Source organism: Novosphingobium sp. GV079, from assembly GCF_003058045.1.
Lineage (GTDB): Bacteria > Pseudomonadota > Alphaproteobacteria > Sphingomonadales > Sphingomonadaceae > Novosphingobium > Novosphingobium capsulatum.
Map to the genome: position 1 here is coordinate 55,545 of NZ_QBUE01000013.1, position 52,937 is coordinate 108,481.

At 64.4% G+C, this 52,937-nt stretch carries 68 protein-coding genes and 1 tRNA gene (2 of these 69 cut by a window edge); 33 read left to right on the forward strand and 36 right to left on the reverse strand.

Features of this window, described 5'->3' with window-relative positions; translation table 11 throughout:
• The 3 genes from katG to C8K14_RS15975 form a co-directional block, all read left to right on the forward strand.
• Positions 1 to 1,851: the 3' portion of a catalase/peroxidase HPI gene (gene katG, locus C8K14_RS15970; RefSeq protein ID WP_107717636.1), read on the forward strand. Its footprint begins 348 nt before the window's first position; the window shows 1,851 of its 2,199 coding nt (coding positions 349-2,199); its start codon lies beyond the left edge, outside the window; its stop codon occupies positions 1,849 to 1,851.
• A gap of 189 nt (positions 1,852 to 2,040) precedes the next feature.
• On the forward strand, positions 2,041 to 2,181 hold the full coding sequence (locus tag C8K14_RS22680) for a hypothetical protein (protein ID WP_158272942.1): 141 nt from the start codon (positions 2,041 to 2,043) through the stop codon (positions 2,179 to 2,181).
• A 180-nt stretch (positions 2,182 to 2,361) separates the two neighbouring features.
• On the forward strand, positions 2,362 to 3,471 hold the full coding sequence (locus C8K14_RS15975) for an acyltransferase (protein ID WP_107717500.1): 1,110 nt from the start codon (positions 2,362 to 2,364) through the stop codon (positions 3,469 to 3,471).
• Between the two features lie 144 nt (positions 3,472 to 3,615).
• Here C8K14_RS15975 and wecB read toward each other — a convergent pair whose 3' ends face one another.
• The 3 genes from wecB to C8K14_RS15990 all read right to left on the reverse strand — a co-directional run bounded on the left by wecB (position 3,616) and on the right by C8K14_RS15990 (position 7,834).
• A complete protein-coding gene (gene wecB / locus C8K14_RS15980) occupies positions 3,616 to 4,743 on the reverse strand; it encodes a non-hydrolyzing UDP-N-acetylglucosamine 2-epimerase (RefSeq protein WP_107717638.1) in 1,128 nt (375 codons plus the stop codon).
• Between the two features lie 158 nt (positions 4,744 to 4,901).
• Positions 4,902 to 6,137, reverse strand: a complete 1,236-nt coding sequence (locus C8K14_RS15985) for a UbiH/UbiF/VisC/COQ6 family ubiquinone biosynthesis hydroxylase (RefSeq protein WP_062788243.1) — start codon at positions 6,135 to 6,137, stop codon at positions 4,902 to 4,904.
• The gene (locus C8K14_RS15990; protein ID WP_062788242.1) at positions 6,137 to 7,834 is read right to left on the reverse strand and encodes an alkaline phosphatase family protein; all 1,698 of its coding nucleotides are present in this window, start codon (positions 7,832 to 7,834) and stop codon (positions 6,137 to 6,139) included. Before C8K14_RS15990 ends, C8K14_RS15985 begins: the two co-directional genes overlap by 1 nt.
• Positions 7,835 to 8,006: 172 nt before the next feature.
• Between C8K14_RS15990 and C8K14_RS15995 the strand changes: the two genes are divergently transcribed.
• Both C8K14_RS15995 and C8K14_RS16000 read left to right on the forward strand, forming a co-directional pair.
• The gene (locus tag C8K14_RS15995; protein ID WP_107717502.1) at positions 8,007 to 10,112 is read left to right on the forward strand and encodes a protein-disulfide reductase DsbD domain-containing protein; all 2,106 of its coding nucleotides are present in this window, start codon (positions 8,007 to 8,009) and stop codon (positions 10,110 to 10,112) included.
• 37 nt (positions 10,113 to 10,149) lie between these two features.
• A tRNA-Gly gene (locus tag C8K14_RS16000) sits at positions 10,150 to 10,223 on the forward strand.
• Between the two features lie 118 nt (positions 10,224 to 10,341).
• Here C8K14_RS16000 and C8K14_RS16005 read toward each other — a convergent pair.
• The 10 genes from C8K14_RS16005 to C8K14_RS16050 form a co-directional block, all read right to left on the reverse strand.
• Positions 10,342 to 10,668 carry a hypothetical protein gene (locus C8K14_RS16005; protein WP_107717504.1) on the reverse strand — a complete coding sequence of 109 codons (327 nt, stop codon included), beginning with the start codon at positions 10,666 to 10,668 and terminating at the stop codon, positions 10,342 to 10,344.
• A gap of 7 nt (positions 10,669 to 10,675) precedes the next feature.
• Positions 10,676 to 11,194, reverse strand: a complete 519-nt coding sequence (locus C8K14_RS16010) for a hypothetical protein (protein WP_107717506.1) — start codon at positions 11,192 to 11,194, stop codon at positions 10,676 to 10,678.
• Positions 11,191 to 11,379 carry a hypothetical protein gene (locus tag C8K14_RS16015; protein ID WP_107717508.1) on the reverse strand — a complete coding sequence of 63 codons (189 nt, stop codon included), beginning with the start codon at positions 11,377 to 11,379 and terminating at the stop codon, positions 11,191 to 11,193. Before C8K14_RS16015 ends, C8K14_RS16010 begins: the two co-directional genes overlap by 4 nt.
• Positions 11,376 to 11,813 (reverse strand): N-acetylmuramoyl-L-alanine amidase, encoded by a 438-nt coding sequence (locus C8K14_RS16020; protein WP_107717642.1) that lies wholly within the window; start codon positions 11,811 to 11,813, stop codon positions 11,376 to 11,378. The genes C8K14_RS16015 and C8K14_RS16020 overlap by 4 nt, the downstream gene beginning before the upstream one ends.
• A gap of 10 nt (positions 11,814 to 11,823) precedes the next feature.
• Positions 11,824 to 12,063, reverse strand: a complete 240-nt coding sequence (locus C8K14_RS16025) for a hypothetical protein (protein ID WP_107717510.1) — start codon at positions 12,061 to 12,063, stop codon at positions 11,824 to 11,826.
• Complete coding sequence (locus C8K14_RS16030; RefSeq protein WP_107717512.1) at positions 12,060 to 12,254, reverse strand: hypothetical protein; 195 nt, start codon at positions 12,252 to 12,254, stop codon at positions 12,060 to 12,062. The genes C8K14_RS16025 and C8K14_RS16030 overlap by 4 nt, the downstream gene beginning before the upstream one ends.
• Positions 12,254 to 15,559 (reverse strand): SGNH/GDSL hydrolase family protein, encoded by a 3,306-nt coding sequence (locus C8K14_RS16035; protein WP_107717514.1) that lies wholly within the window; start codon positions 15,557 to 15,559, stop codon positions 12,254 to 12,256. The genes C8K14_RS16030 and C8K14_RS16035 overlap by 1 nt, the downstream gene beginning before the upstream one ends.
• A 161-nt stretch (positions 15,560 to 15,720) precedes the next feature.
• Positions 15,721 to 18,192, reverse strand: a complete 2,472-nt coding sequence (locus C8K14_RS16040; RefSeq protein ID WP_133726842.1) for a hypothetical protein — start codon at positions 18,190 to 18,192, stop codon at positions 15,721 to 15,723.
• Entirely contained in the window at positions 18,189 to 18,404 is a 216-nt protein-coding gene (locus tag C8K14_RS16045; RefSeq protein WP_107717518.1) for a hypothetical protein, read from the reverse strand. The genes C8K14_RS16040 and C8K14_RS16045 overlap by 4 nt, the downstream gene beginning before the upstream one ends.
• A complete protein-coding gene (locus C8K14_RS16050; RefSeq protein ID WP_107717519.1) occupies positions 18,401 to 19,135 on the reverse strand; it encodes a Bro-N domain-containing protein in 735 nt (244 codons plus the stop codon). Before C8K14_RS16050 ends, C8K14_RS16045 begins: the two co-directional genes overlap by 4 nt.
• A gap of 290 nt (positions 19,136 to 19,425) precedes the next feature.
• On the opposite strand from C8K14_RS16050, the gene C8K14_RS22435 reads away from it, so the two are divergent.
• Positions 19,426 to 19,761: a hypothetical protein gene (locus tag C8K14_RS22435; protein WP_133726843.1), complete on the forward strand. Its 336-nt coding sequence runs from the start codon at positions 19,426 to 19,428 to the stop codon at positions 19,759 to 19,761.
• A 9-nt stretch (positions 19,762 to 19,770) separates the two neighbouring features.
• Positions 19,771 to 20,055 carry a hypothetical protein gene (locus C8K14_RS16060; RefSeq protein WP_107717523.1) on the forward strand — a complete coding sequence of 95 codons (285 nt, stop codon included), beginning with the start codon at positions 19,771 to 19,773 and terminating at the stop codon, positions 20,053 to 20,055.
• A 5-nt stretch (positions 20,056 to 20,060) separates the two neighbouring features.
• Here C8K14_RS16060 and C8K14_RS16065 read toward each other — a convergent pair whose 3' ends face one another.
• From C8K14_RS16065 to C8K14_RS16135, 16 genes are all read right to left on the reverse strand, one after another.
• Entirely contained in the window at positions 20,061 to 22,478 is a 2,418-nt protein-coding gene (locus tag C8K14_RS16065; RefSeq protein ID WP_107717525.1) for a hypothetical protein, read from the reverse strand.
• Positions 22,475 to 24,466, reverse strand: coding sequence for a hypothetical protein (locus C8K14_RS16070; RefSeq protein ID WP_107717526.1), 1,992 nt, complete (start codon positions 24,464 to 24,466; stop codon positions 22,475 to 22,477). Before C8K14_RS16070 ends, C8K14_RS16065 begins: the two co-directional genes overlap by 4 nt.
• Positions 24,459 to 24,983, reverse strand: coding sequence for a hypothetical protein (locus C8K14_RS16075; RefSeq protein WP_133726844.1), 525 nt, complete (start codon positions 24,981 to 24,983; stop codon positions 24,459 to 24,461). Before C8K14_RS16075 ends, C8K14_RS16070 begins: the two co-directional genes overlap by 8 nt.
• Entirely contained in the window at positions 24,973 to 25,428 is a 456-nt protein-coding gene (locus C8K14_RS16080) for a hypothetical protein (RefSeq protein WP_107717530.1), read from the reverse strand. Before C8K14_RS16080 ends, C8K14_RS16075 begins: the two co-directional genes overlap by 11 nt.
• Positions 25,428 to 27,710, reverse strand: a complete 2,283-nt coding sequence (locus tag C8K14_RS16085) for a hypothetical protein (RefSeq protein WP_107717531.1) — start codon at positions 27,708 to 27,710, stop codon at positions 25,428 to 25,430. Before C8K14_RS16085 ends, C8K14_RS16080 begins: the two co-directional genes overlap by 1 nt.
• A gap of 3 nt (positions 27,711 to 27,713) precedes the next feature.
• Positions 27,714 to 28,313 carry a hypothetical protein gene (locus C8K14_RS16090; protein ID WP_107717533.1) on the reverse strand — a complete coding sequence of 200 codons (600 nt, stop codon included), beginning with the start codon at positions 28,311 to 28,313 and terminating at the stop codon, positions 27,714 to 27,716.
• Between the two features lie 10 nt (positions 28,314 to 28,323).
• Positions 28,324 to 28,521 (reverse strand): hypothetical protein, encoded by a 198-nt coding sequence (locus tag C8K14_RS16095; RefSeq protein ID WP_107717535.1) that lies wholly within the window; start codon positions 28,519 to 28,521, stop codon positions 28,324 to 28,326.
• An 87-nt stretch (positions 28,522 to 28,608) separates the two neighbouring features.
• Positions 28,609 to 29,058: a hypothetical protein gene (locus C8K14_RS16100; protein WP_107717537.1), complete on the reverse strand. Its 450-nt coding sequence runs from the start codon at positions 29,056 to 29,058 to the stop codon at positions 28,609 to 28,611.
• Positions 29,059 to 29,120: 62 nt separating this feature from the next.
• Positions 29,121 to 30,086 (reverse strand): phage capsid protein, encoded by a 966-nt coding sequence (locus C8K14_RS16105; protein WP_107717539.1) that lies wholly within the window; start codon positions 30,084 to 30,086, stop codon positions 29,121 to 29,123.
• Positions 30,087 to 30,249: 163 nt separating this feature from the next.
• Complete coding sequence (locus tag C8K14_RS22905) at positions 30,250 to 31,182, reverse strand: hypothetical protein (RefSeq protein WP_199223753.1); 933 nt, start codon at positions 31,180 to 31,182, stop codon at positions 30,250 to 30,252.
• Positions 31,160 to 31,453, reverse strand: coding sequence for a hypothetical protein (locus C8K14_RS16115; protein WP_107717542.1), 294 nt, complete (start codon positions 31,451 to 31,453; stop codon positions 31,160 to 31,162). The genes C8K14_RS22905 and C8K14_RS16115 overlap by 23 nt, the downstream gene beginning before the upstream one ends.
• The gene (locus C8K14_RS16120) at positions 31,450 to 33,087 is read right to left on the reverse strand and encodes a portal protein (RefSeq protein WP_107717543.1); all 1,638 of its coding nucleotides are present in this window, start codon (positions 33,085 to 33,087) and stop codon (positions 31,450 to 31,452) included. Before C8K14_RS16120 ends, C8K14_RS16115 begins: the two co-directional genes overlap by 4 nt.
• A gap of 15 nt (positions 33,088 to 33,102) precedes the next feature.
• Positions 33,103 to 33,456, reverse strand: a complete 354-nt coding sequence (locus tag C8K14_RS16125) for a hypothetical protein (RefSeq protein WP_107717546.1) — start codon at positions 33,454 to 33,456, stop codon at positions 33,103 to 33,105.
• 14 nt (positions 33,457 to 33,470) lie between these two features.
• Positions 33,471 to 33,713, reverse strand: a complete 243-nt coding sequence (locus tag C8K14_RS22440; RefSeq protein ID WP_133726846.1) for a hypothetical protein — start codon at positions 33,711 to 33,713, stop codon at positions 33,471 to 33,473.
• Between the two features lie 9 nt (positions 33,714 to 33,722).
• Positions 33,723 to 35,264: a hypothetical protein gene (locus C8K14_RS16130; protein WP_107717548.1), complete on the reverse strand. Its 1,542-nt coding sequence runs from the start codon at positions 35,262 to 35,264 to the stop codon at positions 33,723 to 33,725.
• The gene (locus tag C8K14_RS16135; RefSeq protein ID WP_107717550.1) at positions 35,261 to 35,845 is read right to left on the reverse strand and encodes a hypothetical protein; all 585 of its coding nucleotides are present in this window, start codon (positions 35,843 to 35,845) and stop codon (positions 35,261 to 35,263) included. Before C8K14_RS16135 ends, C8K14_RS16130 begins: the two co-directional genes overlap by 4 nt.
• A gap of 1,129 nt (positions 35,846 to 36,974) precedes the next feature.
• On the opposite strand from C8K14_RS16135, the gene C8K14_RS22445 reads away from it, so the two are divergent.
• From C8K14_RS22445 to C8K14_RS16155, 3 genes are read left to right on the forward strand one after another with little or no spacing between them, the layout of a single operon-like run.
• Positions 36,975 to 37,430 carry a hypothetical protein gene (locus C8K14_RS22445; protein WP_133726847.1) on the forward strand — a complete coding sequence of 152 codons (456 nt, stop codon included), beginning with the start codon at positions 36,975 to 36,977 and terminating at the stop codon, positions 37,428 to 37,430.
• A gap of 3 nt (positions 37,431 to 37,433) precedes the next feature.
• The gene (locus C8K14_RS16150) at positions 37,434 to 38,351 is read left to right on the forward strand and encodes an ArdC family protein (protein WP_107717556.1); all 918 of its coding nucleotides are present in this window, start codon (positions 37,434 to 37,436) and stop codon (positions 38,349 to 38,351) included.
• Positions 38,352 to 38,411: 60 nt separating this feature from the next.
• Entirely contained in the window at positions 38,412 to 38,756 is a 345-nt protein-coding gene (locus C8K14_RS16155) for a hypothetical protein (RefSeq protein ID WP_107717557.1), read from the forward strand.
• Positions 38,757 to 38,869: 113 nt separating this feature from the next.
• Here C8K14_RS16155 and C8K14_RS16160 read toward each other — a convergent pair whose 3' ends face one another.
• Genes C8K14_RS16160 through C8K14_RS23140 form a run of 6 tightly spaced genes read right to left on the reverse strand, consistent with a single transcriptional unit; the run spans position 38,870 to position 43,358 of the window.
• Entirely contained in the window at positions 38,870 to 40,864 is a 1,995-nt protein-coding gene (locus C8K14_RS16160) for a hypothetical protein (protein ID WP_107717559.1), read from the reverse strand.
• Positions 40,861 to 41,364, reverse strand: coding sequence for a hypothetical protein (locus tag C8K14_RS22450; RefSeq protein WP_133726848.1), 504 nt, complete (start codon positions 41,362 to 41,364; stop codon positions 40,861 to 40,863). The genes C8K14_RS16160 and C8K14_RS22450 overlap by 4 nt, the downstream gene beginning before the upstream one ends.
• Positions 41,361 to 41,684, reverse strand: coding sequence for a hypothetical protein (locus C8K14_RS16170; protein ID WP_133726849.1), 324 nt, complete (start codon positions 41,682 to 41,684; stop codon positions 41,361 to 41,363). The genes C8K14_RS22450 and C8K14_RS16170 overlap by 4 nt, the downstream gene beginning before the upstream one ends.
• Entirely contained in the window at positions 41,681 to 42,781 is a 1,101-nt protein-coding gene (locus C8K14_RS16175) for a toprim domain-containing protein (RefSeq protein WP_107717565.1), read from the reverse strand. Before C8K14_RS16175 ends, C8K14_RS16170 begins: the two co-directional genes overlap by 4 nt.
• Positions 42,778 to 43,035, reverse strand: coding sequence for a hypothetical protein (locus C8K14_RS16180; RefSeq protein WP_107717568.1), 258 nt, complete (start codon positions 43,033 to 43,035; stop codon positions 42,778 to 42,780). The genes C8K14_RS16175 and C8K14_RS16180 overlap by 4 nt, the downstream gene beginning before the upstream one ends.
• 2 nt (positions 43,036 to 43,037) lie before the next feature.
• Positions 43,038 to 43,358 carry a helix-turn-helix domain-containing protein gene (locus C8K14_RS23140; protein WP_107717569.1) on the reverse strand — a complete coding sequence of 107 codons (321 nt, stop codon included), beginning with the start codon at positions 43,356 to 43,358 and terminating at the stop codon, positions 43,038 to 43,040.
• Here C8K14_RS23140 and C8K14_RS16190 point away from each other — a divergent pair.
• The 23 genes from C8K14_RS16190 to C8K14_RS16295 all read left to right on the forward strand — a co-directional run bounded on the left by C8K14_RS16190 (position 43,352) and on the right by C8K14_RS16295 (position 52,758).
• Positions 43,352 to 43,717: a helix-turn-helix domain-containing protein gene (locus C8K14_RS16190; protein ID WP_107717570.1), complete on the forward strand. Its 366-nt coding sequence runs from the start codon at positions 43,352 to 43,354 to the stop codon at positions 43,715 to 43,717. The two genes, C8K14_RS23140 and C8K14_RS16190, sit on opposite strands and share 7 nt — an antisense overlap.
• Complete coding sequence (locus C8K14_RS16195) at positions 43,714 to 44,049, forward strand: hypothetical protein (RefSeq protein ID WP_107717572.1); 336 nt, start codon at positions 43,714 to 43,716, stop codon at positions 44,047 to 44,049. The genes C8K14_RS16190 and C8K14_RS16195 overlap by 4 nt, the downstream gene beginning before the upstream one ends.
• A 64-nt stretch (positions 44,050 to 44,113) precedes the next feature.
• The gene (locus C8K14_RS16200; protein ID WP_107717575.1) at positions 44,114 to 44,479 is read left to right on the forward strand and encodes a hypothetical protein; all 366 of its coding nucleotides are present in this window, start codon (positions 44,114 to 44,116) and stop codon (positions 44,477 to 44,479) included.
• On the forward strand, positions 44,476 to 44,772 hold the full coding sequence (locus C8K14_RS16205; protein ID WP_133726850.1) for a hypothetical protein: 297 nt from the start codon (positions 44,476 to 44,478) through the stop codon (positions 44,770 to 44,772). Before C8K14_RS16200 ends, C8K14_RS16205 begins: the two co-directional genes overlap by 4 nt.
• Positions 44,769 to 45,140 carry a hypothetical protein gene (locus tag C8K14_RS16210; RefSeq protein WP_107717579.1) on the forward strand — a complete coding sequence of 124 codons (372 nt, stop codon included), beginning with the start codon at positions 44,769 to 44,771 and terminating at the stop codon, positions 45,138 to 45,140. The genes C8K14_RS16205 and C8K14_RS16210 overlap by 4 nt, the downstream gene beginning before the upstream one ends.
• Positions 45,137 to 45,271 carry a hypothetical protein gene (locus C8K14_RS23145; protein ID WP_255420071.1) on the forward strand — a complete coding sequence of 45 codons (135 nt, stop codon included), beginning with the start codon at positions 45,137 to 45,139 and terminating at the stop codon, positions 45,269 to 45,271. The genes C8K14_RS16210 and C8K14_RS23145 overlap by 4 nt, the downstream gene beginning before the upstream one ends.
• Positions 45,268 to 45,492: a hypothetical protein gene (locus C8K14_RS16215; RefSeq protein ID WP_107717581.1), complete on the forward strand. Its 225-nt coding sequence runs from the start codon at positions 45,268 to 45,270 to the stop codon at positions 45,490 to 45,492. The genes C8K14_RS23145 and C8K14_RS16215 overlap by 4 nt, the downstream gene beginning before the upstream one ends.
• Positions 45,493 to 45,660: 168 nt before the next feature.
• Positions 45,661 to 45,912: a hypothetical protein gene (locus tag C8K14_RS16220; RefSeq protein ID WP_133726851.1), complete on the forward strand. Its 252-nt coding sequence runs from the start codon at positions 45,661 to 45,663 to the stop codon at positions 45,910 to 45,912.
• 4 nt (positions 45,913 to 45,916) lie between these two features.
• Positions 45,917 to 46,228, forward strand: a complete 312-nt coding sequence (locus C8K14_RS16225) for a hypothetical protein (protein ID WP_107717585.1) — start codon at positions 45,917 to 45,919, stop codon at positions 46,226 to 46,228.
• A complete protein-coding gene (locus C8K14_RS16230) occupies positions 46,225 to 46,509 on the forward strand; it encodes a hypothetical protein (protein ID WP_107717587.1) in 285 nt (94 codons plus the stop codon). Before C8K14_RS16225 ends, C8K14_RS16230 begins: the two co-directional genes overlap by 4 nt.
• Before the next feature lie 3 nt (positions 46,510 to 46,512).
• Positions 46,513 to 46,812 carry a hypothetical protein gene (locus C8K14_RS16235; RefSeq protein ID WP_133726852.1) on the forward strand — a complete coding sequence of 100 codons (300 nt, stop codon included), beginning with the start codon at positions 46,513 to 46,515 and terminating at the stop codon, positions 46,810 to 46,812.
• On the forward strand, positions 46,812 to 47,537 hold the full coding sequence (locus C8K14_RS16240) for a methyltransferase (RefSeq protein ID WP_107717591.1): 726 nt from the start codon (positions 46,812 to 46,814) through the stop codon (positions 47,535 to 47,537). The genes C8K14_RS16235 and C8K14_RS16240 overlap by 1 nt, the downstream gene beginning before the upstream one ends.
• An 11-nt stretch (positions 47,538 to 47,548) precedes the next feature.
• Positions 47,549 to 47,911: a hypothetical protein gene (locus C8K14_RS16245; protein WP_107717593.1), complete on the forward strand. Its 363-nt coding sequence runs from the start codon at positions 47,549 to 47,551 to the stop codon at positions 47,909 to 47,911.
• Positions 47,908 to 48,159 carry a hypothetical protein gene (locus C8K14_RS16250; RefSeq protein WP_107717595.1) on the forward strand — a complete coding sequence of 84 codons (252 nt, stop codon included), beginning with the start codon at positions 47,908 to 47,910 and terminating at the stop codon, positions 48,157 to 48,159. The genes C8K14_RS16245 and C8K14_RS16250 overlap by 4 nt, the downstream gene beginning before the upstream one ends.
• Positions 48,156 to 48,410, forward strand: coding sequence for a DUF2312 domain-containing protein (locus tag C8K14_RS16255; protein ID WP_107717597.1), 255 nt, complete (start codon positions 48,156 to 48,158; stop codon positions 48,408 to 48,410). Before C8K14_RS16250 ends, C8K14_RS16255 begins: the two co-directional genes overlap by 4 nt.
• Complete coding sequence (locus C8K14_RS16260; protein ID WP_107717600.1) at positions 48,410 to 48,703, forward strand: helix-turn-helix domain-containing protein; 294 nt, start codon at positions 48,410 to 48,412, stop codon at positions 48,701 to 48,703. Before C8K14_RS16255 ends, C8K14_RS16260 begins: the two co-directional genes overlap by 1 nt.
• Positions 48,660 to 49,058: a hypothetical protein gene (locus tag C8K14_RS16265; protein WP_133726853.1), complete on the forward strand. Its 399-nt coding sequence runs from the start codon at positions 48,660 to 48,662 to the stop codon at positions 49,056 to 49,058. Before C8K14_RS16260 ends, C8K14_RS16265 begins: the two co-directional genes overlap by 44 nt.
• A complete protein-coding gene (locus C8K14_RS16270; protein WP_199223754.1) occupies positions 49,055 to 49,672 on the forward strand; it encodes a hypothetical protein in 618 nt (205 codons plus the stop codon). The genes C8K14_RS16265 and C8K14_RS16270 overlap by 4 nt, the downstream gene beginning before the upstream one ends.
• 15 nt (positions 49,673 to 49,687) lie before the next feature.
• A complete protein-coding gene (locus tag C8K14_RS16275) occupies positions 49,688 to 50,263 on the forward strand; it encodes a hypothetical protein (RefSeq protein WP_107717603.1) in 576 nt (191 codons plus the stop codon).
• A complete protein-coding gene (locus C8K14_RS16280) occupies positions 50,260 to 50,673 on the forward strand; it encodes a hypothetical protein (protein WP_108350164.1) in 414 nt (137 codons plus the stop codon). Before C8K14_RS16275 ends, C8K14_RS16280 begins: the two co-directional genes overlap by 4 nt.
• A gap of 34 nt (positions 50,674 to 50,707) precedes the next feature.
• Positions 50,708 to 50,980: a DUF2829 domain-containing protein gene (locus C8K14_RS16285; RefSeq protein ID WP_233251113.1), complete on the forward strand. Its 273-nt coding sequence runs from the start codon at positions 50,708 to 50,710 to the stop codon at positions 50,978 to 50,980.
• 116 nt (positions 50,981 to 51,096) lie between these two features.
• Positions 51,097 to 51,450, forward strand: a complete 354-nt coding sequence (locus tag C8K14_RS16290; RefSeq protein WP_199223755.1) for a hypothetical protein — start codon at positions 51,097 to 51,099, stop codon at positions 51,448 to 51,450.
• Positions 51,451 to 51,453: 3 nt separating this feature from the next.
• Positions 51,454 to 52,758, forward strand: a complete 1,305-nt coding sequence (locus C8K14_RS16295) for a hypothetical protein (RefSeq protein ID WP_107717606.1) — start codon at positions 51,454 to 51,456, stop codon at positions 52,756 to 52,758.
• Between the two features lie 42 nt (positions 52,759 to 52,800).
• Here the strand turns inward: C8K14_RS16295 and C8K14_RS16300 are convergent, their stop codons facing one another.
• Positions 52,801 to 52,937, reverse strand: the 3' end of a protein-coding gene (locus C8K14_RS16300; RefSeq protein ID WP_108350165.1) for a hypothetical protein. 142 nt of this gene lie beyond the right edge of the window; the window shows 137 of its 279 coding nt (coding positions 143-279); its start codon lies off the right edge, out of view; the stop codon is at positions 52,801 to 52,803.

The window sequence follows — 52,937 nt, forward strand, 5'->3', positions numbered from 1 at the left end:
CGCTTTGCCCCGCTCAATTCCTGGCCCGACAATGTCAATCTCGACAAGGCGCGCCTGCTGCTGTGGCCGGTGAAGCAGAAGTATGGCGCCAGCCTGAGCTGGGCCGACCTGATGGTGCTGGCCGGCAATTGCGCGCTCGAAGCGATGGGCCTGCCCACCGTGGGCTTTGGCGGTGGCCGTGAAGACGTGTGGGAAAGCGAGGCCGATATCTATTGGGGTTCGGAAAGCCAGTGGCTGGCCGATGCCCGCTATAGCGGCGATCGCGAACTGGAAGAGCCGCTGGCCGCCGTCCAGATGGGCCTGATCTATGTGAACCCGGAAGGGCCCAATGGCGAACCCGATCCGCTGGGATCGGCGCGCGACATTCGCGAAACCTTTGCCCGCATGGCGATGAATGACGAGGAAACCGTGGCGCTGATCGCTGGCGGCCACACCTTTGGCAAGGCCCATGGCGCCGGTGACGCGGCCGCGATCGGCGCTGCCCCGGAAGGCGCGGACATCCTGGCCCAGGGGCTGGGCTGGATCAGCACGCACGGCAGCGGCGCGGGCGTGGACGCGATCACCAGCGGCCTGGAAGGCGCGTGGACGACCAATCCGATTGCCTGGGACAACGGCTATTTCGATGCGCTGTTCGGCTATGACTGGGAATTGACCGTCAGCCCGGCGGGCGCGCACCAGTGGAAGCCCAAAGGCGATGCTGGCGCGGGCACGGTGCCCGATGCGCATGATGCCACGCGCCGGCATCAGCCGATGATGTTCACCAGCGATATCGCCTTGATCACCGATCCGGCTTACCTGGCGATTTCCAGGGACTTCCACGCCAACCCGGACAAGTTTGCCCGCGCCTTTGCGGAAGGCTGGTTCAAGCTGACCCACCGCGACATGGGGCCCCAGGCACGCTATCTGGGCAAGGACGTGCCGCAGACCCCGCGCATCTGGATGGACCCGGTGCCGGCGGTAGATCATCCCCTGGTGACGACGGCCGATATCGACACGCTCAAGGCGCGGGTGCTCAACAGCGGTCTCTCGGTGACGGACCTGGTCAAGACGGCGTGGGCCAGCGCCTCCACCTTCCGCCAGTCAGACAAGCGCGGCGGTGCCAATGGCGCGCGCATCGCACTGGCGCCGCAAAAGGATTGGGCGGTGAACGAGCCGGCCGAGCTTGCCCGCGTGCTCGACGTGCTGCGCACGATAAAGGCATCGTTCGATGGCGAAGCCCGCGATGGCCGCAAGGTGAGCCTGGCAGATCTGATCGTGCTGGCCGGCAATGCCGGCGTGGAAGCGGCGGCGCGGGCGGCGGGGCACTATGTCGTGGTGCCGTTCACCCCGGGCCGCACCGATGCCAGCGATGCCCAGACCGACGCGGCCAGCTTTGCCGTGCTGGAACCCCGCCATGACGGCTTTCGCAACTATGCCGCCGGCCCGCACCGCCGCAGCCAGGAAGAACTGCTGGTTGACCGGGCGCAACTGCTGGGCCTGACCGCGCCCGAGATGACCGTGCTAGTCGGCGGGCTGCGCGTGCTGGGCGCCAACCATGGCGGGAGCATGCTGGGCCAGTTCACCGATCGCGTGGGCAGCCTGACCAACGACTTCTTCCGCAACCTGCTGGCCGCAACCACGGCGATGCGCTGGCAGGAAACCGGGGATGGCGTGTTCACCGCGTTCGACCGCAAGACCGGCGAACCCCGGCATGGCGCGACGCGGGTGGACCTGATCTTTGGCGCCAACTCCGAACTGCGCGCCCTGGCTGAAGCCTATGCCACCGATGACGCGGAAAAGCCATTCGTCGACGCGTTTGTGGCGGCCTGGGCCAAGGTGATGGACGCCGATCGCTTCGACCTGACAGCCTGACAAGGTTGGCAAGAAAGCGGCACCATCCCCTTTACCTGCCGCTTTCAAGCTTACCGCCCCGCCTTTTTCCGGTATCCCCAGCCGGACAGAGGCGGGGTTTTTCATGTTCGCGTGGCAGTTTCAGGTTTGCCGGGCACAGGCTGCGCCCTTCCCCCGTTGCCGCAGGAAGCAGCGCTGCTTGCCCCGCCCATGTTGAAAGCCACGCTGGAAATCGTGCTGTTCCTGCTTTCGGGAATTGCCCTCGCCGCTGCGAAGGTTGCTGCGCTGGTCGCTGTAGCAATCGCTCTCCCGGTGGCGGGCGTGATGATCTGGCGCAACCGGCGGAAATAGCGCTCTGCCGCCCGGGCAAGATGACGTTTCCCTCTGACCTGGGCCAAACCATCGTCCATCCTTGATTCGAAAAAACAAGGCAGACCGATCCCGCATTTCCTTGCGCATTGCAGCATTTTTCGCGAATGATTAATTCGTTTCGGATTTAAATCATTTGTTGCGCTTGGCACGGGGAAATTCATGGGGGCGATATCGAACGGGGCAGCGGAATCCGGCGACGTTCGGATACCAGGTGGCAAGAAATTTTATCCGGTTTTGGAAGGCTTGCGTGGGGCGGCCGCCATACTGGTGCTATTCCGCCATATCCCTACATACGGGCCACCCATCAATTTCCAGATGAGCTATCTCGCCGTCGACCTGTTTTTTGTGCTCAGCGGTTTTGTCATCGCGAACTCCTATGAACAAAAGCTCACTTCCGAAAGGATGAGTTTCAAAGAGTTTGCGGTGCTGCGCGTCATTCGCATTTTTCCGCTGTACCTGATCGGCAGCCTTATCGGCCTCGTGGCACTTTTCCTTACCGGAACGGTGCAGAACAACATTCTGGCGCTATCCGTAATTCTTGCGCTGGTCATGCTGCCTCTCCCTGTGAGGGGGCTGCCGCCCTATCCGCTCAACAATCCATCCTGGTCTTTGTTTTTCGAGTTTTTTGCCAACTTTTTCTATGCAAAGTTTGTAAAAATTCTGAACAACCGGACGATGGTCATCATCACGATCTTGTCACTGCTGATCCTAATATATGGCGCCACCACCTCACCCAAAGCGATGGATCTAGGCTGGGGAAAAAAGACATTCCTATTCGGGTTTCCCCGGGTGCTTTTTTCTTTTCTGGTCGGCGTTCTGATCTATCGGCTTGATTTGCGAAACAGCAATCGACGCACTTATGACAGCCCATTGCTTGCCGTGGCTGCGATTTGCGCCTCGATCGCAATTCAAGTGGTGGCAATCGACGCCAGGTTTGAAGCCATGTATGGCCTCTTTGCAGTGGCAATACTCTTCCCGCTGATCGTATATTTTTCGGTCCGCATATCGGTAAAAGGAAAGATTCTGGGTGCAATGATGCTGTTGGGAGAGATATCCTTCCCCCTATATGCCCTGCACTCGCCCCTCTATCAGATCAGCCATGTTGCGTTTGGGGCCTATCTCGATCCATACGCGCCGTACACCGGAATTGCCTTTGCCTTTGTGGCGATCGCCATTGCGCTGATGTTTCATTCCTGGGTCGACGTGCCGCTTAGAAAGCACTTGCGCGCCGCGATTATGCACCGCCTTCCACAGCCTTCCCCTGCCTGAAAAGAATAGGCAAACGGGGATGACCGGCAGGTGTGAAGCCGGAAAGCGCAGCTCTTCCTGGAGCCGCAGTTCGCCTCACACCCGTTCTTCGCCGCACGTTTGGAAACCTCGCCACCGGCAGCCCCGCCCGGCGCGCTTCCCACTTCAGCCCGCCAAGAGCGCCGTGATGCGCGCGGCGGCATGGCCGTCGCCGAAGGGGTTGTGGGCGCGGGCCATCGCGGCATAGGCGGCGGGATCGTCGAGCAGGGTGCTGGCCTCGGCCACGATGCGCGCGGCATCGGTGCCCACCAGTTTGGCGGTGCCGGCAGCGACGCCCTCGGGCCGCTCGGTGGTTTCGCGCATCACCAGCACGGGCTTGCCCAGCGCCGGGGCTTCTTCCTGCACACCGCCGCTGTCGGTCAGCATGATCTCGCTGATTGCCAGGAGGCGGGCGAAATGGGGATAGTCCAGCGGCTCGATCAGGGCGACATTGGCCAGGCCGGCAAGCGCTGCATCCATCACGGCGCGCACGTTGGGATTGGGGTGCACGGGAAAGATCAGGGCAACGTCGGGCCGGGCCGCCAGGGTGCGGATCGCCTGGGCAATCGCCTCAAGCCCGCCGCCGAAGTTTTCGCGGCGGTGGCTGGTCACGCCGATCAGGCGCTTGCCGGCAAAGCGGCTTTCCAGGGCGGTGAGGCCACTCGCTAGGCCCGGTTCGGCCGTGATCCTGGCGGTGACCCAGTGCAGCGCATCGATCACGGTGTTGCCGGTGACGTGGATCGTGGCGGGAGCGACATTTTCAGCGCGCAGCGCGTCGGCCGCCGTCTCTGTAGGGGCGAAATGCAGCGCGGCGATGGTGCCGATGATCTTGCGGTTCACCTCTTCGGGCCAGGGGTGATAGATATTGTGGCTGCGCAGGCCAGCCTCGACATGGGCCACCGCGATCTTGCGATAATAGGCCGCCAGGGCCCCTGCCATGGCCGTCGCGGTATCGCCCTGAACCACCACCCAATCGGGCTTTTCCGCGTCCATCACCTTGCCGATTTCGGTCAATAGCGCGGCGGTGAGCCCGTCGAGCGTCTGGTTGGGACGCATCAGATCGAGATCGTGATCGGGAATGATGCCGGCAATCGCCAGCACCTGGTCCAGCATGCCGCGATGCTGCGCGGTGACGCAGGTGACCACGCGAAAGCGCGGATCGGCGCGCAGGGCGTTCACCACGGGAAACATCTTGATGGCCTCGGGCCGGGTGCCGAAGACGAGGAGGATGGTTTTGGGGGTGCGCTGGGTCATCATGCTGCGCTTTATAGGGCGAATCTTAAGCGCCGGATAAGGGGCCGCACGTAAGGACTATATCGGATCTGGAGCCGCTAGGGCCAGACCGGGCGCCGGTGACAGGGCATGCCTGCCCCGGCGCGCAGCCAGGGCAGGCAAAGATCACCCCATATGGCTCAGGCCTTGAGCAGGTCTGGCAGCTTGCCACTCATGCCGCGCGCCTCATCCATGAACCAGCGCTTGAGCGTGGGCAGGCGCTGCACGCCGGCCATACCGAAGCGGCGTACCATGCTGGGCAGGCGCCCGCGCAGGCCGAACAGGCGGGTGAGCACGTCCGTGGCAGCCGCAACCATGAAGGTATCGGCGGCGCGCCAGCGTTCATAGCGTGCGAGCAACTGCGCGTCGCCCGGCTCCAGACCCAGCCGCGCACCTTCGGCCAAGACCTCTACCAGCGCGGCGACATCGCGCAGGCCGACATTGAGGCCCTGCCCGGCGATCGGATGCATGCCGTGTGCAGCATCGCCCACCAGCGCCAGGCGATGATCGACGATTTTGGCGGTATGGTGGAAATTGAGCGGATAGGACGAGCGCGGGCCGTTGAGCGCGATCTTGCCGAACACGCCGCCCATGCGCTTGTCCACCTCTGCCAGGAAGGCAGCTTCGCCCAGGGCGAGAACCCCGGCGGCATCCTTTTCCGCCACGGTCCACACCAAGGCGCTACGGTGCGTGCCATCAGCCTCGTCCAGCAGGGGCAGCAGCGCGAAGGGACCGGCGGGATAGAAGATTTCCCAGGCAGTGTTCTCGTGGCTGCGTTCATGGGTCAGCCCGGCGATGATGGCGCGATGGCCATAGTCCCAGCGTGCCGGGGTAAAGCCTGCTTCATCGCGGGTGGGGCTGCGGCGCCCTTCGGCGGCCACCAGCAGGCTGCCCTTGAGCAGGCGGCCATCGGCGAGGGTAACCGACACGCCGTGATCGCCGCGTTCGCGCGTGGCAACCTGGGCATTGGGCAGGAAGGTGATCAGGCTTTCCCGCGCAGCCGCCTCGTACATCGCCATGCGCAGATCGCGGTTGGCATACATGCGGCCCAGCGAGCCCTCTTCCGCGCCGGGGCGGAAATCGATGCGGCCGGGCTTCATGCTGTCGGTCACGGCGATGGCATCGATCGGGCAGCCCTTGGGAGCCAGCGCCTCGGCCATGCCGAGGTTGGTATAGAGGTTCCAGCTGGCGGTAGAGATGGCCGAGGCGCGCCCGTCGAACCCGGCGGCGGTTTGCGCCGCCGGATCGGAGGAATCGACCACCAGGCTGGACAGGCCCTGCTTGGCGAGGCCGATCGCCAGCGTCATGCCGACAAGGCCGCCGCCCAGGATCACCACGTCGCCCGAAAGGGCCTGCTCTGCCGCCACGTCGTTCATCACTTCACTCCACAGGTACTGCCCGGCCCCGGATCGAGATCAAGGCAGCGACCGTCATAGGCGCCTTGCGGCGCCGGCAAATTGATCCATGCCGAAAGGGTGGGGGCAATGTCCACTGTTTCAACGGGCGAAGGCTGTTCAAACCCGGTCATGCCCTTGCGCCAGAACAGGATCGGCACGCGGCGGTCATAATCCCACGGCGAACCATGGGTGGCGACATAGCCCGGCCCCGGTTGCGGCAGCGCCATGACCCCGCGCTTGAGCATCACCACGAAATCGCCCGAGCGCGGACCATAGAACGAAGCGCGGGCGCGCTGGATCAGGCTCCAGGTTTCGGGCGAGCCGGACGGCATCGGCGTCGCGGCGATTTCGGGGGCGGTGAACACGGCGGCCACCTGCGGGTGGGCCAGCAGGATGGCACGGGCAGTTTCCACCACGGTGGTCTTTTCCGCATCGGGCAGCGCGGCATCGACCCAGAAATCGCCGGCAGTGCCATCGCCCAGGATCAGGCCCTTGGCCGGCAAGCCGAGCTTGGCCGCGACCTTTTCGCTCAAGGCCTTGGGCGATAGCGCCATCTCGGCGCGGGCGACCTGCGGCATCGCCTCGCGGTTTTGTCGCTCGGGCATGTCAAAGCCGCCATGGTCGGCCGAAAGCACCACGCCGTAATCGATGCCGCGCGCATCGAGCGCGGCAAAGAACGCGCCCAGCGCCTGGTCGACAGTGGCCAGTTGGATGCACATTTCCGGCCCCTGCGTGCCGGTGCTGTGGCCCACGTAATCGGTTGCCGAGAGGCTGACGGCGAGCATGTCGGGCGCCGGGCCCTTGCCCAGCTTCATCGCGTCCACCAGCTTGAGCGCGAGATCGAGCGTCGCCTGATCGAGGCGGGGCGAGGCACGGAACGCCGTGGTATCGCCCGCCGCCAGGGCGAAATGCCCAGTACCGACCGTGGCACTGCCAGCCTGCACCGCGCCTTCGCGCGCCGCGCAGAACGCCGGCAGCGGCAGCGCCGGGGCGCCCTTGGCGAGGAGCTTGGCCACGGTGGCATTTTCCTGCGCGGCGGCGGGAATGCCGGCCCGGCCATCGAGCGTGACGAAGCCGTTGTTCTTCCACCACCACACCTGGTCGATCACATGGCCGCCCATCATCAGGGCGGCGCGGTCCTTGCCCGAAACCGCCACGTTGCGCGCGGCCGGCCACTGCTGCTTCATCCGCTCGCCCAGGGTAGGCACCAGAAGGTGGCCGACGCTGGCGACGTAGTCCTTGGGATCGGCGGCAGCGCGGGTTTCATCCTCGGCGCAATAGACCTCTTTCTTGGCCCGCGCGGCGGATTGATCGATCCAGGTATTGGCGATGATGCCGGTGTGGGCCGGGCGATTGCCGGTGAGCAGGGTGGAGTGGCCGGGGCAGGTTTCGGTAGCGGCATGGCTTTGATAGCCGGCCGGGAACACCGCGCCGCTGGCCAGCCGCGCCAGGCCGCCGGTGAAGTGGCTGCGATATTCGGCAAACAGATCGGCCGAGAACTGGTCCATCGCCAGTGCGATCACCAAGCGCGGCGGCGTGGTGACGGCGGCGCTGGGTGCCGGCGCGGCGGCAGGCTGCGGCGCGGCGGCTGGCGCGGCGATGGACGTGGCGGGCGCCATCACCAGGGTTGCCGCAAGGGTGATCAGGGCGGATGTCAGGACCGGTTTGTTTCGCATGAAGTTACCTCAACGGAATGCCGCCGGCCTTGTCCATCCCGCCCTTGGGGTATTCACCAAGAGGCGTTCTGGACGGCGCCGGCCATGTGCCTTACATCGCGCGGGCGTTAGAATGATCTTTCGCGCCGGAAACGGAGAGCGTGTGCCCCTGTTGCAGCGATTCTGGAAGAGCATGACGGGCGCCCTGGCGCAACTGACCCCGCCATTGCGCGCAATTGTTGCAGTCTTGTGGCTCTTGCCGATGGCCCTGCTCGGCGCCCAGCCGCTCCAGGCCCAGAACGAAAGCGGCAGCGCCCCGCATATCCGCGCCACGCTGCTGGCGGAGGGGCCCGCCCAACCGGGCCAGACCGTGACGATGGCCGTGCTGATGCAGCCAGAGGCGGGCTGGCACGGCTATTGGACCAATCCGGGCGACGCTGGCCTGCCGCTGTCGCTCGACTGGAGCCTGCCGGCCGGGGCCAAGGCTGGCGACCTGCAGTTTCCCGTGCCGCAGACCCTGGTCCTGCAGGGATTGATGAACCACGTCTATGAACAGGCCTATGCCGTGCTGGTGCCGGTGACGGTGCCAACTGATGCGCAGCCGGGCAGCACCCTGCCGGTCAGCGCCAAGGCGCAGTGGCTGGCCTGCACCAACCAGATCTGCGTGCCCGAACGCGCCAGCCTGATGGGCACGATCGCCGTGGGCGATGGCCCCAAGGACGCCCGCTTTGCCGCGTGGCGCGCCGCCCTGCCGGCACGGCTCGACCAGCAGGGGAAGTTTGAGGCAACGCCCACCGGCCTCGCGCTCGCCATCCCCTTCCCTGCCACCGCGCGCATTGCCGATCCGCACTTCTTCATCGCTGGCCAGGGCGTGATCGATTATGCCGCGCCCCAGGCCTTTGCCCGACAGGGCGATTGGCTGATCGTCACCCTGGCGCGGGCCAAGGGCGCCATGGCCGAGCATCCGCAAAGCATATCTGGCGTGCTGGCGTTGGGCCCTGGCGCTGGCGGTCTGGCGATCACGGCCGTGCCCGGCGCGGTGCCCAAGGGCGGCACGCCGATCGGGGGCAGCGGACAGGCCGCGTTTTCGTGGCGCACGCTGGTCCTCGCCATGCTCGGCGCCTTGGCCGGCGGGCTGGTGCTCAACATCATGCCCTGCGTGTTCCCGATCCTCAGCCTCAAGGCCATGGCGCTGGCACGTGGCAACAGCCGGCATGCCCAGGCCGAAGGGCTGGCCTATAGCGCCGGGGTGATCCTGGCCTGCCTCGCGCTGGGCGCCGCACTGCTGGCCTTACGCGCCGGCGGGGCGCAGGTGGGCTGGGCATTCCAGTTGCAGAATCCGGGCGTGGTGACCTTGCTGGTCTTGCTGGCGACGGCGATCACGGCAAACTTTGCCGGGCTCTATGAACTGCCGGGGCTGTCCGTCTCGCGCAGCGGTGCCAGTGCCGGCACCGTGGGCGGCGCCTTTGGCACCGGGCTGCTCGCGGCCTTCGTGGCGACGCCGTGCACCGGGCCGTTCATGGCGGCGGCCATGGGCGTGGCGCTGGTTCTGCCGCCAGTGGCGGGGCTCGCCGTGTTTGCCGCGCTGGGCCTGGGCCTGGCGCTGCCGTTCCTGCTGATCGGCTTCGTGCCGCCGCTGCGCCGCATCCTGCCGCGCCCCGGGCCATGGATGGACCGCTTCCGTCGCGCCATGTCCGTGCCCATGGGGCTGACGGTGGCGGCGCTGCTGTGGCTGGCCTGGCGCCAGGGTGGCCTTGGCCTGATGGGCGCGGCGCTCGCCCTCGCCGTGGCGCTGCTGATCGTGCTGGTCGTGGCCGAACGGCAGCGGCGACAGGGCCGCGCCGTGCTGGCCTGGCTGGCGCCTGTCGCAATCGCGCTCATCGCCGCAGCCCTGCTCGGCGCCCCGCGCCTTGCCGCAAAGCCTGCGGCACAAAGCGAAGGCCTGCCCGGCACGCAACCGTTCAGCCAAGCCGCACTCGACCGCGCGCGCGCCAGCGGCAAGCCGGTTTTCCTCTATTTCACCGCAGACTGGTGCTTGTCGTGCAAGGTCAACGAAAGCGTGGCGATCGATCGCGACACGACCGCCAAGGCCTTTGCCAAGGCCGGCGTGCAGGTGATCGTGGGCGATTGGACGCGGGCCGACCCGGCGATCACCACCTTCCTGACAGCCCAGGGCGCGGCGGGCGTGCCGCTTTACCTGTGGTATGCACCGGGCGCCGCAACCCCCACCAAGCTGCCCCAGGTGCTGACCCCGCAGACCCTGCCCGACCTTGCCGCAGGCGCCAAACAAGACGGTTGACCGCCCCGCCCCCCTGTGGCAATCGCGCCGCACCCGAGCGGGTGTAGCTCAATGGTAGAGCAGCAGCTTCCCAAGCTGAATACGAGGGTTCGATTCCCTTCACCCGCTCCAATGTTTTCAGTTGTTTAGAGCGCGTGGAGGGCAAACCTTCCAACATCGTTCCAACAACCATTCCAACAAAAAGGCCGGCGGGTTTCCCCACCGGCCCTTTTTGTAAGCTCGCCCCCGCTTAGGGCGACGGCGGCGATTCGCCGTCAGCGGAACCAGAGCCACCCGCTTCGCTAGGCACCTGCCCCCCCTCGGTGCCCGCAGGCGGCTCGCTGTCGCCCTGCGCGCCGCTGTCAGCGCCGCTGGCGCCTTCACCCTCACCTGCACCGCTCGCGGGCGGCGCATCGCTGGAAGGCCCGTTTGCGGGCAATTCCGGCACAGGCGGATCATATTCCACGGGCGGCGGCGCAAAGCCCAGCTCGGCCGCTTCGGCCTGGGCCGCTTCATCGTGGTTGGTCAGCACCGCCAGCGCGGGGCCGATCGCGGCGTCTTCGGTTTGGTCGCTCATCAAAACCTCACTGTTGGTTGGGCTGGTCGACCAGCCAGTTGTGCAGCGCTACGGCGTAGGCTGCGGTGCTGGAGCAGGCTTGCACGTCCCCGGCGGATACCACGACGGAACCGTCGGGCACGCTTTCGCGAATGCCGGGATCGCCAGGCGCGGCGGCGGCGGGGGCGCTGCCGGCATCACGGCCAGCGGCCGAGGGGCACACGCGGTGAGTAGCGCCATAAGCAGCGCCGGCAGCGCGCGCCGCATCCACTTCTTTTTCATGTTCGGTTTCTCCCACGGCCGCCTTCATGCGCGAGGCCGCTTCTTGGTGTTGCACGGCATCCTGCCACTGCTTGGTGGCCGTGACTTGGGCATCCTTGATGGCGACAAGATCGGCCTTCGCCCGCGCCAGATCGGCTTTCGCATGATGCAGGCGCACGGTTTGCACAGCGAGTGCCACTACCAACAGCGCGGCGATCGGCAGCAATGCCGGCGCCAGCACATGGCGCAGCCAGGACATCACGCGGCCAACAACCAGCCACGTCATGATTGCACCTGCGGCGTGCGAGGGCGGAACGTGCCGATTACCCCGATCAGGCCGGTAACCGCCGCGCCAATCCCCAACGCTTCGGCGTTCTTGCCCTGCCCGGCCATCCAGGCGCCCACCAGGACAAGCACCACGATCGCGGCCAGCGTCGCCAGAAATGCGATCAGGCTATGCTGTTCGTTCATTGCATGCCTCCCTTGATCCATGCCGCCACGTCGAACGAGGGGCAGGCCTTGGCCACGTTCGGCCAGTCGCGATGCCCGCGCACGATCAGCCCCAGCGCCTTGGCCTGGTACTGCCGGATGAGGCGCGCCAGGGTGGCGCGCTGCGCCGGCGTGCGCGTATCCTTGGGCTTGCCGCCGGCGTTGAGGGTTTCAGTCCCGCCAACATAGCTGATGCCGATATTACCGGTGTTGTGGAGCGCGGTGTGCGCGCCCAGCTGCGTATCGGGCAGCGTGGCCACGGCATCGCCATCCAGCTCGATCACCCAGTGATAACTGGGCTGGCCAAAGCGGGCGATATCCCACCGCGTCACTTCGGCCGCCGTGTTGTCGCGGCCTTCGGGCGTGGCCGTGCAATGCACGGTCAGAAAGCGGATCGGTCCAAGCGGCTTTGGCATCAGGGTCACCTCACTTCAAGAAATGGCTGACCAGCAGCCCGAACATGGCCGCCACGAACGAGGCGATGAGCGATGCCACCGTGACGAGGACGGCCCAGCCACCCTTGCGCTTGGCCTCGGTCTCTTCGATCCGGGCCATGCGCCGATCGATCCGCTCGAGGACCACCTCTATTTTCGTCAGGCGATCTTCCACGGCGTCGAGGCGTCCTTCCATGCGGCCCAGGTCTCGATGGATTTCGGAGGGGTTCATGAGCGCCACCCGGCAAGCGCGATGGTAAGCAGCGCTAGCGGCACCGCACCCGTAAGCGGCCAAAGCCGTGATAGGCGCTCGATGCGGGACGCCACCTGATCAGGGCGCAACGCGATCACGTGCAGCGTGGTCAACGCCGTCCAAGCCAGCGCCAGCAGCCAGAGGGCGGCAAGGATGATCAGGCCGACCATCACGCCACCGCCAGATCGAAGATTTCCGGCAAGTCCGCGCGCACTCGCGCCGCCATCAATGCATGGCCGGTCGAATTGGGATGCAGCGGGTCGCTGCCATAATAGGTGCTGTTGAACGTCACCCCGTCGTTGTTGGTGGTCAGCGCCCGATCGAAATGGATGCGCCGCACGAAATTGGGCAGCGTGTCGAGAAACGCATTGAGCTGGTCGAAAACCCGCGTTGGCACGGGCTGGATTTTTGCGACGGCCAGGCCGATGCCGTTCGAAGCACAATAGTTGACCAGCAGGTTGATATTGGTCTGGAACGTGGCCAGCCCGCTGTTCTGATCATTCGTGCCGAAAGCCTCGATGATCCAGTCTGGCTTGATCGCCGGAATTTCGTTGAGCAAGAGAGGCCCGATTTCCGATGCCGTGCTGCCCGATAGGCCAGCGATAACCGCATTGCCGCCGATCGCATCCTTGGTAATCTGCGCCCAGCGCTGCGAGTTGAGCAGGTTGTTGTCAAACACGCCCTCGGTAATGCTATCACCGATCATCATGGCACGCGGGTTCTTGCGGCCCGAACTGGCGAATACACGCTTGATCAGGGTCTGTCCGATCATCGCTGCAAAGAACGGCGAACCGAACTGCAGACCGGAAAGCCTGATCACCACGCCATCGTTAGACCCTTCGGAAAGCGTGGCGATCACCGCGCCAGTAACCATGTCGCGAATGGTGGCCGTGTTGATGCGCTTGTTGCGGCGCAGCTCGAGCACATAATCACGCCCGGCCGTCAGCGCCGGCATCGCTGCGCTCACAACCACCGTGGGCGCCGTCGTCCAGGATGTGTCTTGCGCTGCGCCTGCACTGGTGTTGGCTTGCGCAAAGCCGATCGTGCCGGCGGAATCATCGACCACGACAAGGGTGCCGCGCCACCCCACCGATCGCCAATAGCCAAAGGCGAACTTGCTGCCCGTTGCCTGTGGCTGGAACCACAACCGGATAACGCGATCTTCGTCATGAAACAGGCTGGCCTGGGTCAGCTTGGCATAGACGCTCATATCGGCCGCGCCGGCGGGAGACAGGGCACCATTGCTGGGATGCGTCCATGCCCCGCCAAATGTCCAGCTTGCCGGCGCGGCAATGCCAAAGCCCTGCGAATACGTGACCACCGGCTTGGAAAGTGCACCCTGCAGTGCGACGCCCACATTCGCCGGCGACAACAGAAGAGCTGTCACCTTGTAAACAAACGTGCCGCCATAGGTTCGGCCGAACGTCGACCAGGTTTGCGTGCCTGATACGGCTGCCGCGATGCCAACTGCTGTGTTGGAGTTCGGGCCAATGTTCTTGACCGTTGCGCCGCCCGAAAGCAGCTCATATCCGATCACGTCATTCGCCTGCGTGGAAATGCCAACGCCGCCGTTGAAGCCGGTAAAGGTATTGTCGGCATTCCCCACAGTCGCAGTGGCTGCATATTTGGCCACCAGCGTGAACGACAAGCCACCGGCCGGACGCAGGTGCAAGATGTTCAGCGGCCCCGTGCTGCTGATCGGCAGCGTGACAGAGGTAACCTTTGACGCCGCCGGCACCGATCCGATCTGATAACCGGCCGGGCCGCCCAGGTTGGCATTCCATGCGGCGGTTGGCGTGCCCACCGTGGTGTTGGTGATCGTGACGTTATCGCCGGCCGCCTCGCCCTTTTCGATGCGGGCTTCCAGTTCAGCCGAAAGGTTGCTTGATCCCACGGCAACGGATCGAACGGTATAGCTCGCCGTTCCGCCGAAACGGCGGTTGCTATAGGCGGTCCAGGTTTGCGTGCCTGAAACAGCAGCGCCAAGACCGATGCCGGTGTATCCCGTCGCCGTCGTGGAATATCCGACGGTGCCAGTGCCAGTTTCATACCCGATGAAATCGCCGGCGGAAAATCGCCAGTTCGGGGTAGCAAACAGGTTATCGGCATTTGCCGTCCCGGCCACCACCGGAACCTTTTCGATCAGCTGATAGCTATTGCCGCCCAGGCTACGCACACGAATAAGGTTCAGCGCGCCCGCCGCTATGATCGGCAGCGATACCTGATCAACAGTGCAATCGCTGGGCACAGTGCCGATGAGCGCGGCCGACGTTCCGCCGCTACCCAGCGTCGCATTGGTAGTGAACGAGCCGCCCAGGGTGGAAGTGAGCGACGAAATAATTGCGTTCAACGCCGCAACGCTCAGCCCCATGACAATCAGCCCGGCGCTCAACGTTTGCTTCACCTGCACACTGTCAGGGCCATTCACAGGCACCAGCGCGCCAGACGCCACCTTCCACAGCAACAGCTGCGTGTAATCGGACGACATAGCCCAGAAAGTCTGCGTTTCGCCCAGGGCGCCAACCGTGGCAGTCGGCGCGGTTGCACCGGTCAGGCCAGCGATGGCGGGCAGCGTGTAAACCGGCGCTGTGTTGGTTGCCGAAACGCCCGACGCACCAGGAACGACATAGGCCCGCGTGATCGCACCGCCTGAAACAACCACACGGGCGCGATGGCCAAGCGGCCCGCCTGTCACGATCAGGTCAAACTCGCCACTGACCGTCGCACCAGAACCCACAGCACCAAGCGCAATTCCGGTCACCGTGTAGGGTATGGCGCTGGCAACTGCGGGCAGAATGCCCACTGCAGCAGCGGCCGCAGCAGCAGCATTCGCACCGGCCGTCGAAATGATTGCTTGGCCCGTTGCCGTCCCGGCTTGCACACCGGCTGCATCGCGCGCGGCTTCCGCCTGGCCCTGCGCCGTCTGGGCTCCCAGCTCGGCGGCTTCCGCCAGCCCCTGCGCCAACTGTGAAGCATCACGCGCCGTTTCGGCATCCAGCGCGGCGCGTTCGGCATCGGCGCCGGAATGCGGTACCGGCACCAGCACGCCATCGATGATGCCCAGCGCCTTGCCTTCGCCGGCAGACAGATCGCCCACCGGCAACGGCACGAGGCCCTTTTGCACCAGCAGCCCACGGGCATAGATATCCGTCAGCTCTTGCTTGTGCTCCTGGGCAATCCGCACACCCTTGTCGAGCTGGTTGGCAAAGGCGGTCGAAGGGAAAGTGCCGTTGGCCGCAAAAGCCGCGTCCTGGGTCAGCGGCGTGTTGCGATCGAACAGGATCGCCGCGCCCGTTGCGGGCGCCACGTCGAACACACAATTTCCGCCAACTATGGTATAGCCGCCGGTCAGCGTGGTCGGCCCCACCGTCGCGACCACATCGGCCGCGTTGCTATAGCTGAACCCCAGCGGAAAGCTGGTGGTCACGCCATCGCCGATATAGCTGGTCGGAAGGGTTTCAACCCCAACGGTCATAGGAAAGCCCCGCTCATGTCGCTTGCATGGGCGAAGGGCTAATCCGCTGCGCGGGGCCGCCTCTGGCGCTTTACGGCCGCTCGCCGGGTGAACCGCACCACGGGCGCCGGGGCATCGCTGCTAGTCCGGCGCCGCTTGTTTCCCACAAGCCGCGAATCGCGTCAAGGCGCGGGCTCTGGCGCCACCGCATTGCTGAAGTCTGGCGCACGCCCCGGCAGCTTTTCGCCGGGCGCCCAATAGAACTGCGTTCCTTGATCTTTGGCGAATTTCGCCATGCGGGCATTGCTCTGCGCATATCCCGGATCGACGGCCTTGTTGATTTCGTCCGTCACCATACGGTCAAACGCTAACCGCAGATACCACAGCGAGCCGCCTGGCAGCATGCCACGCGCCACTTTGACGGCCTGCTTGGCTTTGTGCTTGGCGGTTAAGACGTTCACGGCATCCTGCCCGGTCGCCCACACCGGCCCCAGCGCCGTGGTGCCAAGGCCATTGCCGTTCCGGTCCGATGCGCTGTTAAGGAAATCGCCAAAGATGCCCCATCCGCCACCTTGCAAAGACGCTTGCGCCCAGAACCCCAGCTTGGGTTTGAATTCACCCGTGGCTTCGTCGTACAACTGCGGCTTGTCGAACATGCGGCGCGGATCTTTTCCGTTCAGCAAATCTTTTGCCAGCAGCGTCAGGCCGCCCATGATCATGGTTGTAGTGAAAAGCCTGGCCGTGTACCGCGCGCCGCCGGCCCAGCCCTGCGCCATAATCCGCCGCGACTGCATCAAGGCAATGGAAGCGCCAAAGCTTTTGAACAGAAACGCAGACCGCACCGCTTCACCCAGCAGATTGCCCTTGGGCGCGAGCGAATGGAACTGCGCGCGCGTGCGCAAATCTGGCACCGGCACGGCATGATCCACTTCCTGCGCAATCCATTCCAGCAGACGATCGCCCAGCGCGCGATTTGCCACATTGTTGGGGTTGATCCATTCAACGCCGCGATGATCGGTTTCAAGCGGCGTGGCCCGGATTGCATCCCAATCCTCGGCCGACAGGCCATAGCGCTGCATCCGCCTGTTGATCACAGGGTCGAGTTCCGCAAATGCCTTGCCGCGCTCGTCCGTCAAAAGGCCGAGCAACTCCATACCAAACGCCCAGCGGCCAGCTTGGGTCCAACGAGCGAGCCCTTGAACGCGCAAGGCCCCTTCCGCCAAACGCCGAGACACTTCATTGCTAAGTTCTTCATTCAGCATACGGCTTTGGGCGGCCGTTCGATTCGACCATTCCTCCGCGATCAAGCCCAGGCGCACAGCTAGGCGATGATCGGCTTCTGCTCCGGGCTTCATCAGCCTGTAATACTGCCCGATCATCCGTACAGACGACATGCCGTTGATGGCCCGCGCCGAATCCTGAAATGCGATATCAGTGATCGCCGAAATTATGGCACTCCCCAACTTTGCAGCCGTCTGTATCGAGCGGAATGAGGAAAAGAACGTGGCAACGCTGCGATTTTCTGCACGGTTGTTTAGCCCCTGGAGTTCGCGCCACATCCGATCCATATTTGCCAGCGGACTGCGCGTAGCGTCTACTGCCTTGCTGTTCGGCGCCGGATCTAGCTCGGCCGACCTCACGATGGTGTCTTTGATCCATTCCACGGTGTTGCTGGGGTTCGGCCCCAGCACTTCCAGCATCGCAATATCGCGGCTCATCCCGTCGATATGTCCCATCATCGCATCAAACGCCGATCCGGCGCCAAATGTCTCGTTATAGCGCATCCAGTCGTCGGCGTTCTTGAACACCAGGAACCGCGCATCGCTGCGCCGGTTGGCCAGCGATGATGCCCCCATGCCGCCCGGGTTGCGGTCGTTCCACCCTTCGCTGCGGATCGTCTCAAACACATCGCGCAGCGCCGCTTCGAACGATGCATCGGTAAACGGCAATCCGGTGCGACGGTCCACCATTTTCAGACGGTCGAGCTTCGGCACGATGAAATCGCGCCACGCTTCATAGCCCGCCGCGCGCACTGCCCGCGCGTTGTGGCTCTGCGGCAGACCCCATCCTTCAAGCTTGCCGATATCGCCACCCGCCGCATTGTATCGCTGGCGCAATTCTTCGGTGCCAGTACCCCATGCCTGGGCCAGTTCGCGCGCGTTGGCATTGCCACTATCTTCGCCAAATGCCTCGCGCACGATATCTTCCAGTTGCGCACGGTTGCGCACATCGCCTTTCAGGTTTGATGAATGGTCGGCCAGGATTTGGTCGATCCGCCCATGCGCACGCCCACGCACAGCGCGCCAGCGCCCCTCCACGCTCGAATAGCTGGCATATTCATCGCCACCCAGAAATGCCGGCCCCGCATTGGGGTTGATCGGCCCATCGCCATTGCCACCGCGATAGCCGGCCATTTCCGCCTCGATCCGCTGCCTCGTGCGGATCGTTACCGCCGCCAGCATCTTGCGCCGCGCCAGGTCATATTCCAACCCTTTCAGCGCCGCATCCGTGGCCATGGCCCCGGCGGCTTCCGGCCCCATCTGGCGCCCGAAGTTTTCTGCGAGCTCGTCATAGAGCTCGCGCGCCCGGTCCGCCTGCTCCCGCGTAATCTTGCCCTGCTCGACCAGCGGGAGCAGGCATTCCTTCATGCTCATGGTTCGTCATCATCGTCGTTGGCGCACAGCCGCGATGGCCGCACGACTTCCTTGGCCTCTTCGGCCAGCATGTTGAACAGATAGGCCATGCCCTCGGGATCGAGCACCGCACCCGGCACCGTGTTGCCCAGCATGTTTTCCACGCACGCCATCGCGCCCAGAAAGCGATTGGCCCGCGTTTCATAATCCATCGGCAGGGTGGCCATGATCATGCCTCCCCTTCGATGGTCATGGCCGAGGCCGGGCGGCTGAACACCCGCGCCGCGCGCTTGCCGATCTTGCGCGTGCGCTGGGTCCACCCCCACATCGCCAGCAGGCGCCCGATGCGCTGGCGGGTGGACCAGTCGGGTTCATCGATGCCCATGCCTTCGGCGGCCTGCCCGATCGTCGTTTCCGCGCGATCCGCGAGATAGGCTTTGAGCGGCGCCGCCATGGGATCGCCATCGAACACTGCTTCGCTGTCCACCACGCACGGTGGCAGGCCCACTTGCGCCCACAGCGCCCGCGCCGCCGCCGGCCCCCACAGCCGCCGCGCTTCGCGCACCACCGAAACCCCCGCGACCAGGCGCGAGGGATCGAGGTCGATGGACTGCAGCGGCGGCGGGTCCAGATCGTGCATCTGGTACTGGCCCGTCTTGCGAAGTGCAGGAAGGACTTCGGAGGTGACCCATTTACGGAAGCGCCGAGCTTCATCGCGCCGGCTCTTAAGCACGGCGGCATACATCCCGCTCTCGGAAATGATGTTCATTTCCTGATGCCCACCAAGGGTATCCACAATGTGGATACCCTTTTCATCGTCATCGAGCATTCGGACCATATGAGGAGCTTGGGTGTAACCCAAAGCCTTGGCCAGATCGTTGGCCACAAACCAAGGATCACCCGCAACCATCACGATCCGGACAGGATGTTCATCGAACTCGTAAGCTAGCAGTGCATTAGACATGACGACTTCCTTCGAAATCGTCCGGCCCCCGGAAGGCTACCCCGGGGAAAGGGGCCGCAGATTGTGCGGACCCTTTGGTGGCCGGACGCGCCACGATTAGCCTTACCGCTCGAAGGAAACGGCGCCCCTTGCGGAGCTCGCGACACGCCCGACCATAAAAAACCGCGCCCACACGTGGGCGTGTGGCGCGGGCTGCGCCTTCGATTACAGGGAGGCTAATCCCTAACGCGGGACTCCCCGCGTCATCGCCGCTATACTCGCAACCGACTCGCGGAACAAGGGGGACATTAATGCGCCGTGCGTTCGCCGCTCTTTTACTGATACCTACAATTGCGCAGGCGAAACCTTCGCGCCTTGAGCAAGCGCATGCTGCCCAACAATCCTGGGGCGACTGCGTCGTCATCAACACGCGGAAAATGTCCGCCCGTGCTCAGCCATCAGATGTGGTTGAGGCAGCCTTCGGGAAATGCTTTCACGAAGAAGGCGACTTTCGTGAAGCGTTGCGCAAGTGGAGCAATAACGGCGGTTGGTCGATTGGCTATTCTGGCCCGGAACTTGACTATCAAATGCTCCGTGTCCGCGCACAAATTCGCCAGCAGGCGATGGCCGCTGCGGTCGCAGGCTGATCACCGCCCATGACCCTGCGCAAGATCGCCGGGGAGGCTTTCGAGGGCGTGACCGTCACGCTCGATGGCTGCTACTTCGACGGGTGCAGTTTCGACCGCTGCACGCTGGTATTCAACGGGGTCGCACCGTTCGGATACTCGGGCGCGACACCGTTCCGCGGCTGCACGGTCCAGCTTCACGAAACCGCCGCTATGGTGCTCAGCCAGCTTTCCAGCTTTGTCGGGCAGGAAGGCACCCTCGGCTTCGCTGCCAAGGCCGAGTACGGCCTGCCCCTCGTGCTGACGCTTGATTGATCCGGTCATAGACAACTCCTGATCGCTTCGATCGCGGCGGCATCCGCCTTCAATTCCTCTTCGATGCGCGCCACGCTGCGCGCACCCTTGCCATCCCCCAGGTCTACGGAGTAGCGCTCCATCGCATCGCCCAGCGTCGCACGCACATCATGCCAGGCGCTATCGGCCACCAAGGTCGGCCCGTCGCCGGTTGGCTGATCGAACGCTTTCAGGGTTTGCGGATCGACGCTGGCACGCGGTGCGACGGCATCTGCCTTGCGAGCGCCGCGCAACTTCCCTATATCCGAGCCGGCCTCGCGCGTGGGGGAGTGGTCCCGCGCAACACCGGTAGCACCTCCGTCCTCCGCTGCCGCCGGGGCCTTTCGATCCTTCTTGAATGCCGTCAGCAGCCAGTTTTGCCGCTGCTCGTCCCAGTCCAGGCGCACTTTCGCCACATGGTCCGGGCTCTCCAGATGCAGCCGGTTGCGCGTGCTGCGCTCCGGCACCACCCGCATATCGTCCAATATGCTCGGTAGATTCTCGACCACATCGGGATGCTTGCCAACGATATGCGCAAGGCCATGCGTGTCATCGCCCCACACCACATCGATCGGTCCGGTGTCTTCGTGATACAGCGCACCATAGACGGTGCCTTCGCCTGCCGCCGCCAGTTCGGTGCGCGCATCGTCCCACACCGTCTGTCGCGTCACGCGCGGGCTTTCCAAGCCCAGTTCGTGCGCTTCCACTTCCGATTGCGCAATGCGCCAGCTCGTTTCATCGGGAAAGGCATCGCGGCGCAACTGCGGCACTTCGTCTCCGTCGGGCCGGTCGATCATGCCAGGATCGACACGCGGCGCCTCGGGCGCCATCATGTCATCCGGCGCAGCACCATCGCGCGCCATGCCGGCGGCTACCTCGGCTTCCGCGTCCGCACGCACGCGCTCAGCCTCCACCACGGCGGCCTCTCCGTCATCGACCGCCCGTGCAACCGGCCCCTCGATAGCGCCGCCTTCCTGCCCCATTTTCTTGCGTGACCAGGCCAGAAAATCGCCCACCGTCATGTCGCGCATATAGGGATTGGCGTCGATCACCCGTTGCGAAAGCAGCGATGATAGCGGCGTTTCTGGCTCGGCGCGCAGCACGCGCGGCCCGTCGCCAGTGCCCAGATGGTGCATGACGTACAGGTTCGCAGGGTCCGCCTGAACGCCCATGGCACGCAGCCGCTGGGCATTGTCATCGGTCAGGCGCCGCATCAAACGTTCTTGCAGCGCCGGGTCACCCTTGCGCGCCAGGATCGCTTCACGGCTCAATCCGCTATTCGGAAACTCCGCGCGATACGCGCCCAGCCAGGTGTCATTCGTGAAGCCATAAAGCCCGGACGCAGATTGCCCTGGCATCGGGTTGCGCGCGTTCGGATTGCCCCCGCTTTCGCTGCGTCGCACCGCCGCCAGATAGCCGTCCACGCCGCTATTGCCATCCAGCGCGGCGATCGCGCCCGCCACGCGCGCCTGATGCGCAGCGAGGCCCGCATGCGTATCGACAAACGGACTGGAAGCGTTGATTTCACCGTGCAGGTTCAGGATATTCAGCGCCGCCTGTTGCTGCGGCGTGCGTTCCCATGGCGCCCCCGTGGCGCGTTCCAACTCGCGCGCCAGCTTTAAATCCATCGGCAGCACCCTATCAGCGGCCGCCTTCACCCCGGCGCTGACAAGCCCGGGGCCATATCGCAGGCCAGCACCAACAGCAGCATTTGTTGCCGCGCCCAGTGCCAGTTCCTGCGCCATCTGGCCCGGAGTATAATTTTCGCCCATGTTCGCGGCTGATCGCACCGCCTGCGGCGTCTGGATCGCCGTCATCCGTGCCCCGTTCAGCGCTTCACCCGCAATCACTTCCGCCAGCGATTTGCCGCCGCCGCCCAACGCCAGAAATGGCAGGTTCTCTGCACTGAAGGCCGTGGAAACGCCAAACGCCAGGCCGGGGATGATCGCGGTGCCGACGCCACCTTGCGCTGATGTTGCCATATCGCGTGCATGGGCCCCTTTGCGCCCATAGGCCCAAACGTCGAATTCTTCCTGGGTCCGCGGCAAATCGGCAAAGGCGTTTGGGTCGCGCTGCCTAGCGGCCACCACACCACCCCATAGCGCCTTGAACCGCTCGGGCGAGGTTTCCACAGACTGTATCCAGCCACCCCAACGCGGATCGCGATAGCGGCTGCGCGGGTTGCCCATAGCTACCAGCGAATCTTCCAGATCATTGTAGGCCTGCACTTTATTGTTGAAATTGCCGGCTTCGTCACGATCCAGTGTGAGGCGCCAATTTGCCGCCATGGCATCCAACGTCGACACGCCACCATCGACGGAAATGCTTTCCTGATCGCTGGCTACACTACCCGGCAAGGTGCGCGCCTGGTCCTGACGCGGCGTCACGGTGTCGAGCACGCTCATTGCCCGGCTCGGACATCGGTGATGTAGGGCTGGCGGCTTGGCCGCCCATCGGCGCCGCGCGCGCTGACATACCCCGTTGCAGTTTCCCAGCGATAGCGCCCCGGGCCGATCAGCACCGGATAGGCGTTGTTGAGGTTGAAGATAGTTCCGTCAGGGTTAACCGGTCCCATCTTTGCATCCACTTTCCGCTTCAGATCTCGCTGCACGGCCATTTCGAAACCGGCACGGGTGAAGCCGTCAGGCACAACGTAAGGCGGCCCGGAATGCCAATGCGCGATACCGCCCAGCGCCGCCCCCTTTGTGGAATAACCACCCAGGCCAACCAGCGCCGCCGTGAAAATGTCCCCCGGCACCAAGGCATTCACGTCGCGTCCCTTGCCGGAAAGATGACCTGCAAGCCATGCTTTGGCGTTCTCGATCACCGCCGCAGAGTCCTCGGGCGAAAGCGCACGCATGGCGAAATTGATTTCGTTCTCCATCGTGCCCAGCAGCGCTGCCGCGTTCTGGCCGGGAACCTTGGTTTTGTCGGGCGTGAGAAAACTCTTGTCCGCTTCCAGCTTTTGCTGGCCGGCGCGCACTGTGCCCCGTAGAAAATCCTTGATCTGGGCCAGATGCTGAAACCCGGTATCGGCCGGCGCGATTTGCTTGGCCGCGATGGATCGCTCCGCTGGCGGCAGCGCATCCAGCACCGACAGCATTTCGGCCTTGCCGCTGTCGCCGGCCGCATACTGGTTGCGCAATGTCGCCAGTTGCGTGTCTGAAAACACCGGGATGTTGTAACCATACGCTGCCGATGCCGCCCGGCGCCATTGCACAAATGCCGATACGGAGTTCGGATCGTTCAGATTCAGCGGGGGCGGCTGCGTTCCCTGCGGCCCGTTCGTTGCCAGATATCCAACAGGATCGGACTCGAACGCGCGGTTCATCTCGGGCACGTGCGTTCGCGCCCAGTGCAGTTCTTCTTGTTCGGCCGCCGTGGGGTTGGCTTTTCCAGCCAGCGTGGCAATCGCGCGCTCGCGATCCATTGGCCGCATTTTCGTATAGACCTTGGCGAACTGGTTGGCATTGATGATGCCATCCAGTTCCGAAACGGTCGAGGTATCACCGGCTGCCATAGCCGCATTGCGGATCGGCCCGATCTGATCCATCGGCACTTCGATGCCGCGCGCGGACACAGATCGGATCGTGGCAACTTGCTCGCTATAAGCCTGCTTTGCCACCTGCTGGCGCGTATGAATCTCGGCTTGGGCGGCACGGTCGAGTGTGTGCAGTTGCGCTGCCGGAACGCCAAAACCGCTGAACGTGCCATCCGCAATGTATTGGCGCGCCTGCTCTGGGTTCGATGCAGCAATGGACTGAGCCCACACATCTGCGCCTTGCTGCATCAACTGAAGCGCAACCCGTTCTCGCACTGCCGGCGTTTGATCGGACATGGAATATGCCAGGTCCGCCAACTGATGCATGATCGGCATGGCCTGGTCTTTGGTAGCACCGCGCAATTGGCCCATGAGCAATTCCGCAGCCTTGTTGGTGCGATCGCCCGAAATCTGCGCCAACTGCACCGACTGCCAGTTTTGCGCTTGCTCTCCATATTGCGCACGCATTTGTGCGATCTGTACTTGCGCCTGCTGGGCCAGCTTGGTGCTGGTGATCCCTTCGGTGACACCGGATGCCAACTTGTCGAAAATCGCGCCGGCTTGTGCTGCATAGTTTTTGGGATCGAGCGCCTGGTCCTGCTGCAACTGGGTCAGTTGCTCAGCCATCTGCGGGCGCATCTGCGCCAGGCGCAATTGCAGGTCCGAACTGTCCGCCTCATAGCGGTTGCGCAGGTCGATTTCCTTGCGCTGCATGGCGGCCTGCACCATCTGGTTGCCGGCCTGCGCCATCTCACCCGCCACGCCGGCGCCAAACGCTTGCGGCGTGGCATTCGCGGGCAGTTCCGGCGTGGCCAGCGGCGCCGGCTCGGGTGCCACTGACAGGTCAGCCATATTGCACCTCGTTCATCGGGTTCCACGTGCTGGGCGTCAGCGCCCCTGACTGGCCCGAACTGTCATAGCCATACTGCTGGCCAGACAGCGCATAATCCGTGGTGTTTTTCATCATCCCGGATGCGGCATTGCTGATGCCCTGAAACAGCGCTTGCCGCGCGCTATAGCGGCTCATTTCCGCCTGGTTGTTGAAACCCACGGCCCGTGCCGCCGCCTGGCGCTGGATGCTCATCGCGGCATAGGTCTGGTTCACCCGGCTTGCCAGCACCGCGTCCAGGTTCGATCCAGTGCCCATCTGGAAACCGCCGGCCCCCTGCGCCGCCAGCTGCTCGCCGATCGCCGCGCGGTATTTGGCGTCGCTCGCGGCCGATGCCGTCGCACCGTCCACCAGCGCGCCCTGCGCGTTCGCCTGCGCCACCCGTGCGTTGAACATGCCCGCGCGATAGCCGGCATAGCCCTGGGCAAAGCTGCCCAGCGCCTGCACGCCCATGCCGATCGGCCCCATGCTAGATCCCATCGCGCACCACCTCGAACAGTTCCACGGTTTCACACAGCGGCCCATGGTTGCGCATCACCGCAACCGATGAAAAACCGCAGGCCTTGGCCCATCGCGCCTGCTGCGGATAAATGGCCCGGGTCAGCGCCTCGATGCGCCGCCACGGCGCCATGCCGATCTGCAGCCGCACGAATTGCGTGATCGCCTTGGCATGGCGGCCAATATCGGGCGAAAGCAGCGCCCAGGCATTGGCATGCGTCGGAAAGACCACGGCAAACCCGGCTGCGCCGATCACGCGCCCGGTGGCCACGTCGATCCCCGCCCAGGCTGGGCCACCGGCCACCAGCTCGTGGCCATAGGCCTCGGTCATTTCCGGCGTCCACAGCCCCATGGCGCCCTGCTGGCTCACCTGCAGGCTGATCGCCGGCACATGGCTGGCACGCAGTGGCACGAACAGCACGCTCATCAATCCTTGTCCTCTGGCTGATAGCTGCCGCGCACCATGGTCACGATCGCCGGCAGCGGCGCCCGGCTTTCCAGCACCCACGCGCCTTCGCGATCGGTGGCGCCCGTCACCATCACCTTGTCACTCACCCCGCTGAACAGCGGATCGGGATTGTCCATGCGCGTGGTCGCATTGCGGCGAAACAGCTCTTCCAATCGGCTCGCCAATTTCTGGCCCGCCCACAGGCCCGCCGTTTCCACCGTGCGCACCAGCAGGTTCACCAGCTTTTTCTTGACCATTTCCGCCGCGCCGCCCGAATGCGGCTGCGGCAGCTTGGGCGGTAGTCCGGTAATCCGTGCCGGGTAAAACAGCCCGGCGCACACTTTCGCTGCCGGCGCCGGCAACGTGATGCTGCCATCGCTCGCTACCGTCACCGGGTTGAGATACTGGCCATCGGCCAAGACCTGCACGATCTTGCCGGCCCAGCTCGTGGGAAATCCCGTGCCACCGATGCCGATATGCGTTGCTGGTGCGCCGTCATACCAGATCGCCCCATCCAGAAAGCGCGCATCGCTGATATCGGTGCCGTCGATCCACCACGGGTCAAGCACTTCCACCGATCGCACGCCAGCACGGTCGACGAGCATCCACACGCTGTCGGGTGAACCCGTGCTGGCCGGGATCACGCAAAAATCCAGCACCGTCGCCGTGGTACCGTCAAACCCGGCGATCCGGCATTCGCCCCAGCCTTTCACCTGCTGTTCGGGCGCATAGGCATGCATCAGCAGCACGCCATCATTGCGCAGCGCCCACAGGATTTCTTCGCTTTCCTGCTGCCAGCCCAGGCGCTTGATCCCGGGCTGGCCATAATGCCGGCACCAGATCAGCAGGTTTGCGGCGGAATAGCGGTTCTGGATATAGTCATACCCGGCCTCGCGGATCTTCTTGCCCCCGCGCTGCACGAAAATGGTTTTCAGCCCCGATTGCACCGGGCGCACCGGCTCGCTGCCGAAATGGCTCTGCCGCGTCACCATCAGGTTGGTGGAGCTGGGCGCAGCCTGGCTGTTGACCGGCCCCACCGTCCATTCCGCCTTGTCGGTCGAAAGCAGCAGCTGCAGATCGGGTGCGATCCAGTTGATCGGGTTCGAACCCGTGATGCGAAACCGGAATGCCAGGTCCGCTTCCAGGCGTCCTGTGTCGTCAAAGCTGCTGAAATTGAGGTAATCGCCCACCACCGAACCGATCACTTCGAAATCGGTGAACAGTACCAGGCGATCGTTCCAGATGCACACCGCCTTGGGCCAGCCACGATCGGCGGAAAACCGGCCAAAGTTCCACCGCCAGCTGCCGCCCAAAAGCCCACCAAACGGCCCGTATGATCCAACCGCCCCGGGCGGGATCGTGCGCAGCACCGTCGCCGTGGCGCTCAGCCCATCGCTCGCCACCGCGGTGATTTTCAGCTGGCCATATTGGTCGCAGTAATAGGTCCACTGCGTGCCCAGGTTCTTGTCGTTCAGATCGTTGGTATTGGTGCCGTCGTAATAGGTGCCAAAGGTGTGCGTCGGCGGCGTGGAACCCGTCTTGCCACCCCCCACGTTCTGATAGACCTTGCCTTCCCAGCGCCATAGCACGCCAGCGCTGGGCACCGACATGCCCGGTTCCCACAACGGGATCGCTGCGAAATCCTTGGCCTGCAGCTGAAACAGCGCGCCCACATGCCCCGGCCGAAAGATCGCGCTCGTGGCCGTCAGCGTCACCACGCCGGCCGCCGCGCTGGCATAGACCGTTAACGATGAATCGCTGTTCTGATCGTCGAACGGCCCACCGCTCAGCGCCAGCACGGCATAGGTGAATGCTGCTGCGCCCACGCGCGATATCTTGGCCGGCGGATAGCCCGGGTGGGTCAGATACAGCACATCGGCCGATTGCTGCCAATACAGCGCCTGCGCATCCGCCGCTGTGTATGGCACGTTGACCACCACCGGGCTGCCGCCACCATCCACCAGCGGCGCCCCGCTGTTGGAATAGAAGTGCACCAGGCCAGCCCCGGCGCCATCGTCCGAAAACACCAGGGCATAGGCCTGCTCGGCATTGAACTCGAACGGAATGATCGTGCTTGCGGTTGGATCGGCCGCGCCGGCCGCGATCGTGCCGCTGCGCTTGATCGCTGGCCCCTCCACCGTGGGCGCGAAATTCAGCAGCTCGGCAACGGCCCCGTCATAGATCGCGGTATCGGTGCGGCCGAACAGCCGGGGCGAAACTGCCCCGCCATTGAAACTGCTCTGCAGGGCATGAACGGGCATGGATCAACTCGGCCAATAGGTGGAATATCCATAGCCCCAGCGGGCAGTGGTCCACGGGTCATCATCGAAATTCTGCGGCGGGTTTTCCTGGGCATCGGTGGCCTGGGCATCGCCAAACACATCGTTGAACGATTGCCGGCATTCCATCTTCACATTGGCATCGCCCGTGATCTGCACCGCGATCAGCTCGGCCACCTTGTAAGACAGCGCCAGCTCGAACAGATCGTCCCACCGCTCCACTTCGGTGCAGTCCCGCACATAGAGGATCTGCAGCGGGGTGGAGTTGCCCAGCAGCTTGCCGCCTTCCATTTTCCAGTCGCGCGCCTGCGGGATTGGGCCGTCCACATCGGCCAGGCGCACGAAATCGGCCGGCAGTGTGAACTGATAGCCATAGCCAAATGCCGGCGGATCGGCCAACGCCGGCAGGGATACGCGCGCGGTCGCGAAATTCCAGGTATTGCGCCGCAGGGTCGCCTTGCGCGCGATATCCCACACCGCATTGATCGCCACGGTCAGGCGCGTGTCCTGGTCGGGATCGATCAGCCCTTCATCCTGGGCCAGGTGCTGGGCAACCAGCTGATAGACCGTCAGCCGCGATCCCATGGCCCGCGCCTTAGGCGGCCGGGAACGGGTGGTTGGCCATGAACTGTTCCACCTCTTCCAGGAACTTGAACACTTCGCCCCGGTTCAACGGCCCGGTGCTGTTGTAAACCAGCGCGATGCTTTCGCTTGCCAGCGTCAGCGTGCCGGTCGAAACCGTGTAATCCTTGGGCTTGTCGCCCCGCTTCGCCACCACGTTCACCTGCGCCATCGCGCCGCTCCCCTATACTGAAAACACAAATGCTTGAAAAACGCATGTGCCCGGCACGCACGCGGCGGCCGGGCACAGTCGCGGCCGTCAGTTGGCCGATTGGTACGTCATCGCGATTTCGGCGTTGAACGCGCTGGGCAGCGCCGCACCGATCACCGTCATGATCAGCTGTTCCGGCGCCGTATACTGGCCGGCGATGCGCGCGGCCACGGGGCGCAGGGTATACAGCGTGTTGGCCGCCGCCGCCGCGATCGAGCCATACTTGGTCGGGTTGGCGGCGGTGCCGAACTGGATCGTCGCGCCGGTAAACGCCGTATCGGTCTGGAACGTGATCGAATCGAACAGCGCGTTGGCGGGCCATTCGTAAACAACGATGTTGTCATTGACCGCCCCCACGCCCTGCGCGACCAGCGATGCGCCGGAAAGAAAGATCGAATTGCGGCGCAGCCGTGCGCCCACGATCGCGCCATCGGGAATGGCCGGCGGCAAGCTGCCGTCCAGAACACCCTGCGCTTGAAGCGAGTAACCCTTCGGCATCTTGTTTCACTCCTGGTTGAAGCAAACCGGGCAGGCGCGGCCGATCGCCGCGCCGGCGCCGATCAGGCTTCGCTGTTCTGGATATAGCCGGAAAGGCCGTCCTGGGTCCGCGTTGTCGCCATCGCGCTGCGCGCATAGACCTGCGTTTCGAAGTGCAGATCTTCGCGCATCGTCACGTTGGTGAACAGCCGTTCCCAATAGCCGTTGTAGACGCCGGATTTCAGCCAGAACGGGTTCTTGCGCACCGTGCCGCCGCCAGCGGATTCCGTGGTCGGCGCCTTGGTCGCATAGAGCGCGTCGGCCAGGTTCATCTCGATGATGTTGAAACCCAGGAAGCGAAGCAGCTTCTTGCCATCCGGGCTCATCATCCCGCCCAGCGACGAAAACTCGTTACTGGTGATCTGCACTTCGCGCAGCAGATCGGTGATCTGCTTGGGCGTCAGGAGGATATAGGCCTCTTCTTCGGTGAAGTCCGCGTTGGACAGCCCCAACACTTCGCGCGCGGCAAAGAACTTTTCCACGCACATGCGGTTCGTGCCGCCGGCGGCAAAGCCGGTGTTGTACGGCACGATCTGGCCGGCCGGGAACGTGGTGATGATCGTCCCCTTCTTGCCGGTCTGGCGGCTACCGAAAAAGCCATTCAGCCACTGGCGGTTCCAGTAGCGGCGGATCGCTGCCGCGCCCTGCATCACATAGCCGCCCGTCAGCGAGACGCCGGCCATCAGCTGGTCCTGCTTGTTGACCAGGCGGTCATAGAAATCCGGGTCGGGCTTTGCCAGCCACAGGCGGTCCTGCGGGGCATCGCTGGGAACGATCGGTACATGCCGTTCGCGGATTGTCTGCGTATCGGCCGCGCCGAAATAGTCATCGATCTCGGCCAGCTCGCCCGAAAGATCGCCTTCCAGGCAGGTGCCAATCAGCTCGCCGCCCTTGGGCTGCAGAGCCAGCTTCATGTTGGATTGATACGTTACAAGAGCGGTGGTGTTGACCTGATCAACCACGGCAGCCTCCGAAAGATGGTTTCGCATCGATCGAAAGGCTAGTCCGCTCGCCGCGGGGCCGTTTCTGGCGATATCGCTCGCTTGAACGGGCCGTATCGGGGCCAGCGCTGCCGGGGCATGCCATGGGCACGCTAATCCGGCGAAGGCCCGCCTTATCCCGCAAGGGTAAGGCGGGCGTCAAGGGGCAATATCAGGCCGCCCGCTTCTTGGCCTCCTTAGCCGCTGCCACGGCCGCCACCAGGCGGTCATAGCGCGCCTTCACCGTGGGATCGCCGGCGCGCAACTTGGCCGTCGCATCCTTGTCGCCAATGAAGCTGTCCAGCTCAGCCTGCGCCGTCTCTTCCGAAACAGTGAATCCGGGCGTGTTGCCTCCGCCGCGCAGCATGTCCTCGCTGGTCATCGTGCCCAGCTTGGCCATGATTTTCAGCGCCTGGTCCACGCCGATGCCGCGCCCCATGCCATCCAGCGTGGCATTGTCGATTCCCAGCACCTGCATGCCGCGCCGCGCGATTTCGATATTCTTGTTGAAATCAGCGCCCCATTCCGCGCGCAATGCCTGCTGTTGTTCGCGCGTCGCATTGGCCTCGGCCTGCAGCGTCGCTAGCGCTTCCTGGTTATACCATTCTACCATGCCGGTGGCCTGCTTGGCACTCAGCCCCATCTTGTGCGCGGTTTCCTTGAACCGCCCGGTGAACTCGGGATTGGATTCAAAACCATCCGGCGCCGCCACGTCATAGCCATCCGGGCTGTCCGGGCGCCCCACCCGCTTGTAGAACGCATCCCACCGCTCAGCCGGATCGTTCTCGCCCGGGATCGCCGTGTGAAACGCCCGTTCCGTCTGGCGATAGGCATCGACCAGCGCCGCCGGGGTGGCAAACTTCTTGTTCGCCAGCCATGCCAGCGCATCGCCATCCGTGGTCAGGCCCTTCATCCAGTCCGCCGGCTCGGGCGCCGCTGCGGCCGGCGCATCCCCTGCAGGCGAAGCCGCCGGGGCCGCAGCAGCCGGTGCAGCAGCCGGCGCCGCCGTATCCAGCAGCGAAGACGCCCCGCCCGATGCCGGCGCCGCCGCTGCGCCTTCACCGCCCGCACCGCCGTTGTTGTCACTCCCCGAAGTAGTCATCATGTGCCTCCTGTTGTTCAGCAATCTTCGTTTCGGTGAAATTGAGCTGGCTCTGGATGAACAGCCACACATCGCGGCGGCCGTTCAGCCGATAGGTTTCTTCGGGGCTCGCCCCGATCGCGGGTGACTGTGCGCAACAGAATTGGCGCAGCGCGGCCAGCACGTGGCCCACCTCGCGGCCATTCTCGCCATCGGTATCGAACACCACGCGGAACGATCGCGATCGCATGCGCGCAATCGCCTGGATCACCCAGGCGTTGATGCGGGCCGTCATGCGCCACCGCCCATGGATAGCTGGCGTGCCTTGGCCATATTCAGCATCGCTTGCGTGGCGGCCGGCGCCGCTTCCACCAGGCTGGCGCCTTGCTGCTGTTCGGCCTTGGCCTGGCGCAGCGCTGCCACCTGGTCCGGATCGCGCAGCCAGTCGGCCCGCACGCCCATCGCGCGCATCAGTCCGCGCGGTGCCGCATCGGTATCGATCACGTCATAAATCGATGGATCGATCTGCGCCATCGGCGTCAGCATTTCGAGCGCGCCCATGAAATTGTGGGCATCGGCCGATTTCGCCGCGCGCGTCAGCGGGTTGTCGCATTCGATCAGCAGGCCTGCACCCGCCTCGCGCATTTCCGGGGGCATCGGGTCGATCTGCCGCGCCCGCATCAGGATATCCAGCTCGCGTTCCGCGCTGGGCACCAGCGCTTCCCCGATCTGCCGCCCGGCATTCGGCGCCTGCAGCAGCATCGCTTCCCGCTTGCGGCCCAGATATTCCGTGGCCGTCTGCCGGTCGATCGGCTCTTGCATGATGGCAAACACGTGCACCAGGAACGCGGTGTTCACCGTGTTCACCGCTTTTTCGATCGCCTTGTCGGAATAGATCGGGTTGGCCCCGCTGTTGAACGGCTTGATCTGTTCCTTGCCATTGTCCATCCCGCCCGGGATCGGCGCACCCGGCGTCATGTTCATCCGGTTGATCGATCCATCAGACGGCATCAGGATCGGCGGCTGCAGCGCCAGGTGAAACGCCTTGATCGTATCCTTGGCCATGATGTTCAGCTGGCGGATCGTGCCGATCACTTTGCCGCTGGGCCCCACGCCATACGCGTCGTGCGGTGACAGGATATAGCGCGATACCGGCAGCGGGTGGGAATAATACCCGCCCACGCTGATCAGATCGCGGGTCTCTTCCAGCAGATAGATCGACTGGATCGGAAAGCGCCGCGAATCCAGACGCCCCGGTTCGTGCGCCGAATTGGGCCGGATAATGTGCACCAGGGTAAAGCACTGGTCGGGCTTGTTGTCCGCCAGCGCCTGTTTAACCTTGGGCGGCAGCTGGTCATTGTGGAACATCTGCGCCAGCTGGCGCGCCTTCACTTCGCGCCGGCGATGCACCGTGTCGATCCGCCCGCGAAAATCGTCATCGATGTAAAGCTCGCTGGGGTGCGGCGTCTGGTAAAACAGGCCGCGCCCCACCCATTCATCGATCCACATGCCCGCCCAGCCATAGATGCCCAGCATGCGCCAGCGCAGCGCACTGGCCGATTGGAACCCGGTATGGGCGGCATTCCGGCACGCATGCAGCCGGTCGCTGGCATGCTGCAGCCACCGTGCCACTGCCGGCACATCGTTCAGCGCGGCATCGCTGGTTTTCAGCAGCGTGACCTGTTCGCCTTCCGGCATCAGCATGGCGTCCATCGCCGCCACGAACGCCTCAAGGCCCATCTGCGCGGTGTTTTCAGTGATATGGCCATCGCGCTGGCCGCCCGGCTGACGGCGGAAAAAGCCGCCCTGCTGTTCCGGGTCAACCCAGCGCTCGCACTCGCGCCACAGCGCCTCGCGCGGCCCGCGTTCCGTCACCAGTTCCTGATGCCGTTTCAGCAGCACCTGCACTTCGTCTCGCACGTCAGCCATATCGCTGCCCTTTCCTCAGGCGGCCGGGGCCGCGTTGCTTTCGGCGTCGGCGCGGCGCACGATCGCGCAGCGTTCCAGGCGCATCGTCACCTGGGATTCCAGGCGGATCGGTGATGGCAGCGGTTCTTCACTGATCACCTCGCCATCGCACACCACCTGCCAGCCCTCGATCACCGGCGGCTTGTTCAACCTGGTGCAGTCCACCTCCACAGGCTTCATCAGCACCGCGCCCAGCGGGTGGCCGCCATGCCAATCCTCTGGCTTGGCCTCGATCGTCACCAGCTTGGGCATCGGCTTGCCTTTCACCATCGCGATCAGCTGCACCGGATTTTCCAGCACTGTGCTGTAAACGTTCACTTCCGTTCCCATGATGTGTCCTTTTTTTATGACCCAAGCGTCGTTTTGGGGCCGGGCAGCGCTTTGCTGAACCCACCGTCCCCATTCAGGATATCGCTGGCCCCGCCACGCCGCTGCGCCAGCTTGTCACTGGCATCGATCATGCTGCTGGCATCGTCCCGCACCACCGGCACCGGCAGCGCCTGCTGTTTCGGTGCGCTCGATGCCAGCGATGCTACGGCGCTCCCGGCGCTAACAACTGCAGATGCAACGGACAAAATCCCACCCATTCCTGCCTCCTAGCTGTAGATGTCCCAGTCCGATTGGACGTGGATCGGCGGCCCCTTGCGTTCGGTCCCGCGGATCTCTTGAATGACGTTCTCACCTTCCAGCGCGGCATACTGCTCAGCGTCGGCCACGTGGGTGTAGATCGTGTCGGCAATTTCCAGGTGGCCGCGCGTTTCGCCGGTCCCCAGCTGCGCCTTGGCATAGCGATAGCCCCCGCTATGGGCCTTGATCAGGTGGCTGCAGCGTTCATCGATCTGATAGCCATCCCGCTCTTTCTGCGCCCGCCAGATCGCCTCGTTGCGCAACCCCTGCCGGTTGCTCTTGGCGCGGAATATGTGAAACCCCAGCGCTTTCTGGCAGGCCATGCGCCAGTCCTGTTCATCATCCTCGCGATCGGTCGCCGCGAACATGGCAGGATCGCCCACGCAGCGGATTTCCTCAGCCCGAATGCCGGGAAAGTTTTCCATCAGGAACGCGCGCAGCTTCTTGCCAAATGACGTTGGCCCCACCTTGAGCAGGTCTTTGCCGCCCGGTGCCAGGTTCACCACTTCGCCCAGCGTGCGCAGCTGGCCATAGCTGTTGCGCTGGCAGATCGCCGCCGCCGCAAATAGGCCCTGGTCGATCCCCACGATCAGCTTATGGCGCCGGTCCCACCGCAGCACGCCCGATTTCACCACGTGCACGCGGTGCACGAAATCGGCGTTTACCGGCAACCCGTGCATGATCGGTACCGGCTTGTTGTCGACCATGCGATCGACATAGCCGGGCTTGTGCCGGTTGGCCGCCACCTGCAGCACGTAATACCCCCGGCCGCCCGGCAGGTTATGGATGTTCTCGGCATCCGGCTCGCGGCCGCCCGGCTGCACAAAGCATTCGATCAGCGGCCGCTCGCCCAGCACCTTGACCAGCTCGGCCTTGTCTTCGGCCGAAAGAAAATCCCCGCCATCCTTGGTCATCAACAGCTGGTAGATATGGTTTTCGATATCTGGCATGTTGAGCGACAGGATGATCTGCGGATCATAGACCGTTGACGGGTCAAGGTCCGAAAAGCGCCCGACACGGCCCGTCAGGAACGGCACCAGATCGACCGGCTGAATATCGGCTTCATCGACGATAACCGCGTTGACTTCCCAACCACGGCATGCCTCTTCAACCGATTGATCCCCGATCGCGCGAAACTCGAATTCGCAATCGAGAATTTCCACTGGGCGGCCGTCATCGTCGCGGCGCAGCACTTTGCGAAATGCGTGGGTATAGGGCGCGCGCAGGCTGAACTTGCCTTCGCTCTTAGGGATGATTTGCCACCATGATTTCAAGATCGTGGATTCGATCGACGGATAGCTTTCGCGGATGATCCCGATCCGCGCCTTGCGCCACCAGATCCCGTTCGCGTCGCGTACGCAACCCTGCATTGCCCCTAGGCGCAACCCCTTCTGCAGGGCGGCCATTGTCTTGCCACTGCCCACCGGGCCGATGATGCCGCAGACGAACGCCCGGCTGCGTATGAACGCTTCCGCCACCGGCCCGGGCGAGATGAGCTTGCGCATGCTCATGCCTCGTCCCCGTCATCATCCAGCGGCATGAAATCGCCCTCGATGATATCCTGCACCTGCGCCTCGCTATGCGTGACGCCGGCAATCACCAGGTCCGAAAGCCCGCTGAAATTCATGTCGACCGCCACCGGCTGTTTCGAATGGATGAACGGCATCAGTGCTTCGGCGCAGCGCACCCGCAGCTGCTGCGCGTCCCCGTAAGACATGCGCCGCTTGACCGGGTCCATTTCGGCTGATCGCTCCACCAGGATCTCGGGATCGGTGTTCTGGATTTGCATCAGCGTGATCGCCGGATCTTGGCCAAACCCCAAGATGTACTTGCGGAAATCCTCGGTGCGCCGGTTCTTCACCCCGGCCGGTCGCCCCCGCCGCGTTGCCCGCGCATGGCGCAGCACGGTCAGGCGCCCGGCCTCGCCGCCCAGCTCCTCGCGCGCGATCGCCATTTCTTCGGGCGTCACCGGTTCCAGCATCGAAAGTTGCTGTTCCTCGGCCGCCGCTGCATCGACCAGCGCCTTGCTCTGCTCGATCAGCGCGCCCGCCTCGACTTTTCCACCGGGGCTCTCGTTACGCCGCGTTGACATGCCCAGCCTCCCGATTCATCACAGATGCTGCGACGCGCCCCGGTGGGATCACCCACACCCCGGCCCGCGTCGCGCTCCCAACCATCGCCCGTTTCCCACACCCCGGCCCGCCGGTGGGCACCCACGATCCGGCCCCGGCTGTACCCTGGGCATCCATCGGCAAGATCAGGCGGCCCGGAACGCCGTTCCAAATTCGGTTCACGTGGTGCGCCAGCGAGCTGGGGATGCGCGCCCGCGCCTGGGGGCGCCCGGGGGCCCGCGCGCGCGATGCACCCCCCAGGGGGGTCTCGCCGTTCAGCCTGACAGGCTGATGCGCGAAGTCAGATTGCCCAGCATTTCCAGCGACATAGGCGCACCCTTCCAACATCGCCTTTCCAACACGCCCCGATCGGGCCGCCGAAACCCGCAGAAATCCGCCACTTTGCCCAGGCCGACCCGCACCGCTCCCGATCGCGCCGCCGGCGCCGATCGCGCCCCCGGCCGCCAGGCCGAAAACCCCAAAACTTTCGCCCCGCCGCCCCCGCATCACACTGCTGGGAAGCACCTGGCGCGCCACGATCGCGCCGCCGCTCGAGCGCTGCGCATATCCGCCCGCCAGAATATTCGCCGCGCCGGGCCCAATCGCCCCGAATGCCCGCCCCGCCGGCGCCAGTTGCAGGCGCAACCGCGCTGCAACCGCGCTGCAACTCATAACCTTATGATATACATAGGTAATATATGACAGTTGCAGAGTTGCAGTGTCGCGCGCGCATATGTGCGCATGTGTGCACGCGTACACGCACAGGCGCACATGACGCGAGGCGAGGGCGCGCAACTGCGCAACTGCCAAAAATTGTGCTTGAAAAACATGCGCTTGCTGGTTGCACACCAGTTGCAGCGCGGTTGCGCCTGCAACTGCCACCCCGGACCCACCGGCATCGGGCAGCTGGCGCGCCAACTTCATGACATCCCCCACGGGCCGGGGCAAGGGCAAAGCCAAGGTGATGGCGCGAATCAACGGGCCAGGGTGCGTGGTGCGAGCGCGGGAGAGACAGAGCGAACGGCCGCGCACCGCGACGCCTGCGGCGCCGCTGCGGCCGTGCATAGGCGCCACCGGCGCCGCTGCGCCAGACACCACACACGGCGCTAGGTGGCTGAAATGCAGGCGATTGCGCACCGCACCGGCCCGCTTTGCGCGGGCCAGTGCTGCAATCGCAAGCAGGCTAAAGGGCGCACCGAAATTTCTTTTCAGAACCGTATTGACAATGTTTTTTGTGTCATAATAATAGGACACACAAACGGCGCTGGCATGGGCCAGCCCGATGGTCGAGAAAGGACCGGATCGATGCGCAAGCCCTGCTTTGACATTACCACCCTTGATCGCGCCGCCGCCTATCTGGCGAGCTGCGCTAACGCCAAAGGCGAAATCTCCGGCGGATACAGCTGGCGCATCTTCGCAGAGATTGCAGGCGAAGATCCGCAAGCCCCAGCAGCTGGCTTGGCGATTTTCATCGCGCTGGAAAATTCCGGCCGCGTTATCCACCTGCCGAGCGTGCCGGGCACCTATGGTCACAGCGTTTTTCGCATCGAAGCGATGGAGGCCTGAACCATGGCAAAGTTCGACGCCTACGAAGCGATCACCGCGCAGATCATCGCCAAGCTCGAAGCGGGCATTCGCCCCTGGCGCATGGATTGGGTGCGCGATGGCGCCAGCCTGCCGCCCCTGCCGCGCCGCGTAACCGGCGAACACTATCGCGGCATCAACGTCCTGTTGCTCTGGCTGACCGCCCAGGAACGCGGCTATCACGCCGACACGTGGATGACTTTCAACCAGGCCAAGGAACTGGGCGCGAACGTCCGCAAGGGCGAAAAGGGCACTGCGATCGTGTTCTTTAAGGCGCTGACCATGACCAAGGAAAACCCCACCACGGGCCAGGACGAAGACCACCAGGTGCCGTGCATCCGCAGCTATACCGTGTTCAACGTCGCGCAGATCGATAACCTGCCCGAACGCTATCGCCCGGCCGCGCCGATCGCGGCGGCGCCGGCCAGCCTGCCCGGCCTGCGCAACGAACGCGACCTTGCCGCCGAAACCGCGCTGCGCAGCTGCGGCGCCACGATCATCGAGGGCGGTGACCGCGCGTTCTACGCGCCCGGCCCTGACACGGTGCAAATGCCCGATTTCGAGCGCTTCCACAGCGCTGGCGGATACCTCGCCACCCTCGCGCACGAACTGTGCCACTGGACGGGCCACAAGAGCCGCCTGGGCCGCAATTTCACCGGTCAATTCGGCAGCAAGGATTACGCGGCCGAAGAACTCGTGGCAGAGATCGGCGCGGCCTTCGTCGGCGCGCAGCTGGGCATCCTTGGCGAGCACATCGACAACCACGCCGCCTATATCGGCAGCTGGCTCAAGGCCCTGCGCAACGACAAGCGCGCCATCTTCAAGGCTGCCAGTCTTGCCCAGGCAGCAGCCGATATGGTCCTGGCCAACGCCGGCGCCGCCGAACTGGCGCAGGCCGCCTAATCCCCCTTGCGCCGGCCCCACGCCGGCGCGCATCTTCCCCAAGCACCTCGGAGAATCATCATGGCACGTTATATTTTGATCGATAACGAAAGCGGCTTTATTTTTGCAGATACAGCTGATCTCGTGGGCTTTGATACGAGCGCCGCGCATGGTGACGATGCGATCATTGATGCCGCGCGCTGTCTGAACGCCAGTATTGGCTACAACCCCGATGATTTTAGCTATGAAATCAATTACCGCCTCGGAGGCGAAAATCATTACACCGTCTATCGAGTTGATATTGATGGATCGGAGGCGGTTGCCATTGTCCAAGACGGTCAAGATCAAGAGGTCATCGAGGCGGTCGAGCGCGATTGCGAATTTGTCGGCTCCGTAAAGGTGACCAACCTTACCGCTGGCGATTAACTTACCCACACCAACGGCCGGCGCCCGGGCTTCCCCTCCCGCGCGCCGGCCGTCTCGCATGCGCGGCCCGCACCAGGCCACGCCGCGCGGCAAGGGAGAGCGTGCGCCTCGATTCACGCCCCCGCCTCGCCGGTCTGCTCTGCCATCCACTGCGCCACCGCCTCGCGCCGGCACAGATCGGGCAATTCGCTTTCATCCATCAGGTGATAGAGCGGCACCAGCACGCACCGGATCGGATGCCCGGCGAATTTCGTGGTGGTCGGTATCGCGTGATCGAGCCGCGCCATCGTCTGGCGCCAGGTGCCCTTCTGCCAGCGCGACCCGTCAAAGATTTCGTCCAGCTGGCGGTGCGCATTGGCAATCGCCAGGAACCCCGGCGCAGCCTTGGGCATATAGGATTCCGCGCCCCACCTGCCATCGCCCTTGAACTTCGCGTTGACCACTTTCAGGCCCAGCTGCTCGAGATACAGCTCCTTATTCCGTTCGCTCGAGAACGCATCGGAGAGAGTTCCCGCGCTGGCCGCCACCTTTTCCTGAACCCACCGCCCCAGCAGCTCCGAAACCGCCTCGCGGCTATCCCGCCCGCGCGGCTGCACCAGTTCGGTCATCAGCCGGTTGACGCACGCCTCTTCATCGCTGATCGCGTCCGACACTTCGGCCAGGCGCTGCGGTGCGCACAGCCCAGCCCAGAAATGCACGGTCTCCTCATCCGGCAATTCGTCGTTCAGCAGCATCCATGCGCAGGCGAGCAACGTGCCAAACTGGTCACAGGCGCGCCCATCGTGCCCAGCAGCCGCAAGCGCCCGATGATAGGCGCTCTTGCACTCGGCCAGGATCGGCCAGGCATCGATCATGCGGCGGTGCAGCTGCTTGCCCAGATCCGCGAAATTGTATTTGCCGAAATCCGGCATCGCCGTGCCGGGCTTGAACGGCCGGAGTTCCAGGATGGCAAGCCGCGATCGGTCGGAACCTTCCAGCGGCGGCATGTTGATGGAGCTGAACCAGAACGGCGATTGCAGCGTGAATTCGTGGGCGCTGTGATCCTGCCCGCCCCGGTGCATCTTGTCACCAGACGAGGCCACGCGCGCCAGCTCCACCACTTCGGTGATCTTGCGATTGTCGCCGCTCGCCTCGGCTTCATCGATCATCACCGGCACGGTCGAGTTTTTCAGGCTTTGCCGGATCGCCGCGGCACTGGTGTTGCCGGTGCGGAACAGGGCTTCGCCATAGAGCTGGGCAATGATGCCCTGTCCTTCATCGGGCCGCCCGTTCAGCGTCGATTTGCCCGTGCCACGCCCCCCGGTGATCCACACGTTCGATCGCCACGGCAGCGCCCCACCGATATAGCCCTGCCCGATCGCGCCCAGCAGCAGCACCGGATCGAGCGACGGCCGTTTCCAGTTCCACGTTTCCAGCAGCTTTTGGACGGTGATCGCCGCCGTGGGCGGGACCGATTTTGGCCAGGGTCGGGGCAATGGCACGCCGGCCGGATAGACAAATCCGTCTCGCAGCAGCGGCGCTGGCGCAAATGACAGCGGCTTAAGCTCGCCGTTTACCTTGGGCTGCAGCACGCCCAGCTGATCGCCATAGTGGATCACCAGGCCGCCCCCGGTCAGCCGGTGCGCACCGCGCCCGCGCAGCCGCCCGGCCGGATCAAAGATCCCGCGCCGGCTGCATTCCATGATCATCGCGCGACTGGCCTTAGCCTGGTCGAAACCGACGATCCGCGCCGGCGTGGTTTCCACCCACTTGCCGTTGATCTGTTCCTTGCCCGGTTTCGACCATTGCGGCCATTCGCTTTCCAGGAACTTCGCCTTGGCGCCGAACAGGTGCACCAGGTTGTTCTTGCCGTGCTTGTTGCCCGCTTCCAGACTGACGATTTCGCCGTTGGTGTTGAGGTAATAGCACCGCTGCGAACCATCCAGCCCGCTCGATGCGCCCAGCGGCACGATCGGCGCATCCAGCGGCCAGCGATAATCATCGTCGCCGTCGTCATCGCCATCGTCCACCCGCTCGCCCTGTTCAGCCAGCGCCGGCGCCGGCGCCGGATTATCCAGCGCCGCGCCGATCGCCGCCAGCGGATCATCATCGTGGGGAACCGCGCTCACAGCCCGGCCTTCCGCAGCGTGCAATCGCCGCTGATGCAGTCACGCGAAAACCACGTCGGCACCCGCGCATCGCATCGCCAGCAGAATGCCTTGCCATCCTCACCCACCACCGGCAGCACTTCCGCTTCATCCGTTCGCGCTGAGCCTGTCGAAGCGCCACTGCGCCACCGCGCCGCCCGCGTTTCCATTTCCGAAGCCTTGGGCAACGCCAGGCGCGCCGCCGGCGCCGTGCGCGCACGGGCGGGGGTTGCCTGGGCCGGCACGGCAGGGGGTAGTGCGACCGGCCCAGGCTTGCCGGTGACAGGGGACGGGAGGACCGCCGCCGGCAATTCAATTTCCGCTTCCCGTTCGGGCTGAGCCTGTCGAAGGCCCTCGCGCATCGCGCCGGCCTCCCGTTCGCCCTGAGCCTGTCGAAGGGCGCCAGCACCACGCCCCAGCCACACCGGCGGCAAAACCGCCGCGCGCCGTACGCTGGCACGAAAGAACATGCCCGCGCTCACGGCCGTGCCTCCACTGCCCGCTGCATCAGGCCGGGCGGAACTGATCCGACCTTATCGCGCACTCTTTGGCACCAGCGTATCCAGCTGCGCCGCACACGCTCGCCCTCTTTCGACAAGGTTAGAAAGGGGATGCCCGGTAGATCAGGATTTTCGACGTAAAAGTGTCGCCGTACCAAGCCGCGGCCCACAAGCGCGCTGATCGAGGCGCCCGGCAACCGCAGGCGAAACCGCGCATATCCCTCATGCACTGGCATCGCGAAATCGAGCGCCAGCAGCACATCGAGCTGGCGCTCGGTAAAATCTTCCCAATCCGCGCTCATGCCGCGCCCGCCTGCCGGGCCTGCGCCCGCGCCGCATCCACCCATTCGTCAATGTCCTTGTAAGGCTGGGGCGGAAACACCAGGCGCACATCGCCAATCCGCGATTGCTGCGCCGCCACCGCGCGTTCCAGCGCAGTCACCGCCCTGTCGTTGTCGTCACGATCGGCCACGATCACCAGGCGCCGCACATGCGGCGGGAACACGATCGCCCCCATGTTGCCCAGGGTCACGCCGGCCACGATGCGAAATTCCGGCCGGATTTCGCGGATCGCCAGGCATTTTTCGATGCCTTCGGCCATGTACACGGCTTCGTCGGCCGTCATCTTGCCCATGCTCTTGCCGCTGGCACCCTTGCTGATCGGGATGAACCCGCCCCACGGCCGCCCCAGCACCAGCTTGGCCTTGGGCACGGCCAGTTTCGTCCACCCGCGATCGGGGCACGGCTGCAGATAGGTGCGGTGGCACGCCACCAGATCGCCATTGGGCAGATAGACCGGCGCCAGCATGGCCGGCTCTTTCTGGCGCGTGTCTTTTTGCCACACGCTGTCGAATTTCAGCCCGCCCGGCCATGCGCCACCCACGGCCAGGCGGCCACGACCCAGCAGATAGGCTTCGGCCGGCGTGCCGCCGATCGGCCGCGCTTGGCGATTGAGATACAGCCCCCGCGCATCACGGATGGCCTTGGCATTGGCTTCGTTCGTCTCGGCCTGGCGCCGCGCCTGCATTTCCGCCAGGCGCCGGGCCCGGGCTGCGCGTTCTTCCGGGCTGATTTGCGTGGCACGCCCAGCCCAGCCATCATCGATGCCCAGCCATTCCTTGGCCAGAACCACGGCGGCGCCCTTGCCGGCCAGCCCCTGGGTCTGCTCGATCAGGTCGAGCATGTCGCCGCCCACATCGGCCGCGTAATCACGCCACAGGCCCTGTTTGGCGCCCTTGAGATACACCACCAGACTGCCGCCCCGGCCGCCCGATAGATCCCCGGCGCAAAAATAGCCGCCCTCTTCCCGCCCACCAGGCAGACATTGCCGCGCGATCGACACGGCGTTGTCGCGCAGCAGCTGCTCGATTTCGGCAACGGTCTTGGGCGCGCCGGTCATTCCACCACCTGCGCCGCGTGCTTGCCTTCGGCCACATCGGCCGCCTTGATCAGATCGGCCGCCACGCGCTGCAGCTGGTCGGCCATCCACCGCGCATTGGGCACCGGCAAGGCCGCATCCGGCGCGAAGCCAGACGAAAGCCACACATGCCAGCCCAACAGATCATTGTGCCGCGCCATCGCATGCGCGCTGCCGATGCCCCGCGTCGCCTCGAGCGCGCCCGGCCGCTGGTCCCAGGTGCCCCCCGCGCTCATGGCTAGGCGGCCTCGCGCGAATTCAGATCGGGCAGATCATAGAAATCGTTCGGCTGCACATCGCCGCCGCTGATTTCATACAGCCGCGCAAGGATATCCTTGCCCGGCACAATCGGATCGTCGGCGCGCTCGATCTGGCTGACATAGGATTGAGAGCAGCCCAGCTCATCAGCCAGCGCAGCCTGCGTAAGCCCGTGCATTTTCCGCCAGTTTGCTAGCTTCACGGTCCACACGTCCCATTCGGTTACACATATATTGCGCACCGTTATATTTTTCCGCTGGACATAAGCAAGAGGCAGGCGCCAAAAATAAGTGGATGGCATATATCTACGTGATGCACCCGAAGAACCGCCTCCGCGAACTCCGTAAGCGCGCCGGCATCACCCAGGCCGAGCTGGCGCGCAAAAGCGGCGTGTCGCAGCCCGCGATAAGCCAGCTCGAAAACGACGAGCGGCCACTGACCATTGATTGGATGCGCACTTTTGCCCGCGTTTTCGGCGTCACGGCGGCTGATTTGCTGGATGATGAGGATAATCCCCATCGCCTTGACCCCGAGGAAATCGAGCTTGTGCAGAATTTCCGCCAGGCCGAAGAACAGCAACGCCAAATGGTGAAGCGCGTGGCCGAACCCTTGACCGAATTCCGCCATTCAAACGTGCAGCCGATCCGGAAAAATCGTTGACGGATTTTTTCTCTGTAATCGGCGTACTGATCGCCATGGGCGCACTGGTCCTGGGCGCCAACGTTCTGAACGAAGCAACGCAAGACACCATTTTTCGCGATCCCCGCAGGCTTTTTGAGGTGGTTATGCGCACCATAAAGCAACGAGCAGCGCTAATTATTTGCGCTGGCGCAGCATTGTGCTTGCTCGATTACACACTGTTTCCTGGCGGATATTGCGGTGATTACCTTCCCGAACTGCATGATACGCATATGCCCTTTTTGCTGGGCAGTTTTGCCATTTTGGTAGGGGTTTATCACTGGATCGCAGGTCCGCCGAACCCCGAAATATAAGCTATTGACATAATATAAGCGTCAGGAATATTCAGGGCACCGTTGATCCCCAACGGAGGCCCCCATGGCTTTACGCGCACCCCGTCAGCCGGCGGATGATCCCGCCGCCACCACCGTCAATCTTTGGTTTATCCGCCGCGAGCTGGGCCAGCATGGCTACAGCGACCGCCGCATGGTGGCCTATGTCACCAAGCTGATCGAAGAGCACAATTTCCCGCCGCCGATCCCCGCCATGTGCAAGGGCGGCGAACTCACCAGCGCCGTCACCACGTCCAGCACTTGGCCGCGCGCAGCCGTCGAAGCGTGGATCGAAGGCTGGCTCCCGCCCGACGCCACCGCCGCGATCGACCGCAAGGCCCAGGCCGAAGCCGCCGCCGCCATGGACGGCAACGCCAGCCACCTCCACCTGATCCGGGGAGGCCGGGCATGAGCGCGCCGCGACAACAATACACCCCGGAAATGCGCGACTTGAACAAGAAGCTGTCCGCCGTGGTCGAACAGTTCATGGACGAGCGCGAGAAGGCCGGCGCCAGCTATCCCGATGCCGCCAACGACGCCACGGCGATCATAGGCGAAGTTCTGTCGGCCGTGATCGGCGCGCTGGAACATGAGGGCATGCGCATGGCGTTCGCCTTGAGCTTTGCCGGCGCTCTGGGCGGCGCAGTGGAAGCGAAGCACGAGATCGCGCGCGCGGCCACGGGACAAGGGAGCACCGTCCAATGAGCGAGGCCAACCCCTTCCTTTCGCCCGAAAGCCCGATCAAGCCGCTCGGCATCCTTAAGACCGAAGGCATCTTCGTTGGCGATGCCGAAATCATCGTCATCAGCGCGCTGCAGCTGCCCGTAAAGCTGTCCATGAAGCAGCTCGGCAAAAACCATCTAATCTTCCTTTGCGGAGGCATCGACTGGCTCGAGCGCACGTTTTGGCGGTGCAGCGGTGCCGCAGATGCAAATTTTAATGGGCAAGCAGCCGCCGAAGCGCTGATCACCGCATGCTGCAGCCTTGGCATCGCCACGCTCAATTGGGGCCGTCTTTTTGATGCGAACGGCGAGCTGGTCTGGCCGCTGCCCAGCGAAAGCACCGCGCCATGATCCGCCGCCTGATCGCCACCGCCGATCGCGCGATGCTCGCGGCCGATCGCCTGCCCGGTGTCGTGCTGATCCTGGCGTTCTATCTGGCCCTGGAAATGGTCGGCCAGCTGCTGATGAGGTCGCTGGGATGACCCGGCCGGGCGACACGATCCAGGCGCCGTTCCGCGAGATTGCGCGGCACCAGGCGGTCGCCCTGGCCAAGACCTCTTGGCACCGGCGCCTGCCCGTCAGCAAGTGCGATCGGTTCAGCTACGCCGCGCCCGGCCGCCCGGGCGGCCATGCGCGCCTGGCCAGCCTGCGCGGCCACGTCGGCAAGAAAGTGCTGTTCCACGTCCTAACCGATCCCCTCTGATTTTTCGGAGCTATCGCGATGACCCAGCTTCCACCGTCCGCAAATCAGGCTGCAAACACCGGCCCTTCGGGTGCGGGCGAGAGGGAAGACGCCGGGGCGGCCAATCCATCCACGCGGGTCACGGCTGCCCCGGCGATACATGATCAAAGCGCGATACAACCAGATTTCGTGCCCGTGCGCGCCATGGAAGAGATCCTGGCCGAACGGCACCGCCAGATTCACACCTTCGGCCACACGCCCGCGCAAGACCGCGCTTTGCCGCTCGCCCATTTCGCGCGCGAGCTGTCCAAGCGCGGCCTGGCGATCACCGAATACGTGCAGTTCCACAAGCCGCGCCTCGCGCGCCGCCACGCCATCGCCCTGGCCGCCGTCGCCATGGCCCTGATCGACCGCATCGACGCGGAATTTCCCGGAGAGTGAAGCCATGAGCGACGAGAAGCCGCACCTGTTCATTCAGGAGCCCGACCCGGATATTGCGCCGACACAGTTCGGGTGTTCCAGCTGGCGCGGGCACCACATTTGCCCGACACAGCAATTCGCAATCGCCACGCACGGCGCGAATGTCCGCATCGTGCTGATTTGCGAGCGCTCGGGCATGTATTTGGACCACACCCCGCAAGGGGCGCGCCAGCTTGCCGAACACCTGATCCGCGCCGCCGATCACCTTGATGCGCAGCTGGCCCAGCAGGCCCAGCCGATGCTGCAAAGCGCCCTCGCCAAGCGGGGTGAACAATGAAACCGCGCAGCCTCAACGCCGCCCAGCGCGACCTCTATCTGCGCGTCGCCGCCTCGCGCGACATGGATGACCCGGCCTACACCGAAGACTATCCGCTCGACCGGCCCGATGCGCCCCCGCCGGCGCCATCCACCCAGCCAAACCCCGTTCGGCCTGATCATGCCGAAGGCCTGGCCGCGCTCACCCCCGCCGATCGCCGCATCAACCGTCTCGCCGCCGCATGGCTGTTCCTGGGCGCCAGCGTGGCCGCGTTCCTCGTCTCCATCGCCCTCACGAGGTGAACCATGCTTGCACTTGCCATATTGGGCGGGACCGTTTCCGGCGTGTTGGCGGCATGCATCGGCGCTGTGGTCTTTTACTGCCTTAAGCCCGGCCGCCAGCCCGATGCTGAAACGTTAGCCCGCGTGATCGCCCAGGCCGACGGCTCCGATTTTGACGAAACATGCGGGTTAGAAGCCGATCAGGACGACTGCAACAGCGCAACCTGCATCGCCTGCGACTTTGAAGACCATGACCCGGAGTGGGCCAGAACGGTCTATCTGCGCCGCGCCGAAGCCGTGCTCATGCATTTGGCGCGCTGGTAATGACCACCCCCAACCGCTCCACCGCCGTCATGGCCCGCCGCATCGAGCCGCCCGACAGCCTCGACTATTTCCCCACCCAGCCATGGTGCACGCGCGCCCTGTGCGAATTCCTGATGCGCGAGGGCGAGCCGCTGGAAATCCAGCGCGGGTGGGACCCCTGCTGCGGCGAAAACCACATGGTTCTGCCCATGCGTGAATACTTTGCCCAGGTCTATGCCACCGACGTGTTCCGCTACGGCAACTATCACGGCATCTACGATTTCTTGGACGAGCATGCGCCACTGCCGGTGCACAGCCCCGATTGGATTTTCCTCAACCCGCCGTTCAACGTCGGCACCCGCTTTATCGAGCGCGCCCAGCAGATCGCGCGCCGCGGCGTTGCCGTCATCGCCCGCACCGCGTTCGATGAAGGCGGCGACCGCTACGAACGCCTTTTCGTCCCCGATCGCGCGCCCACATGGCAGATCGCCTTCTCGGAAAGAGTGGTCATGCTCAAAGGCCGCCTGATCCGCGCCGGCGCACCCGATCCGTTCAACCTGGACGAACACGGCCAACCCCGCCGCGCCAGCAGCGCCACTGCCTACAGCGCCTTCATCTGGCGCCCCGGCCAGCACGACACCCGCAAGCGCTGGATCGGCCCCGGCACACGCATCCGCCTCGAGCGCGACGCGGATTACCCCGACTATTCCCACCTTTTCCCCGCACAGGAAGGACCGTTGCTGTGAAGACCACACATATGTCGATTCTTACCGCGCTGTTCGCCGCCGGCGAGCGCGTTGCATCCGCCAGCGATGATATCTTCTCGCTGGCGCACCATCACCGCATCGGCCCCAAGACGCACCGCCGCCCGGCGCGCAATGGCTTTGACCCGCGCATCAACCGCTGGACCGGCCAGCCCCACGAACACATGCGCGAGCGCATCCGCACGCTGGGCCAGCAGATGAACCGCGTCACCAACGCCGCGATCCGCGCTGGCGTGATCAACCACCCCAGCGAATGGACCGGATGGGCCCGCGCCAACCCTATGGCCGCCGCCTCTTTGATGGCCCCGATCGTCGCCCCCGTTCGCCCTGAGCCTGTCGAAGGGCCCAGCGCATGACGGCGGCGGTTGTTGTGGGCCGCATCCAATATCGCAAGGCGCTCAAAGATGCCTTGCGGCGATCCGTCGAGGGTTATGCGCTGCTTTCGCTTGAACAGATCGAACAGCGTTTGGCGCAGACGTTTGAGTTCGACATGCCCGCGCGCACCACGATCGCGAGAACAATGTCGTCGATCGGATGGCGGCGCGCGGCCGAACCAGGCGCTTCCAGCCAAAGCGCGATCTACGTGCGGGATTCGGTCGCATGACCACCGCCGGCCACAACAGCACCGCCGGCGACGAACGCCTTCGCCAGCTGGTCGAGCGCATCGAGCGCCTCGAAGAGGAAAAGAAGGGCATCGCCGATGATATCCGCGACGTTTACAGCGAGGCCAAATCGGCCGGCTATGACGCCAAGATCATGCGCCAGATCGTGCGCCTGCGCGCCATGCCGCCCGACAACCGCCGCGAAATGGAAGCGGTCCTGGACGTCTATAAAAACGCGCTGGGGCTCGACTGATGGCGCGCGGTTACAGGTCCAATCAGCCGCCGCGCCACAAGTCGCGGGTGCGCGAGGAACAGATCCTTGACCAGCTCGATGCGGGCCTGAAACCGCGCGAGATCGCTACCGCCCTGGGCATCAGCCTAAGCCGCGTGCGCAAGGTCATCTACGGCCTCGATGACGACGCCCGCGATCGCCAGCAGATCGCCAAGGCCGCCGCCGCCTTGCTCACCACCCTTCGCACGGTCACCCAAGTGGAGAACCCCCATGCACTGCCAGATTTGTGGACGAAAGCAGTTCCTGCGCGCTGATAACACCGTGCGCCTGCATCACGTCGCCGGCGATATCTGCGCTGGCTCCCACTATCCGCCGATCGAGATCGATAATGCGTGGCTGGCCGAATACACCGCCCGCATCGCCGCCGAACACGCGGCTGCCCGCCGCCGCCTCGCGCAACTGGTCGACGCCCGCGCCAACTTCATCCCGCCCGGGCTGGAAACCCGCATCGCCCAGCTCGCCCTCAAAGCCCGCCGCCTCGCCCGCCGCCAGCGCCGCATCGAAACTTGGCCGGCCCGCTACGAAGACCAGATGCGCAACCGTGGATGGGCCGACGTGCCTCCGGCCTACCTGCTCGCCCGCTATCGTGAACAAAGGATCGCCGCGTGATCAAAGTGGCCGCCTTGTTTGTTGAAACCGATGGCGCCTATTTCGGCCTTGAAGGCGTTGAGCCTTGGCCGATCGAACGCGACGCCCGGAACTACACCGGGCCTTGGCCCGTCGTTTGCCATTCACCTTGTGGTCGCTGGGGGCGATTTGCTACGGGCTCGACCCGGAAGCCCAACCAATATCGCCTTGGTGAGGACTTCGGCTGCTTCGCCGTCGCCCTCACGGCTGTGCGAAATTACGGCGGCGTCCTCGAGCATCCGAAGGATTCCAAGGCGTGGAAGTGGTTCGGCCTCAAACCACCCCGATCCGAAGGTTGGACTCCGGCAGACGATTTCGGCGGCTATACATGCCAGGTAGAACAGGGCCATTATGGCCATTTCAGCCGAAAGCCGACATGGCTTTACGCCCGTAGCGCCTATCTCCCGGAAATGATTTGGGGCCGCTCACCACAGCGCCTGCCCGCGTATGCCATAGATCGCTATGGTTACGAAAAAGCGCGCCGGATCGGCGTCATGGCGGCGATCGGCGGCAAGCGCAAAACGCAGGTTCGCGAAGCTACGCCCCCCCCTTTTTCGCGATTTGCTCTTGTCGATCGCGCGCGGCATGGCCGCTGAACAGGGCAAGTCAGCATGACCCCCGCGCCGCCCTCCACCCGCTTCCCCGCGATCACCGCCGCCCACGTGCTGGCAGAGATCGAGCGCGAGGCCGCATCGCGCTTGGCCACCTATCCCAAGATGGTCCAGACCATGCGCCTCACCGCCGATGCCGCCGCGCTCGAGCAGCGCTTGTGCGAGGCATGGGCGGCCGATCTGCGGCGCTGGCGCGACTGGACCGCGCAGCCGCCGATCGGCCCCATGCCGGCGCAACGCCACACGCTGGGCTTCACCTGGACCGATCGCCGGCAGGGCATCACGCGCGAGTTGGACCGCCGCGCCCGCCTCTATCCCAAGTGGATCGCCGCCGCGCAGCTCGACCCGGACGAAGCGCGCCAGCGCACCGATCGCCTCACCGCCCTGGCCGATATCTATGACGAAGGTTTCGACTGGCACGACGCCTTCGGCCGCCGCCCCCCGTTCGGCAAAGGCATGTCGATCGAGCCCACCGACCCGGCCGACACCGAATGCCGCGCCGCATGGTGGGAACACGTCCACCAGGTCACCACCGCCCGCCACGGCGCCCAACCGCAGGAGCAATTGGCCCTATGATAAACCTCTTTTCACTCACCAATCGTCCAAGCGAGGACGGCTTGCCTATCGCCGATTTTCACATCACCGAAAGCGGCGACGGTTCGATCGGCGTCATGTACGGCTCCATGTGGATTATGATCCCGCGGAAAGCACACGACGCGCTGCTCGACATTCTGCGCGATCGCCTCCCCGAATCGGAGCCAAAGGCCGAACGGCCGCCCGAATACGATTGGCATTGCGGCAACGGCTACTTGCGCGACCAGTGGTTGTTCACCCTGCTCGAGCGCAACCCCAAGCTGGCAACCAGCCTCGAAGCGCAGGGCGAGTTGGAAGAAACCGCGCGCAAGGCAGGGCCGGAGTTTTGCCAGATGGCGATCGCCAATTGGCGCAGCCGCATGCCGCTCAACGACGACGATATCCCTTTCTGAACCCGCGCCGGCGGCTCCCGGCATTCAAGGAAAGATGATGAATTTCGGTGAAGCAATCGCGACCATGCGGCAAGGTCCGAAACGGGTCGCCCGCCAGGGTTGGAACGGCAAAGGGATGTTTATCTATCTCGTGCCGGCAGCATCTTACCCAGCGCAACGCGGCGCCGCCAAGGCATGGGCCGGCGAAGATGCGATGATCCCATACCGTGAATACATCGCCATGAGCACTGCACAGGGCGATGTGGTTCCCTGGGTTGCAAGCCAGACCGATATCCTGGCCGATGATTGGCAGGAAGTCACCGCCTAACCAATCCCCAGCCTGGCCGCCGGAACACAGGCCCGTTGACCGGCGGCCCCTTTTCGAGTCATAGCTTTTTCAGGCGCTGGCATGGGCCGGCCCGATGGTCAGAAAGGGCCCGTCCGATGGACATTGAGACTCAGCGCGAAATTTTCACAGAAGCCGTTGAGGCACTTGGCGGCCCACGCACGGTCGCACAGCAGCTTGGCGTAACCGAACGCACGATTTTCCGTCTCACGTCGGGCCAAAGCCGCATCCACGAAGGCTGGCTCGAGGATATCAGCAAGGCGCTGATCGCCCACGCCGATCACTGCCGCAAGCTCGAACAGCGCCTGCACCCCGCCTTCGCCGCCAACCGCACCGAAGCGCAGGCCACGCCGCCACGCCACGATGGCAACGCATCCAGGCGCAAGCCCAAGGCCGATCCCCAGCGCGTGGCGCAAGCCGCCCGCGCACTCGGCCTCACCAGCGAGGACTGACCCATGGCGCAGATCCGCATCGCCTGCCTTGTCGGCAGGACCAACACCGCCGGCATTACCAGCTGGTACTGGCAACCCAGCGCTACCCTGGCCAAGGCCGGATGGAAAGCCATCGCCCTGGGCAAGGATCGCACCGCCGCCATGGCCGCCGCCGAAAAGCGCAACGAGGAAGTCGAAGCGTGGAAAACCGGCGGCGCCAAGCCGCGCGAGGTGAAGAAGCGCGAGAAGGCCGGCACTTTCGGCCACCTGCTGTCGCGCTACGAGAAGGAATTTGTCGACGCCAAGAACGACCGCGGCGAATTCATCATCGCCCGCTCCACCGCGCGCACCTATCGCACCGCGCTCAAGCGGCTCAACGCCTGGGCCGGCGCCTTCCCGCTCGCCTATATCACGCCGGCGCGCGTCAAGGCGCTGCGCAAGGCGATGACCGCGCCGGAAAGCAAGGGCGGCATCGGCCACCACGCCGCGCACAGCACCCTGAAACAGGGCCGCCAGGTCTTTGCCTTTGCCGAAAGCGAGGACTTGATCGCCAAGGGCAGCAACCCGTTCGCCAGCTTCGGCCTGTCCGCACCGCCTCCGCGCGACGTGATATGGTCCCCCGCCGCGCGCGAGGGCATGATCCTTGCCGCCTATGAGCTGGGCATGCCATCCATGGCCCTGGCGATCATGCTGGGCTTCGCCACCGGCCAGCGCGAGGCAGACTATCTGGCGATGACCCAGCGCCACTATGCGCCGATCCCCGAACACAAGATGCAGCCCGAAGACCACGCCACGCTGCGCGCCCTCGCGCCCGATGGCGTGGTGCGCGGCATCCGTGTGCGCCAGGCCAAGACCGGGGCATGGATCGAAATCCCCGTCACCGGCCTTGTCCGCTGGGCCATCGAAAGCAACATCGCCACGGCGCAGGCGCTGGGCAGCGCCATGGTCATCCTGGATGACACGCGCCACGTCGCCGGCGATCCCGCCGCGACCTATGCCGGCCAGGCCGGGCAAACCCGCTTCCAGCGCGATTTCGCAGAGGTGCGCGAGTGGGCCATCGTCCAGGCGGAATACGACCAGGACAACGACCTGGCCAAGGAACTCGCCACCCTGCAATACCGCGACCTGCGCCGCACCTGCGTGGTCTACCTGGGCGAGCTGGGCCTCGATGCCCACCTGATCGCGGCGATCACCGGCCACGATATCGACGACACCCAACGCATCCTCAAAACCTACATGCCCCGCACCACCGGCCGCGCCGCCCGCGCGATCGCGCTGGCCACGGCGCGCCAGGCCAAGGATGACGAAGCCAGGGAGCAACGCGCATGAGCGCGGCAAAGACAAGCTGGCGTCGGCTTAACCGACATCAGCCTAAGCCACCAACCAATGCGCAAACATGCCCAACCCAAAAATGGCACAATGCTGCACGGTAGAAAGCACCAGCAGCCGAGTATTCGCGGCGACCATCGGGCCTGACTGCCCAAAGCGTGGTTGCGGCAACCCATTGC

Bases quoted from the DNA above. Each gene is read 5' to 3' on its own strand.
- C8K14_RS22680 (WP_158272942.1), top strand. From the start codon at position 2,041: ATGTTGAAAGCCACGCTGGAAATCGTGCTGTTCCTGCTTTCGGGAATT.
- C8K14_RS15975 (WP_107717500.1), top strand. From the start codon at position 2,362: ATGGGGGCGATATCGAACGGGGCAGCGGAATCCGGCGACGTTCGGATA.
- wecB (WP_107717638.1), bottom strand. From the start codon at position 4,743: ATGACCCAGCGCACCCCCAAAACCATCCTCCTCGTCTTCGGCACCCGG.
- C8K14_RS15985 (WP_062788243.1), bottom strand. From the start codon at position 6,137: ATGAACGACGTGGCGGCAGAGCAGGCCCTTTCGGGCGACGTGGTGATC.
- C8K14_RS15990 (WP_062788242.1), bottom strand. From the start codon at position 7,834: ATGCGAAACAAACCGGTCCTGACATCCGCCCTGATCACCCTTGCGGCA.
- C8K14_RS15995 (WP_107717502.1), top strand. From the start codon at position 8,007: ATGACGGGCGCCCTGGCGCAACTGACCCCGCCATTGCGCGCAATTGTT.
- C8K14_RS16005 (WP_107717504.1), bottom strand. From the start codon at position 10,668: ATGAGCGACCAAACCGAAGACGCCGCGATCGGCCCCGCGCTGGCGGTG.
- C8K14_RS16010 (WP_107717506.1), bottom strand. From the start codon at position 11,194: ATGACGTGGCTGGTTGTTGGCCGCGTGATGTCCTGGCTGCGCCATGTG.
- C8K14_RS16015 (WP_107717508.1), bottom strand. From the start codon at position 11,379: ATGAACGAACAGCATAGCCTGATCGCATTTCTGGCGACGCTGGCCGCG.
- C8K14_RS16020 (WP_107717642.1), bottom strand. From the start codon at position 11,813: ATGCCAAAGCCGCTTGGACCGATCCGCTTTCTGACCGTGCATTGCACG.
- C8K14_RS16025 (WP_107717510.1), bottom strand. From the start codon at position 12,063: ATGAACCCCTCCGAAATCCATCGAGACCTGGGCCGCATGGAAGGACGC.
- C8K14_RS16030 (WP_107717512.1), bottom strand. From the start codon at position 12,254: ATGGTCGGCCTGATCATCCTTGCCGCCCTCTGGCTGCTGGCGCTGGCT.
- C8K14_RS16035 (WP_107717514.1), bottom strand. From the start codon at position 15,559: ATGACCGTTGGGGTTGAAACCCTTCCGACCAGCTATATCGGCGATGGC.
- C8K14_RS16040 (WP_133726842.1), bottom strand. From the start codon at position 18,192: ATGAGCATGAAGGAATGCCTGCTCCCGCTGGTCGAGCAGGGCAAGATT.
- C8K14_RS16045 (WP_107717518.1), bottom strand. From the start codon at position 18,404: ATGATCATGGCCACCCTGCCGATGGATTATGAAACGCGGGCCAATCGC.
- C8K14_RS16050 (WP_107717519.1), bottom strand. From the start codon at position 19,135: ATGTCTAATGCACTGCTAGCTTACGAGTTCGATGAACATCCTGTCCGG.
- C8K14_RS22435 (WP_133726843.1), top strand. From the start codon at position 19,426: ATGCGCCGTGCGTTCGCCGCTCTTTTACTGATACCTACAATTGCGCAG.
- C8K14_RS16060 (WP_107717523.1), top strand. From the start codon at position 19,771: ATGACCCTGCGCAAGATCGCCGGGGAGGCTTTCGAGGGCGTGACCGTC.
- C8K14_RS16065 (WP_107717525.1), bottom strand. From the start codon at position 22,478: ATGAGCGTGCTCGACACCGTGACGCCGCGTCAGGACCAGGCGCGCACC.
- C8K14_RS16070 (WP_107717526.1), bottom strand. From the start codon at position 24,466: ATGGCTGACCTGTCAGTGGCACCCGAGCCGGCGCCGCTGGCCACGCCG.
- C8K14_RS16075 (WP_133726844.1), bottom strand. From the start codon at position 24,983: ATGGGATCTAGCATGGGGCCGATCGGCATGGGCGTGCAGGCGCTGGGC.
- C8K14_RS16080 (WP_107717530.1), bottom strand. From the start codon at position 25,428: ATGAGCGTGCTGTTCGTGCCACTGCGTGCCAGCCATGTGCCGGCGATC.
- C8K14_RS16085 (WP_107717531.1), bottom strand. From the start codon at position 27,710: ATGCCCGTTCATGCCCTGCAGAGCAGTTTCAATGGCGGGGCAGTTTCG.
- C8K14_RS16090 (WP_107717533.1), bottom strand. From the start codon at position 28,313: ATGGGATCGCGGCTGACGGTCTATCAGCTGGTTGCCCAGCACCTGGCC.
- C8K14_RS16095 (WP_107717535.1), bottom strand. From the start codon at position 28,521: ATGGCGCAGGTGAACGTGGTGGCGAAGCGGGGCGACAAGCCCAAGGAT.
- C8K14_RS16100 (WP_107717537.1), bottom strand. From the start codon at position 29,058: ATGCCGAAGGGTTACTCGCTTCAAGCGCAGGGTGTTCTGGACGGCAGC.
- C8K14_RS16105 (WP_107717539.1), bottom strand. From the start codon at position 30,086: ATGCGAAACCATCTTTCGGAGGCTGCCGTGGTTGATCAGGTCAACACC.
- C8K14_RS22905 (WP_199223753.1), bottom strand. From the start codon at position 31,182: ATGATGACTACTTCGGGGAGTGACAACAACGGCGGTGCGGGCGGTGAA.
- C8K14_RS16115 (WP_107717542.1), bottom strand. From the start codon at position 31,453: ATGACGGCCCGCATCAACGCCTGGGTGATCCAGGCGATTGCGCGCATG.
- C8K14_RS16120 (WP_107717543.1), bottom strand. From the start codon at position 33,087: ATGGCTGACGTGCGAGACGAAGTGCAGGTGCTGCTGAAACGGCATCAG.
- C8K14_RS16125 (WP_107717546.1), bottom strand. From the start codon at position 33,456: ATGGGAACGGAAGTGAACGTTTACAGCACAGTGCTGGAAAATCCGGTG.
- C8K14_RS22440 (WP_133726846.1), bottom strand. From the start codon at position 33,713: ATGGGTGGGATTTTGTCCGTTGCATCTGCAGTTGTTAGCGCCGGGAGC.
- C8K14_RS16130 (WP_107717548.1), bottom strand. From the start codon at position 35,264: ATGAGCATGCGCAAGCTCATCTCGCCCGGGCCGGTGGCGGAAGCGTTC.
- C8K14_RS16135 (WP_107717550.1), bottom strand. From the start codon at position 35,845: ATGTCAACGCGGCGTAACGAGAGCCCCGGTGGAAAAGTCGAGGCGGGC.
- C8K14_RS16150 (WP_107717556.1), top strand. From the start codon at position 37,434: ATGGCAAAGTTCGACGCCTACGAAGCGATCACCGCGCAGATCATCGCC.
- C8K14_RS16155 (WP_107717557.1), top strand. From the start codon at position 38,412: ATGGCACGTTATATTTTGATCGATAACGAAAGCGGCTTTATTTTTGCA.
- C8K14_RS16170 (WP_133726849.1), bottom strand. From the start codon at position 41,684: ATGAGCGCGGATTGGGAAGATTTTACCGAGCGCCAGCTCGATGTGCTG.
- C8K14_RS16175 (WP_107717565.1), bottom strand. From the start codon at position 42,781: ATGACCGGCGCGCCCAAGACCGTTGCCGAAATCGAGCAGCTGCTGCGC.
- C8K14_RS16180 (WP_107717568.1), bottom strand. From the start codon at position 43,035: ATGAGCGCGGGGGGCACCTGGGACCAGCGGCCGGGCGCGCTCGAGGCG.
- C8K14_RS16190 (WP_107717570.1), top strand. From the start codon at position 43,352: ATGGCATATATCTACGTGATGCACCCGAAGAACCGCCTCCGCGAACTC.
- C8K14_RS23140 (WP_107717569.1), bottom strand. From the start codon at position 43,358: ATGCCATCCACTTATTTTTGGCGCCTGCCTCTTGCTTATGTCCAGCGG.
- C8K14_RS16200 (WP_107717575.1), top strand. From the start codon at position 44,114: ATGGCTTTACGCGCACCCCGTCAGCCGGCGGATGATCCCGCCGCCACC.
- C8K14_RS16205 (WP_133726850.1), top strand. From the start codon at position 44,476: ATGAGCGCGCCGCGACAACAATACACCCCGGAAATGCGCGACTTGAAC.
- C8K14_RS16210 (WP_107717579.1), top strand. From the start codon at position 44,769: ATGAGCGAGGCCAACCCCTTCCTTTCGCCCGAAAGCCCGATCAAGCCG.
- C8K14_RS23145 (WP_255420071.1), top strand. From the start codon at position 45,137: ATGATCCGCCGCCTGATCGCCACCGCCGATCGCGCGATGCTCGCGGCC.
- C8K14_RS16215 (WP_107717581.1), top strand. From the start codon at position 45,268: ATGACCCGGCCGGGCGACACGATCCAGGCGCCGTTCCGCGAGATTGCG.
- C8K14_RS16225 (WP_107717585.1), top strand. From the start codon at position 45,917: ATGAGCGACGAGAAGCCGCACCTGTTCATTCAGGAGCCCGACCCGGAT.
- C8K14_RS16230 (WP_107717587.1), top strand. From the start codon at position 46,225: ATGAAACCGCGCAGCCTCAACGCCGCCCAGCGCGACCTCTATCTGCGC.
- C8K14_RS16235 (WP_133726852.1), top strand. From the start codon at position 46,513: ATGCTTGCACTTGCCATATTGGGCGGGACCGTTTCCGGCGTGTTGGCG.
- C8K14_RS16240 (WP_107717591.1), top strand. From the start codon at position 46,812: ATGACCACCCCCAACCGCTCCACCGCCGTCATGGCCCGCCGCATCGAG.
- C8K14_RS16245 (WP_107717593.1), top strand. From the start codon at position 47,549: ATGTCGATTCTTACCGCGCTGTTCGCCGCCGGCGAGCGCGTTGCATCC.
- C8K14_RS16250 (WP_107717595.1), top strand. From the start codon at position 47,908: ATGACGGCGGCGGTTGTTGTGGGCCGCATCCAATATCGCAAGGCGCTC.
- C8K14_RS16255 (WP_107717597.1), top strand. From the start codon at position 48,156: ATGACCACCGCCGGCCACAACAGCACCGCCGGCGACGAACGCCTTCGC.
- C8K14_RS16260 (WP_107717600.1), top strand. From the start codon at position 48,410: ATGGCGCGCGGTTACAGGTCCAATCAGCCGCCGCGCCACAAGTCGCGG.
- C8K14_RS16265 (WP_133726853.1), top strand. From the start codon at position 48,660: ATGCACTGCCAGATTTGTGGACGAAAGCAGTTCCTGCGCGCTGATAAC.
- C8K14_RS16275 (WP_107717603.1), top strand. From the start codon at position 49,688: ATGACCCCCGCGCCGCCCTCCACCCGCTTCCCCGCGATCACCGCCGCC.
- C8K14_RS16280 (WP_108350164.1), top strand. From the start codon at position 50,260: ATGATAAACCTCTTTTCACTCACCAATCGTCCAAGCGAGGACGGCTTG.
- C8K14_RS16285 (WP_233251113.1), top strand. From the start codon at position 50,708: ATGATGAATTTCGGTGAAGCAATCGCGACCATGCGGCAAGGTCCGAAA.
- C8K14_RS16290 (WP_199223755.1), top strand. From the start codon at position 51,097: ATGGACATTGAGACTCAGCGCGAAATTTTCACAGAAGCCGTTGAGGCA.
- C8K14_RS16295 (WP_107717606.1), top strand. From the start codon at position 51,454: ATGGCGCAGATCCGCATCGCCTGCCTTGTCGGCAGGACCAACACCGCC.